A 56,131-nucleotide genomic window follows, 5' to 3' on the forward strand; every position below is an offset into this window, starting at 1 on the left:
CACTACGCAGCACAGTGGCCAAAGTAATATGTTTGACGGCATAAGTTTAACCGAACATCAGCGTCAACAGATGCGAGATCTGATGCACAGGGCACGACACGATCGGCTCCCTGTTAATGTTAGCGAAATGGAGACAATGCATCGCCTTGTCACCGCAGAAAATTTTGACGAAAGCGCTGTACGCGCTCAGGCAGAAAAGATGGCGCAGGAGCAAGTTGCCCGCCAGGTCGAAATGGCCAGGGTCCGCAACCAAATGTTCCACCTGTTATCGCCCGAGCAGCAAGCGGTTTTGAACGACAAACATCAGCAACGGATGGACCAGTTGCGTGAGGTTGCCCGGATGCAACAAAGCTCTGAGACAAAGTTTTTCAGTAGCAATACCCGTAGTAACCAGTAGACCCTGTTTTCCTTGCCATAGACACCATCCCTGTCTTCCCCCACATGATGTGGGGGTTTTTTTTGCCCTTCATTCAAGTTTGTTAACCGTTTATTCATCCTTTGACTCCTTTTCCATCCGTTATACTAGCGGCATGGCATGACAGGAGTGTTTATGAATCAATCCTATGGCCGGCTGGTGAGCCGTGCCGCAATCGCCGCGACGGTTATGGCGTCGTGTTTGCTGCTAATCAAAATTTTTGCGTGGTGGTATACCGGCTCGGTCAGTATTCTGGCAGCGCTGGTGGACTCGCTGGTGGATATTGCCGCATCCCTCACCAACCTGCTGGTGGTGCGCTATTCGCTGCAACCGGCGGATGAAGAACACACGTTCGGCCACGGCAAAGCGGAATCGCTGGCGGCGCTGGCGCAAAGTATGTTTATTTCCGGTTCGGCGCTGTTCCTGTTTTTGACCGGCATTCAGCATCTGGCGTCACCGACACCGATGAAAGATCCCGGCGTTGGCGTGGTGGTCACCGTTATCGCACTTATTAGCACAATTGTTCTTGTAACGTTCCAGCGCTGGGTGGTTCGCAAAACGCAAAGTCAGGCAGTACGGGCGGATATGCTTCATTATCAGTCTGATGTTATGATGAATGGCGCGATTCTTATTGCGCTCGGACTGGCGTGGTACGGATGGCATCGTGCCGACGCGTTGTTCGCGTTAGGGATTGGGGTTTATATTTTATACAGCGCCTTACGCATGGCGTATGAAGCGGTGCAATCACTTCTGGACCGCGCGCTTCCCGATGCTGAACGAGAAGAAATCTTTGAAATCGTGACCTCCTGGCCCGGCGTCAGCGGTGCTCACGATCTTCGTACGCGGCAGTCAGGGCCGACCCGCTTTATTCAGATTCATTTAGAAATGGAAGACAACTTACCGCTGGTTCAGGCGCATTTAGTGGCTGAACAGGTAGAGCAGGCGATTTTGCGACGTTTCCCTGGTTCAGACGTGATTATTCACCAGGACCCCTGCTCAGTCGTACCCAAGGAAGGCAAAGGACATTTTGAGCTTTCGTAATTCGTTGTAAAAAAGTGAGCCAGGCCAGCATTTTGTGGATAAATTACCGCCATTGGGTCTGACCTGAATCAATTCAGCTGGAAGTGATTGATATACTATTTGGAGTATTGGTCGAATAGATGTCTTCCGGCAACAGATTTCATTTTTGCATTCCTAAGTTCAGAGGTAGTCATGATTAAGAAAATCGGTGTGTTAACAAGCGGCGGTGATGCGCCAGGCATGAACGCCGCCATTCGTGGAGTGGTTCGTGCAGCGTTGACCGAAGGTCTGGAAATTTTTGGCGTGTATGACGGTTACCTGGGTCTGTACGAAGACCGCATGGTTCAACTGGATCGCTACAGCGTATCTGACATGATCAACCGTGGCGGTACCTTCCTCGGTTCCGCACGCTTCCCGGAATTCCGCGAAGAGCACATCCGTCAGGTGGCTATCGAAAACATGAAAAAACGCGGCCTGGACGCGCTGGTGGTTATCGGCGGTGACGGTTCGTATATGGGTGCAAAACGTCTGACTGAAATGGGCTTCCCGTGCATCGGTCTGCCGGGCACCATCGACAACGATATCAAAGGCACCGACTACACCATCGGCTTCTTCACCGCGCTGGGTACCGTTGTTGAAGCGATTGACCGTCTGCGTGACACCTCTTCTTCTCACCAGCGTATCTCCATCGTTGAAGTGATGGGCCGCTACTGTGGTGACCTGACCCTGGCGGCTGCGATTGCGGGCGGCTGCGAGTTCATCGTGGTGCCAGAAGTTGAATTTAGCCGTGAAGATCTGGTTAACGAAATCAAAGCCGGTATCGCGAAAGGCAAGAAACACGCTATCGTCGCTATCACTGAGCACATCTGCGACGTTGACGAACTGGCGAAATACATCGAGACCGAAACCAAACGCGAAACCCGCGCCACGGTTCTGGGCCACATTCAGCGTGGCGGCTCTCCGGGTCCTTACGACCGCATTCTGGCTTCCCGTATGGGCGCTTACGCGATCGATCTGCTGCTGCAAGGCCACGGCGGTCGTTGCGTGGGTATTCAGAACGAGAAACTGGTTCACCATGACATCATCGACGCGATTGAAAGCATGAAGCGTCCGTTCAAAGGTGACTGGCTGGACTGCGCGAAAAAGCTGTACTAATTAGCTCTCGCGAACATCGTAGGCCCGGTAAGCGTCAGCGCCACCGGGCAAAAAAGGCGGATGGCGCTGCGCTTATCCGCCCTACGAAACACCGGGGTTCAATGCGGCCTGATGCCCTCACCCCAACCCTCTCCCACGGGGAGAGGGAGCCAACACTAAAAACGGTAACCTTTGGGTTACCGTTTTGCTTTTACCTCCGCTGAACATTTTTTATTCCACTCCGTTATAGCCAATCTTTTTTTATTCTTTAATCATTGGTTCGCTTTCTGGCACGCTGCATTCATCAAACACAACATAATGAGAGTTGGAAGATGAATAAATGGGGCGTGGGGTTAACGTTATTGCTGGCATCAAGCAGCGTTCTGGCGAAGGATATCCAGCTACTGAACGTGTCGTACGATCCGACGCGTGAGCTTTACGATCAATACAACAAAGCCTTTGCGGCCCACTACAAACAAGAAACCGGCGATAACGTGGTGATTCGCCAGTCGCACGGTGGCTCGGGCAAACAAGCGACGTCTGTCATCAACGGCATCGAAGCCGACGTGGTCACGCTGGCGCTGGCCTATGACGTGGACGCCATTGCGGAACGTGGTCGTATTGATAAGAACTGGATTAAACGCCTGCCGGACAACTCTGCGCCGTACACCTCGACTATCGTCTTCCTGGTGCGTAAAGGCAACCCGAAACAGATTCATGACTGGAACGACCTGATTAAACCGGGCGTGTCGGTCATCACCCCGAACCCGAAAAGCTCCGGCGGCGCACGCTGGAACTACCTGGCGGCGTGGGGCTACGCCCTGCATCACAACAACGGCGACCAGGCCAAAGCGCAGGAGTTCGTCAAATCCCTGTTTAAAAACGTTGAAGTGCTGGACTCCGGCGCACGTGGCGCAACCAATACCTTCGTCGAACGCGGTATCGGTGATGTGCTGATTGCATGGGAAAACGAAGCGCTGCTGGCGACCAACGAACTGGGCAAAGACAAGTTTGAAATCGTGACGCCAAGCGAATCGATTCTGGCGGAACCGACCGTTTCCATCGTCGACAAAGTGGTCGAGAAGAAAGACACCAAAGCGGTGGCAGAAGCCTACCTGAAATATCTCTACTCGCCGGAAGGCCAGGAGATCGCCGCGAAGAACTTCTACCGTCCGCGTGATGCGGCTGTGGCGAAAAAATACGACGGCGAGTTCCCGAAACTGAAGCTGTTTACCATCGACGAGGAGTTTGGCGGCTGGGCGAAAGCGCAGAAAGAGCACTTCTCTAACGGCGGTACCTTCGACCAGATCAGCAAACGCTAATCAACGCATGACACGGTGGCCCGGCGCGAGAAATCCGCCGGGCTTTTTTATTTGTCATGATTTTGCGTTACTCTTTCGCCTCTTACGAAAACAGGGAACGCGTTATGAAGAAGATCATTGCCCTCATTGCGGCTGTCGTTGTCCTCGCCGCTGGCGGCTGGCTGTGGATGAAGACCGGCAATCCGGACGCGTTGCGCCATATCGTTCTCGACCAGTGTCTGCCGAATCAGCTGAACAACCGCCAGCCCGCGCCGTGCGCGCAGGTCAAACCGGATGCCGGGTATGTGGTGTTTAAAGACCGCAATGGCCCGCTGCAGTATCTCCTGATGCCTACGTACCGCATCAACGGCACCGAAAGCCCGTTGCTCACTGAACCGCAAACACCTAACTTTTTCTGGCTGGCGTGGCAGTCGCGCAATTTTATGAGCATGAAGCGCGGCGCGGATGTGCCTGACAGCGCGGTCTCCTTGACCATCAACTCCCCGACCGGGCGCACGCAAAATCACTTCCATATCCACATCTCCTGCCTGCGCGCCGACGTGCGGGAAAAGCTGGATGCGAATCAGGGGCAGATCAGCACCCAGTGGCTGCCGTTCCCCGGCGGGCTGGAAGGGCATGAATATCTGGCGCGACGAGTGACGGAAAACGAGCTGGTGCAGCGCAGTCCGTTTATGATGCTGGCGGATGAACTGCCGGAAGCGCGCGAGCACATGGGCCGCTTTGCGCTGGCGATGGCCCAGCAGTCCGACGGTTCTTTTGTGCTGCTGGCGACGGAGCGCAATCTGCTGCTGCTTAACCGCGCCTCCGCTGAGGAATTGCAGGATCATCAATGCCGTATCCTCCAGTAACCCCACTATAAATCGCGTTTACTCGCGCTGCCTGTCGCCGTAGACTTGCTGAAAAAATCTACAGGAGACAGGTATGTCGCTCTGGTTTACCCACCCTCTGTTCCTGCCCTCGGTTATCGTTGGCGTCACCATCGTGCTGTGGGCGACCTCGCTCCTGCCGGAATTTATCACCGCGCTGCTGTTCTTCACGGCGGCGATGACCGCCAAAATCGCGCCGCCAGATGTGATTTTTGGCGGCTTTGCTTCCTCGGCGTTTTGGCTGGTGTTCAGCGGATTCGTGCTCGGCGTGGCGATCCGCAAAACGGGTCTGGCGGACAGGGCCGCGCGGGCACTCTCAGCGAAGCTTACCGATTCTTGGCCGCTGATGGTGGCAAGCGTGGTACTGCTGAGTTATGCCCTGGCGTTTGTGATGCCGTCGAACATGGGACGCATCGCGCTACTGATGCCAATTGTGGCGGCGATGGCGAAACGGGCCAACATCGCGGACGGCTCGCGGGCGTGGTATGGCCTGGCGCTGGCCGTTGGGTTCGGCACTTTCCAGCTCTCTGCGACCATCCTGCCCGCTAACGTCCCGAACCTGGTGATGAGCGGCGCGGCGGAAGGCTCTTACGGCATCCACCTGAATTACGTGCCGTATCTGCTGCTGCACACGCCGGTGCTCGGCATTCTCAAAGGCCTGATTCTGATTGGTCTGATCTGCTGGCTGTTTCCGGGGGCGCCGAAACCCGCGCGAGATCTCGCTCCCGCAGAGCCGATGGGGCGCGACGAAAAGCGTCTGGCATGGCTGCTGGCGGTGGTGCTGGTGATGTGGGTGACGGAGAGCTGGCACGGCGTTGGTCCGGCCTGGACGGGGCTGGCGGCGTCGGTGATCGTGATGCTGCCGCGCATTGGCTTTATCACCGGCGAGGAGTTTTCGGCGGGGGTGAATATGCGCACCTGTATCTACGTAGCGGGGATTTTGGGGCTGGCGATCACGGTGACGCAAACGGGTATCGGCAGTGCCGTCGGTGAAGCGCTATTGCGCCTGATGCCGCTTGATGCGGATAAACCGTTCACCAGTTTCCTCGCCCTGACCGGCATCACCACGGCGCTCAATTTTATTATGACCGCCAACGGCGTACCCGCGCTGTACACCACCCTTGCGCAAAGTTTCTCGGATGCAACCGGTTTTCCGCTGCTGTCGGTGATTATGATTCAGGTGCTGGGATATTCCACGCCGCTGCTGCCGTATCAGGCGTCGCCGATTGTGGTGGCGATGGGGCTCGGTAAAGTGCCTGCGAGAGCGGGAATGCTGCTGTGTCTGGCGCTGGCGGTGGCGACGTATGTGGTGCTGTTGCCGCTGGATTATCTGTGGTTTAGCGTGTTGGGACGGCTGTAAAAAAAGCCCGGTGGCGGTTTCGCCTTACCGGGCCTACGATTCAGTGCGGTCTGATGCCCTCACCCTAACCCCCTCCCTGTGGGAGAGGGAATTCAATCACCCTCTCCTTGTGGGAGAGGGCCGGGGTGAGGGGAAACCAATTACGCCTGTTTAGCTGCTTCTGCTGCTTTAACGATTACCGCGAAAGCGTCTGCTTTCAGGGATGCGCCGCCAACCAGCGCGCCGTCGATGTCCGGCTGGGTGAACAGCTCAGCTGCGTTCGCTGCGTTAACGGAACCGCCGTACTGGATGATCACTTGCTCAGCCACTTTCGCGTCGGCTTTAGCAATGTGGTCACGGATAAATTTGTGAACAGCCTGTGCCTGCGCTGGAGTCGCAGATTTGCCGGTACCGATCGCCCAAACTGGCTCATAAGCGATAACCACGCCTTCGAACGCCGCTGCGCCCTGAGTTTTCAGCACAGCGTCGATCTGACGTGCACACACTTCTTCGGTTTTGCCTGCTTCGTTTTCTGCTTCGGTTTCACCGATGCACAGAACTGGAGTCAGACCCTGCTCTTTCAGCACAGCGAATTTCTTGGCGATGAATTCGTCGGATTCTTTGTGGTAAGTACGACGCTCAGAGTGACCGATGATGATGTACTGTGCGCCGATGTCTTTCAGCATTTCTGCTGAGGTTTCACCGGTGAATGCGCCAGACAGGTTAACGTCAACGTTCTGCGCGCCCAGCACGATGTGGCTGCCGTCAGCGGCGTGTTTAGCCAGATCCAGATAGATGTCTGGTGGAGCGATCGCTACCGCACAGCCGGTCACGCCAGCCAGCTCTGTACGCAGGTTGGCAATCAGCTCGTTTACCATGTGGCGGCTGCCGTTCAGTTTCCAGTTACCCATCACTAAAGGATGTCGCATTTCAATTCTCCACGCTCAATAAGCGAATTAAGGATTATGGCCGCCCGTGAGAGCAGCATGGTCTGTGAATCAGTATAGAGATTTTCCCTCGAAAGGCTTTGCTTTTTGTCATTAATTCGCCCCTCCGAGTGCGTCAGATAGTGCCAGCTTAATCGGTTCAACAGCGAAGGTCAGTCCCTTTTCGCCGTTATCTGCGACAACATAGCGAATCGCGCCTTCCGTTTCGGCGTAGTAACGCTTGTTTTTGCCGCTGGTCAGCAATTTTTGCAGCTTTTGCTGGCTCTGGGCTTTGGTCAGAACCGGGGTGAACGCACGCAGAATGGCGCTCATGTACTCCAGCGCTTTGGCTTTCGCGGCTTTTTGCTCCGGGCCTTGGATCGGCAGCCAGGTGATTTGCATGCTTTTGATTTTCAGCGTGCCGCGCTCCAGCGCCGTGGAGGCGTAGAGATTTTCGTTAATTTTGCTGGCGGCACGCGTCAGCGTTGGCGTATCGCGCGCACTGTCGATAGCACGAAATTCACCGAGAGGGAGCTTCGGATTGTCGTGGTTAAACGTTTCGCGAAACTGGCTGATCGACTGATCAAAAGATGGCGCACCCTGTAAAAGATAGGGCGCGGTCGCGGGCGCGTCGACGGCGAACAGGGAAAAGCTGGCGCTCAGCAAAGTAAAACAGAGCAAAAAAGGGTGAGCCCAACGTTTCATGAAAATTGTCCCTGTAGGTAACTGTTCATGATTAAAACGATATCCGGTCTGCTTGTCAAAAGGTCACAACTCCAGGGTAAACTACGCGGCATACAATAAAAAGGAACCTTACATGACCATACAGCAGTGGTTGTTTTCATTCAAAGGGCGTATTGGACGCCGTGATTTTTGGATTTGGATTGGCACGTGGATTGTCGCGATGCTGGTGCTTTTCGGTCTGGCCTACAGCAACTGGCTAGGCACCCAAACGGCGGCGTTTGCGCTGGTGTGTCTACTCTGGCCAACGGCGTCAGTGATGGTTAAACGTCTGCACGATCGCGGACGCTCAGGCCTGTGGGCGCTGCTGATCATTCTGGCGTGGATGCTGGTTGCAGGAAACTGGTCAATGTTGCCGTCAATACTGCCGTGGGTGGTGGGTAAACTGATCCCGACGGTGATTTTTGTGATGACCGTTATCGACCTGGGCGCATTTGTCGGCACCCAGGGCGAGAATAAATACGGGAAAGACACGCTGGACGTGAAGTATCTCTGATCACCAGTAGTGTTCAGCGGTCATATGGCCCGGTCGGCGGCGCAAGTGTTTGGTCATCTGCCGGGAGTCTTTCAGCAACTGCTGGGTATCGCGCACCATCTGCGGGTTACCGCACAGCATCACATGACTGTTTTCGGTGGTCATGGTTAGCCCAACGGCTGCTTCAAGTTCTCCGCTCTCAATCAGCGCCGGTACTCGCCCGGTCAGCGAACCCTCCGCCGTTTCACGACTCACCACAGTCTGGATTTTCAGCTTCCCTTCGTAACGCTTTTCCAGTTCCTGCATCAGCGGGAGATAGCTCAGGTCGGCGGCATAACGCGCGGCGTGAACCAGTACGATATTTTTGAAACGCTCCAGATCCTTCCCGTACTGCAAAATCGACAGATAAGGGCCGATGGCGGTACCGGTGGCTAACATCCAAAGAGTGTCGCAATCAGGAATTTCCTCCAGTACGAAGAAACCCGCCGCTTCGCTAACAATTTGAATATCATCGCCCGGTTTCAGCGCTGCCAGACGCGGGCTTAATTTACCGTCAGGAACGGTGACCAGATAAAACTCCAGATCCGGATTATCGGGCGCATTGACGTAGGAATAGGCGCGCTGCACGCGTTCACCGTCAATTTCCAGCCCCAGCTTGGCGAATTGCCCGGCGGTAAAAGGGTGAATGGGGGCATGCACGGTGAGGCTAAATAGTGCATCGGTCCAGAACTCTACCTTTGTGACTTTTCCTGTTACCCACTCCGCCATAACCTTCTCCTGAGCTGTTTTCTTACGCTATATTCCATTCTTGCGAGGGAGATTTCCAGCCTGTTGCGGCTGGAAAGCTCATTCGAACAAATTGCCTTACAGAATGTGCGTCTGTACGTTCGGGTCTTTGCGATCGAGATAGTGAATCGACTGAATGCGGCGGATGGTGCGGGACTTGCCGCGGATCAGCAGCGTTTCGGTGGTCGCCATGTTGCCCTTGCGGGTAATGCCGTCCAGCAGATCGCCTTTGGTGATGCCAGTGGCCGAGAAGATGACGTTATCGCTGCGTGCCATTTCATCGAGACGCAGCACTTTGTTGGCCTCAATGCCCATCGCTTTGCAGCGGGCCAGCTCATCTTCACCGATACGACGGTTCTCTTCGTTGTCGCCTTTAACGTCATGACGCGCCAGCAGGCGGCCCTGCATATCGCCATCCAGCGCGCGAATGACCGCGGCGGACACCACGCCTTCCGGTGCGCCGCCGATGCCGTACAGCACGTCGACTTCGCTATCGGGCATACAGGTCAAAATAGACGCGGCTACGTCGCCATCGGGAATCGCAAACACGCGCACGCCCAGTTGCTGCATCTGCGCAATGGTCGCGTCGTGGCGCGGTTTCGCCAGAATCGTTACGGTGAGTTCGCTCAGCGGTTTACCCAGCGCGGCGGCAACATTGCGCAGGTTCTCTTCCAGCGGAAGATTGAGATCGATAGACCCTTTCGCGCCCGGACCGACAATCAGCTTTTCCATGTACATGTCTGGAGCATTGAGGAAGCAGCCTTTATCGCCGACCGCCAGCACCGCCAGTGCGTTAGCCTGGCCCATCGCGGTCATGCGGGTACCTTCGATCGGGTCGACGGCGATATCTACCGCGTCGCCGTTGCCGGTACCGACTTTTTCGCCAATGAAGAGCATCGGCGCTTCGTCGATCTCGCCTTCGCCGATGACGATGGTGCCGTCAATGTTGACCTGGTTGAGCATAATGCGCATCGCGTGGACGGCAGCACCGTCAGCGATATTTTTATCGCCGCGGCCTAACCACTTATAGCCTGCCAGTGCGGCGGCTTCGGTTACGCGGGAAAATTCGATAGCAAGTTCACGTCTCATCAGATACTCGTGCAGTCAAAAGGAATTGCACGAAGTTTATCACAGAGTGGGGAGGGGTGCGGTTTGATGCCCTCACCCCGGCCCTCTCCCACGGGAGAGGGAGAAAACCGGCGAGTTCCCTCTCCCTTTGGGAGAGGGTTAGGGTGAGGGGAATGGTCGAATTACTCGTCGTGATCTTCCCACGCCAGCGCGCGTTTCACCGCTTTTTTCCAGCCGCTGTAGCGAACGTTACGCTCGGTAGTTTCGATGCCTGGGCGGAATTCACGTTCGATGACCGCTTTCTCCTGCAGCTCGTCCAGGTTCTGCCAGAAGCCCACCGCCAGACCGGCCAGGTACGCTGCGCCGAGCGCCGTCACTTCACGCACTTCAGGGCGCTCCACGCGGGTGCCCAGAATGTCGGACTGGAACTGCATCAGGAAGTTATTCGCCACCGCGCCGCCATCCACGCGCAGAGCGTGCAGGCGAATGCCGGAGTCAGCCTGCATCGCTTCCAGCACGTCGCGCGTCTGGTAGGCGATGGATTCGAGTGTGGCACGGATGATGTGGTTTGAGTTCACACCGCGCGTCAGGCCGAAGATCGCGCCACGGGCATACGGGTCCCAGTATGGCGCGCCCAGACCGGTGAATGCAGGCACCACGTACACGCCGTTGGTGTCTTTCACTTTGGTCGCGAAATACTCGGAATCGAACGCGTCGCTGATCAACTTCATTTCGTCGCGCAGCCACTGAATAGACGCACCCGCCATGAATACCGCGCCTTCCAGGGCATAGTTCACTTCACCCTTCGGACCGCAGGCGATGGTGGTCAGCAGGCCGTTTTCTGATTTCACCGCTTTCTCGCCGGTGTTCATCAGCATAAAGCAGCCGGTACCGTAGGTATTTTTCGCCATCCCTTCTTTCACGCACAGCTGGCCAAACAGCGCCGCCTGCTGGTCACCGGCGATGCCGGAGATCGGAATACGCGTGCCGCCTTTACCACCAATGTTGGTCTGACCGTAGACTTCGGAAGACTTGCGCACTTCCGGCAGCATGGCGCGCGGAATATCCAGCGCGTCCAGCATCTTGTCATCCCATTCGAGGGTGTTGATGTTGAACATCATGGTACGCGAGGCGTTGGTGTAGTCGGTGACGTGAACGCGTCCCTGTGTCATCTTCCAGATAAGCCAGGTGTCCACAGTACCGAACAGCAGTTCGCCGCGTTTTGCACGCTCACGTGAGCCTTCCACGTGGTCCAGAATCCACTTCACTTTGGTGCCGGAGAAGTACGGGTCAACCACCAGGCCGGTGGCGCTGCGAATGTACTCTTCCATGCCGTCGCGCTTGAGCTTTTCGCAGATGTCCGCGGTACGGCGACACTGCCAGACGATGGCGTTATAAATCGGTTTGCCGGTTTCGCGTTCCCAGACAATCGCCGTTTCACGCTGGTTGGTGATACCAATTGCGGCAATTTCGTCGGAGCTGATGTCGGCTTTCGCCAGCACTTCGACCAGCGTGGAGCTCTGGGTCGCCCAGATCTCCATCGGGTCGTGCTCTACCCAGCCTGGCTTAGGATAAATTTGTTCGAATTCGCGCTGTGACACGCTGACGATATTCGCGTCATGATCCATTACGACAGCGCGGGAGCTGGTAGTGCCTTGGTCGAGCGCAACGATATATTTTTTGTCGGTCATAGTAAGTGTCCCGTAGTCAGATTACAGCGAAGCATTTTGTTGTGCGGTAGAGGTCGTTTCCTTCTCTTCTTCCACACAGGTGTCGCACGGTAAGTGGCGACCAATTAATTTACGATAGCCGAATGCACCCAGCGCAGCCCCTACAATCGGGCCGAACAGCGGCACCAGGAAGTAAGGAATATCTTTCGCGCCGGTGAAGGCCACGTCGCCCCAGCCTGCGAAGAAGGCGAAGGTTTTCGGTCCAAGGTCACGCGCCGGGTTCATCGCAAAGCCAGTCAGCGGCCCCATCGATGCGCCGATGACCGCAATCAGCAAGCCGATCAGCAGCGGTGCCAGCGGGCCACGTGGGATGCCGTTGCCATCATCGCCCAGCGCCATGATGACGCCCATCAGAATAGCGGTAATCACCATTTCAACCGCGAACGCCTGCACAAAATTGATATGTGGGTTCGGATAAGTGGAGAAGATACCCGCCAGATCAAGACTTTCGATACTGCCGCGCACCATATGATGCGTCTGTTCGAAGTCGATGAAAAGATTGTAATAAAGCCCGTAAACTAATGCCGCTGCGCAAAAGGCGCCGGCAAATTGTGAAATGATGTAAGGTACGACTTTGCGTTTATCGAAGCACGCGAACAGCCACAATGCGATGGTCACCGCCGGGTTAAGATGTGCGCCGGAAACCCCTGCGGTCAGGTAGATGGCCATCGCCACGCCCAGACCCCAGATGATGCTGATTTCCCACTGACCGAACGTAGCACCCGCCACTTTCAGTGCAGCAACACAGCCTACCCCGAAGAAAATCAACAACCCGGTACCAAGGAACTCGGCGATGCACTGGCCTTTTAAGGTTGATGTCTGACTCATAATCGGAATCCTGAAGAAAGATGAATGTTATTGTTAGCGCAGCGACAACGGACAGCCGCGATGTCCTGTAGACATGGTGTTAATTTATCGTTAACGAGCAAAAACGAGAAATATCGAAATCAAAATGTGTGGTCTGCGTCAATAAAATGAGCGTTATCGCGCCATAAAGCGCGTTTTTGCATCATCCTTAAAATGAGAGCTGAATCATTTCATTAACTAAAGTATTAACAATTTAGGGGTATATGCAGCGAACGCACCAGGACCAGGATGAAAAGTGTTGCAAACCGCAATCTGCGCGGCGTGCCGCTGGACAGGGACGACGGCGCTCCATACAATCGACAACTATATGTTGTGCGCGTTTTCGTTAAAGCGTCGCCTTGCAATTCAGGAGAGGTATGACCATGTCATTAGAAGTGTTTGAGAAACTGGAATCGAAAGTACAGCAGGCGATTGACACCATCACGCTGCTGCAGATGGAAATCGAAGAGCTGAAAGAAAAGAATAATTCGCTGTCGCAGGAAGTGCAGTCTGCTCAACACGGCCGCGAAGAGCTTGAGCGTGAAAACAGCCAGCTGCGTGAGCAGCAGAGCGGCTGGCAGGATCGTCTGCAGGCACTCTTAGGGCGTATGGAAGAAGTCTAATTCCCTGACATCTTTCGCGCCGTAGCGGCGTTGGCTGCGCACATTCACCCCAGTCACATAGGTTTCTATGTTCCTGGGGATTCATTCGCTTGCCGCCATGCTACAACGCGAAACCTTTAGGGGAATGAAGAGTCGTGACGCAGAAAAGTAGGCCGGGTAAGCGCTAGCGCCACCCGGCTTTTTATTACTCGATATCCAGCGGATCTTCGGAAAGGATGATGCCGGTATTGTCGGCGTAAAGATGGTCACCGGAGAAGAACGTCACGCCGCCGAAGTTGACGCGCACATCGCTTTCGCCGATGCCGTCACCCGCCGCGCCGACCGGAATCGCCGCGATGGCCTGGATGCCAATATCCAGCTCTTCCAGATCGTCCACCTGGCGCACAGAACCGTACACCACCAGGCCTTCCCACTCGTTCTGCACGGCAAGACGGGCAAGATCGGCGTCGATTAACGCGCGGCGCATAGAACCGCCACCGTCGACCAACAGAATGCGACCCCGGCCGTTCTGTTCGAGAAGTTCATACAGCAACCCGTTATCCTCGAAACATTTTACCGTGATGATCTGTCCGCCAAACGAAGACCGTCCACCAAAGTTGGAGAACAGCGGTTCCACGACGTTGACATCTTCCTGATAGATGTCACAAAGCTCGGAAGTATCGTATTTCATAGGTTTACTGTCTGGTTGCTGCGAATGTGTTCAGTATATCGCGCGAATCGCATTGTTTGCAAAATCATCAATTGTTAATTGATATTTGTCAGTTAACCCAGCGTCTGGCTCATCACAATCCCAATGACGAACAACAGGTTAGTCAATAACGCGCCTTTTACCGTGCGTTCGAGCATCGGGGGCATCGCGGCAGGGCTTTTCTCGCGCATCACGAAACGGGCCTGTTTGATCAGTAGCGGTGCGGCCAGGACAAACAGCCAGCCCCAGATGCTGTGCAGAGAAATCAGGTTAAACAGCGCCAGGCATACCAGCGCACCCATCAGCAGGCCGGTGTGATAGCGACGCGCATTCACCGGGCCTAAGCGTACCGCCAGGGTATTTTTGCCGTTCAGACGATCGCTGTCGATATCGCGTAGGTTATTGATGTTCAACACCGCCGCTGCGAGCAAACCGCAGGCGGTCGCCGGGAGGAACAGCGCGGGAATCAGCGTATGAGCCTGCAGATACCAGCTGCCCATCACGCTCAGCCAACCGAAGAAGACCAGCACGGAGATATCACCCAGACCGATGTAACCGTAAGGACGTGTACCGACGGTATAGGTGATTGCCGCCACAATGGCTAACAGGCCTAACACCATAAAGCCGATGAAATCAGCGGTCGTTTTACAGGCCACGGAGACCAGCGCCAGGCCCGAAAGGCAAATCAGCGCGACAGTGATAATCAGCGCACGCTTCATTTGCGCCTGGGTAATCACCCCTTTTTGCATCCCGCGCAATGGCCCGATACGGTCGGGTTTGTCGCTGCCTTTCACCGCATCGCCATAGTCGTTAGCAAGGTTAGAGAGGATTTGCAGCAAACCGGCGGTGATCAGCGCAAGGCCAGCGACCAATGGATCGAAATGCCCCTGCCACCAGGCCAGGGCAGAACCCACAACAATCGCGGCAAATGCCAGAGGTAAAGTCTTAGGACGCAGGCTTTCGAGCCACGCCTGAGTACGGCTGATTTCAGTCATAGTATTTAGCCAATAAAAATGGGGGCAGTAGCCCCCATCAATGATGATGAAATTACATTAAGCGCGATTATAGGATAAAACGGCTCAGATCTTCATCTGCCACTAACGCATCCAGATGTTTACTCACATAATCTGCATCAATGGTAATACTCTGACCGTTCAGATCGCTGGCTTCATACGAGATATCTTCCACCAGGCGTTCAAGCACGGTATGCAGACGACGCGCACCGATGTTCTCGGTGGTTTCGTTCACCTGCCACGCGGCCTGGGCGATACGTTTGATGCCGTCTGCGGTGAACTCGATGTTCACACCTTCGGTCGCCATCAGCGCTTTGTACTGCACGGTGATGGAGGCATTTGGCTCGGTCAGGATACGTTCGAAATCTTCGGTGGTCAGCGCCTGGAGTTCAACACGAATCGGCAGACGACCCTGCAGTTCCGGGATTAAATCGGACGGTTTAGCCACCTGGAATGCGCCGGAAGCGATAAACAGGATGTGGTCAGTTTTGACCATGCCGTGTTTGGTCGATACGGTGCAGCCTTCAACCAGAGGCAGCAGGTCGCGCTGAACGCCTTCACGAGATACGTCCGGGCCGTTGGATTCGCCGCGCTTACAGATCTTGTCGATTTCGTCGATAAACACGATGCCGTGCTGCTCAACGGCGTCGATCGCGTCTTGTTTCAGCTCTTCCGGGTTCACCAGTTTCGCCGCTTCTTCTTCAATCAACAGCTTCATCGCATCTTTGATTTTCAGCTTACGCGGTTTTTGCTTCTGGCCGCCCAGGTTCTGGAACATGGACTGCAGCTGGCTGGTCATCTCTTCCATGCCCGGAGGGGACATGATTTCGACGCCCATTGGCGCTGCGGCCAGATCGATCTCAATCTCTTTGTCGTCCAGTTGGCCTTCACGCAGTTTTTTGCGGAATGCCTGGCGCGCGGCGGATGGCTCCTGCGGCTGCTCTGACTGGCCCCAGTTGTTTTTAGCCGGTGGGATCAGCGCGTCGAGAATGCGCTCTTCAGCCATCTCTTCGGCACGGTAGCGGTTTTTCTCGATTGACTGAATGCGCACCATTTTAATTGCGGAGTCGGTCAGATCGCGGATGATGGAATCCACTTCTTTACCGACATAGCCCACTTCGGTGAATTTAGTCGCTTCGACTTTGATGAACGGTGCGTTGGCGAGTTTTGCCAGACGACGGGCGATTTCGGTTTTACCGACACCGGTCGGGCCGATCATCAGAATGTTTTTCGGAGTCACTTCATGGCGCAGCTCTTCGTCGAGCTGCATGCGGCGCCAGCGGTTACGCAAGGCAATGGCAACGGAGCGTTTGGCGTTATCCTGGCCAATGATGTGTTTGTTCAGCTCGCTGACAATTTCGCGTGGGGTCATTTCAGACATGGGAGATCCTTACGCTTTAGAGGTCAATTCTTCGATGGTATGGAAGTGGTTGGTGTAGATGCAGATATCACCTGCAATACCCAACGCCTTCTCGGCAATTTCGCGAGCGCTCAAATCAGTATTTTCAAGCAGAGCGCGCGCTGCGGCCTGGGCGTAAGGACCGCCGGAGCCGATAGCAATCAGATCATTTTCTGGCTGAACGACGTCGCCATTACCGGTGATGATCAGAGAGGCGTTTTCATCGGCAACGGCCAGCAGCGCTTCAAGTTTGCGCAGCATACGGTCGGTACGCCAGTCTTTCGCCAGCTCAACGGCGGCTTTGACCAGATGGCCCTGATGCATTTCCAGTTTGCGTTCAAACAGTTCAAACAGCGTGAACGCGTCAGCGGTGCCGCCAGCGAAACCGGCAATCACTTTGTCGTTATACAGACGGCGGACTTTTTTCACGTTGCCTTTCATGACGGTATTACCCAGCGTGGCCTGGCCGTCACCGGCGATTACCACATGGCCGTTACGGCGTACACTTACAATTGTTGTCACGAGCAGACCCCCTGGTTACAAATTGGGAACAGATACCCCGAGCCTGTGCTCGGGGCTGAATAGAATGATAGATGGGGGAGATTTTGGGGGTTTCAACCCCCGGAGGCGAGTCGAATGCAGTTTGTGTGACCAGCGACTTTAAGACGGCTGATCGTGCCATCAGCATTATCTTTGCCTTTAACTGGCCCAATGACCACGCGATTCCAGCCGTTGTTGGTGGTAATGCGTGAGTCAAATCCTTCGAACGCGAGCTGTGCACGCACGGTCTCTGCCTGGTCAGCACCTTTAAACGAACCGCACTGTACCATCCAGCGACGCTCGTCTTTTTTCTCTGCCGTTGGTTTCGGTGCTTCGGTGGCTTGCGCTACCGGTGCGCTCTGCTGTGGCTGCGCTTTAGGCTGCTGCGCGGCAGTATGAGCAGGCGTTTGCAGCAGATCCTGATACGGCTGGGTCGAGGTTGCAGGCTTTTGCGGCTGTTGCTGTACTGGCTGTGTCTGCACCGTGCGCGTTGGCTGCTGTGGCTGCTGATAAGGCTGTTCCGTTACACGCGGCTGGGTGCGAGGCTGCTGCACCGGCTGGGTTTGAGCCCACTGCTGTTGTTGCTGCTGCTGCACTTGCTGCTGAACCTGACGCTGACGTTGCAGGGTTTGCTGACGCTGCTGTGGTGTCTGTTCGTTCCACGGCACTTCGTTTAGCTGCGTCGGCTGCTGGCGCATATCGGCCTGCATCTGGGCCAGCAACTGGCGTTGTTCGTTGGTTAACTGATCGGCGTTTTTCACCTCACCACCGGCAGAAGGCTCGGTGGGCGCACGCACGCCAGGCTGGCGGCTTTCCAGCTCTTTAATATAGCGCCAGCGCTCTTCCGGTTTTGGCGGCAAACCATTTCCGGCCACCTTATTGCCCTGAAGGGCTTCAGCATCTTCTTTCTTGTGGTGAGTAATAAAGTACAGACCACCGATGAAGGCCACCAGAACGGCGGCAGCAATCGCGACCATTGCTGGCGAGACAGAAGGCAGGCTACGCTGCTTGCTCCGTGAGGTGCTCTTTTTGCGTCGCGAAGGTGCCGGCTGGCCGCGACGTACATAATCTCGTTGTGCCACTATCGTTTCGCTGTATTTATTCGTTCGTCAGCCCGCCATGTTACTTAAGCGGCGGGCCTTTGACCAGATAAGGGAGTCTGAAAGGCATTTACTTTAAGTAAGCGCCTGTGTGGAACCTCGAACGATCAGTTCGCAATCAAGTAAACGCGAGCCGCTGCTGACCACCTGACCGTGCAGTTGATCGAGAAGCAACAGCATCGCTTCACGGCCAATTTCGTAGCGCGGCTGTGACACTGTTGAAAGTGGCGGATCGCAAAACTCAGAGAGCGAAATGTTATCGAAGCCTATGATCGACAAGTCTTTTGGCACCTGCAAACCGCGACGTTTGGCGTAGGACAACGCGCCCAGCGCCATTACATCGCTATGGCAGAATACGGCGGTGGGTGGCTCTGGCTGCGCGAGTAATTTTTCCAGCGCGAGACCACCGGCTTCGAGGGTGAAATCGCCCCGAGCAATATAGTGAGGATCGACCGTCACGCCCGCACGACGCAATGCCTGAACGTAGCCTTGCAGACGATAATGACATAGCGGCATCTCTTCCGGCCCGGCGATACAGCCAATGCGCTTATGCCCCAGTTCCTGAAGATAGTTCACGGCGTTAAAGGCGGCGGTCAGGTTATCGATGTGAACAGTTGGCAGCTCAAGTTCTGGCGCGAACTCATTCGCCATCACCATCGGTGGCAGATTGCGCTGTTCTTCAATGCTGGCATCAAACGGCAGGCGCGACCCGAGCAGTAACATTCCGTCAATCTGCTTGGTGATAATCAGGTCAATAAAGGTTTTTTCTTGCTGGTTTTGGTGGGCGCAATCGCCGATCAGCACCAGATAGCCTTGTTCGGCAGCGGTCACTTCAATCCCGCGAATAATCTCGCTGAAGAACGGATCGCAAATATCCGGCACGATAACCAGAATCGTGCGCGATTCGTTGCGCTTTGCATTACGTCCCAAGGCTTGCGGTAAATAACCGACTTCCAGTGCCGCCTGCTCTACCCGATTGCGCGTCGCCTGAGAGACTTTATCCGGGTTCATTAATGCGCGGGACACCGTTGCCGTGGAAACTTTCGCTTTCTGGGCAACGTCTTTCATGGTCGCCGAAGCAACCTCTTTCCTGGACTTCAACGTCTTCTCCTCGCAGGACCACCGAACTTCTGACTGAATTCATTTTTACAGATAGTGTGTGGAAGCGGTTACAGAATTTTCATAAAAAGTGTGAGGTGCGTTAAATTTTTCGATCACTCTCGCACCTTTCTCTAACCCTCAATCGGATCGATGTCGAGAACCCACTTCACCTTACGTGCTTCTGGCAAGGTATTAATGAGTACCAGCGCGCCGCTGATCACGTGTTGCAGACGCACACGCGACGGGTGCTGGAGCAAAATCTGCCAGCGATAGCGGCCACCGCGCTTAGGCGCCAGCGCTGGAACAGGGCCTAAAATCCACAGCTGATTGTCCACCAGTGGGCTGGCCTGCAGCAAATTGCGTAGCTGCTGCAAGAAAAGCGGAGCCTGCTGATTATTATGATCTTCTGCACGAATAATCACGTGGCTGGTCCACGGCGGTAATTGCAGCGTCTGACGCTCGGCGAGCGCCTGCTCGGCAAAGGCGTCATAGCCTTTATGCAGCAAGGTTTGCAGCAGTGGATGCTCAGGGTGATGGGTTTGCAGCACCACTTCGCCCTGTTTCCCTGCGCGTCCGGCGCGACCCGCGACCTGGGTATAAAGCTGGGCAAAGCGCTCGGCGGAGCGGAAATCAGCGGAAAACAGCGCGCCGTCGACATCCAGCAGAGCGACCAGCGTGACGTCGGGGAAGTGGTGACCTTTCGCCAGCATCTGCGTGCCAATGAGAATGCGCGCGCCGCCACGATGAACTTCTGCCAGTTGCTCCTCAAGCGCCCCTTTACGGCTGGTCGTGTCGCGATCGATGCGCGACAGCGGCACGCCGGGGAAAAACGGCGCAAGCGCCTGCTCAAGCTGCTCGGTGCCCAGCCCGACCGGCACCATATGTGTGGAGCCACACGACGGGCACTGGCGCGGCACAGGGCGGTGGCTGTCGCAGTGGTGACAGCGCAGATGATGCTGCGCCTGATGCAGGGTGTAATAGTGATCGCAGCGCGGGCACTCGGCAATCCAGCCGCAGTCATGGCACAGCAAGGTTGGCGCGAATCCGCGGCGGTTGAGGAAGAGAATCACCTGATTATCGGCCTGCAAATGCTGGCGCATACGGCCAATTAAGGCCGGAGCTAATCCCGCCTGCACTGGCTGACCTTTCAGATCCAGCACGTGCTGCGTGGCCGGGCGCGCATTCCCCGCGCGGCGCGTCAGGCGCAGCATGTGATATTTCCGCTGCCGCACATTGTGCAGCGTTTCCAGCGCGGGCGTTGCCGAGCCAAGAATGATCGGTATCTGTTCGCTATGGGCGCGATACACCGCCAGGTCACGGGCGTGATAGCGCCAGCCTTCCTGCTGTTTATAGGAACTGTCGTGCTCTTCGTCGATAACGATGACGCCGAGATTTTTAAACGGCGTAAAGAGTGACGAGCGAGTGCCAATCACAATCGCCGCCTCGCCGTTTTTGGCTTTCAGCCAGGCGCTCAGGCGTTCCGTGTCGTTTAGACCGGAGTGCAGCACTTCAACCGGGGCGTTAAAACGCTCACGGAAACGGGCGATGGTTTGTGGCGTCAGCCCGATTTCCGGGACCATCACCAGCGCCTGTTTGCCCTGGGCGAGCACGTTTTCAAGAACGCTCAGATAGACTTCGGTCTTACCGGAGCCGGTAACGCCCGCGAGTAGCCACGCGGAAAAATGGTCAGACGCGCTATGAATTGCGCCGACGGCGGTCGCCTGTTCGGTATTGAGACGCAGCCTGTCGCCCGCCACGGAAAATCCGTCGCGCCAGTCCACCAGGGCGGGGGCTTCGCTGGCGAGCTCGCACAGACCTTTCTTACGTAAACTCTGTAACGCGGCGTCGTTAAAATCTAGCTCTGTCACCTGATGACGCCAGATCCGACCCTGACGCAGCGCGGCCAGCGCCTGCTGCTGTTTGGGGGAGCGCTTCAGGCTGTTGATATCCACGGCCTGGCCCTGCTCAGTGGCAAACCAGTACCACGTCGGTGCGTGGCTGGCGCTTTTTCCCTGGCGCAGCAAAATCGGCAGAGCGTGGAACAGCACGTCGCCAATCGGATGATGATAGTAATCGGCGGCCCACAGCAGCAGACGCCAGACGCTGGCGGAGTAGACCGGTTCGTCGTCCAACACTTCAACGACGGCTTTCAGTTCGTTGAGGGGCAGCTCACTTTTATCGCTCACCGACACCACGATCCCAATGCGCTGCTGTTTGCCAAACGGCACGCTGACGCGACAGCCCGCTTTGGCGCTCATGCTGTCGGGCAGCAGGTAGTCAAAGGTGCGGGGAAGCGGAACGGGCAGGGCAACGTGAGCGACGGGCATCGAATCTTCCTGACTTGAAAAGTGGCGCGTTAGTATACACATTAGATGCTGTAGGTGTGCGGATCAGTTTGCAACCGCTGGCTGGATTCTGTATGATTCGCCGCCTTTGGTGCATTTTGCTTCAAAGAACATACATTCAACATCGCGTGGTGTCTGGCGTTAGGGCTGGAAGAGCGACGCGGCCTTAACTGAGGTTCTCCCCATGAAAAAAGATATTCACCCGAAATACGATTTTATTACTGCAAACTGCTCTTGCGGTAACGCGATCAAAATCCGCTCTACAGTGGGTCACGATCTGAACCTGGACGTATGTGGTCAGTGCCACCCGTTCTACACTGGCAAGCAGCGTGACGTTGCTACCGGTGGCCGTGTTGACCGCTTCAACAAGCGTTTCAGCATCCCGGGCGCTAAATAAGCTACCCGAAAAAAAAGCGCCGAAAGGCGCTTTTTTTGTATCTGCAATTCAGTATTCCCACGTATCCGGGTCGATACCCAGTTCACGCATGATCACTTTCGCCGCTTCCGGGATTTCATCGCTACGCTCTTTGCGTAGGTCTTCATCGTTCGGCAACGGTTGACCAGTAAACGCATGCAAAAATGCTTCGCACAGCAGTTCGCTGTTGGTCGCGTGACGCAGGTTGTTCACCTGACGACGCGTGCGTTCATCGGTGAGGATCTTTAACACTTTCAGAGGAATGGAAACCGTAATTTTCTTTACTTGCTCACTCTTCTTACCGTGCTCAGCGTATGGGCTGATATATTCGCCGCTCCATTCAGCCATGAGACCTTTAATCCTCTTATTCATTAATAAAGGTTAAAACCCTATTCTTGATAAGGCTTTCAACCGTAATCTGGCGTAGTTTACCGTAGAGACGATACCGTGACACGGATATTGCGACTGCGGCGTGCACTAAAGCATGTAATTTTAACGGCTATTCTCGCATTGCTCAATCTATACGCAAAGAAGTTTAGATGTCCAGATGTATTGACGTCTATAGTTTCAGTGTTTACTCTGGTGCCTGACTTTTCACCTCATTAGCCAGGAAGCCTTCACCATGACGCGTAAACAGGCCACTATCGCAGTGCGTAGCGGATTGAATGATGACGAGCAGTACGGCTGCGTTGTCCCGCCGATTCATCTTTCCAGTACTTACAATTTCACCGGATTTAATGAACCCCGTGCGCATGACTACTCGCGTCGTGGCAACCCTACGCGTGACGTGACCCAACGCGCACTGGCGGAGCTTGAAGGCGGAGCAGGTGCAGTATTGACCAATACCGGCATGTCGGCCATTCACCTGGTGACGACGGTGTTCCTGAAACCTGGCGATCTGCTGGTGGCCCCGCACGACTGTTACGGCGGCAGCTACCGTCTGTTCGACAGTCTGGAAAAACGCGGCTGTTACCGCGTTTTATTTGTCGATCAGAACGACGAACAGGCGCTTAAACAAGCGCTTGCAGAGAAGCCAAAGCTGGTTCTGGTGGAAAGTCCAAGCAATCCATTGTTGCGCGTCGTCGATATTGCGAAAATTTGTCAGCTCGCAAGGGATGCGGGAGCGATAAGTGTAGTGGATAATACGTTTCTCAGTCCGGCGCTGCAGAACCCACTTTCCCTGGGTGCGGATCTGGTATTGCATTCATGCACCAAATATCTGAACGGCCACTCTGACGTGGTCGCCGGGGTGGTGATTGCTAAAGATCCTGATGTTGTCACCGAACTGGCATGGTGGGCCAATAACATTGGCGTCACCGGCAGCGCGTTCGACAGCTATTTGCTGCTGCGCGGTCTGCGTACGTTATCGCCGCGTATGGAAGTGGCGCAGCGTAACGCCCAGGCGATTGTCGAGTTCCTGAAAAACCAGCCGCTGGTGAAAAAGCTGTATCACCCATCGCTGCCGGAAAATCAGGGCCATGAGATTGCCGCGCGCCAGCAGAAAGGTTTTGGCGCGATGTTAAGTTTTGAACTGGATGGCGATGAGCAAACGCTGCGTCGCTTCCTGAGCGGGTTGTCACTGTTTACGCTGGCGGAATCCTTAGGGGGAGTCGAGAGCTTGATCTCCCACGCCGCGACCATGACGCACGCAGGCATGGCGCCAGAGGCGCGTGCCGCCGCCGGAATTTCTGAGACGCTGTTACGCATCTCAACCGGTATTGAAGACTGTGAAGATTTAATTGCCGATCTGGAAAATGCCTTCCGGGTCGCAGCCAAGGGGTAATCATGAGTGTGATAGCGCAGGCAGGGGCGAAGGGTCGCCAGCTGCACAAGTTTGGTGGTAGTAGTCTTGCTGATGTGAAATGTTACCTGCGTGTCGCGGGGATCATGGCGGAGTATTCGATGCCGGGCGACATGATGGTTGTCTCGGCGGCAGGCAGCACTACCAACCAGTTGATTAGCTGGCTGAAATTAAGCCAGACCGATCGCCTTTCTGCGCATCAGGTTCAACAAACATTACGCCGTTATCAGAGCGATTTGATATCTGGCCTGCTTCCTGCGGAAGCGGCAGACACGCTTATCAGCGCTTTTGTGCACGATCTGGAGCGTCTGGCCGGACTGCTGGACAGCGGCATTACCGATGCGGTTTACGCTGAAGTGGTCGGCCACGGTGAAGTCTGGTCTGCACGTCTGATGGCCGCGGTCCTCGAACAGCAAGGGCTTGAGGCCGCATGGCTCGACGCGCGTGATTTCCTGCGTGCTGAACGTGCGGCACAGCCCCAGGTCGACGAAGGCCTCTCGTATCCGCTTCTGCAACAATTGCTGGTCCAGCATCCGGGCAAACGCATCGTCGTGACGGGCTTTATCAGCCGCAGTAATGCAGGCGAAACCGTGCTGCTGGGCCGCAACGGTTCGGACTACTCGGCAACGCAAATTGGTGCGCTGGCGGGTGCGTCACGCGTCACCATCTGGAGCGACGTGGCCGGGGTTTACAGCGCCGACCCGCGCAAAGTGAAAGATGCCTGTTTGCTGCCGCTGCTGCGTCTCGACGAAGCCAGCGAACTGGCGCGACTGGCGGCACCAGTCCTGCACGCCCGTACCTTACAGCCGGTTTCGGGCAGCGATATCGACCTGCAACTGCGCTGTAGCTATACGCCAGATAAAGGCTCAACCCGCATCGAACGCGTGTTGGCTTCAGGCACAGGCGCGCGTATTGTCACCAGCCACGATGATATTTGCCTGATCGAATTCCAGGTGCCTGCCGGACAAGATTTCAAACTGGCGCACAAAGATATCGATCTGATCCTCAAGCGCGCCCAGGTGCGTCCGCTGGCCGTTGGCGTACACAATGACCGCCAGCTGCTGCAGTTCTGCTACACCGCTGAAGTGGCCGACAGTGCGCTGAAAATTCTTGATGAAGCGGGTCTGCCGGGCGAACTTCGCCTGCGTCAGGGGCTGGCGCTGGTGGCGATGGTCGGGGCGGGCGTCACCCGTAATCCGCTGCACTGCCACCGTTTCTGGCAACAGCTGAAAGGCCAGCCGGTGGAGTTCACCTGGCAGTCGGAAGAGGGCATTAGCCTGGTCGCCGTGCTGCGCAAAGGCCCAACCGAGAGCCTGATTCAGGGGCTGCACACCACCCTGTTCCGCGCCGAAAAACGCATCGGTCTGGTGCTGTTCGGGAAGGGCAACATTGGTTCCCGCTGGCTGGAGCTGTTTGCCCGTGAGCAAACTACGCTCTCTGCGCGCACCGGTTTTGAATTTGTGCTAGCGGGGGTGGTGGATAGCCGCCGCAGCCTGCTGAATTACGACGGTCTCGACGCCAGCCGTGCGCTGGCCTTCTTCAACGATGAAGCTATTGAACAGGACGAAGAGTCCCTGTTCCTGTGGATGCGTGCGCACCCGTACGACGATCTGGTGGTGCTGGATGTGACCGCCAGTGAACAGCTGGCCGATCAGTATCTCGATTTTGCCAGCCACGGTTTCCACGTCATCAGCGCCAACAAACTGGCGGGTGCGAGCAGCACCGATAAATACCGCCAGATCCACGACGCGTTTGAAAAAACCGGTCGTCACTGGCTGTATAACGCCACCGTGGGTGCCGGTTTGCCGGTCAACCACACCGTGCGCGACCTGATCGACAGCGGCGACAGCATTCTGGCGATCAGCGGAATTTTCTCCGGCACGCTCTCCTGGCTGTTCCTGCAGTTCGACGGCACGGTTCCGTTTACGGACTTGGTGGATCAGGCGTGGCAGCAGGGGCTGACCGAGCCTGACCCGCGCGTGGATCTTGCCGGGAAAGACGTCATGCGCAAGCTGGTGATTCTGGCGCGTGAGGCGGGTTACGACATCGAGCCGGGCCAGGTACGCGTGGAATCGCTGGTACCGTCGGGCTGCGAAGAGGGATCTGTCGATCACTTCTTCGAGAACGGCGACGAGCTGAACGAACAGATGGTGTCACGCCTGGAAGCCGCGCGTGAAATGGGGCTGGTCTTGCGTTACGTGGCCCGTTTTGACGCCAACGGCAAAGCCCGTGTTGGTGTTGAAGCGGTTCGCCCTGAGCATCCGCTGGCGGCGCTGCTGCCGTGCGATAACGTCTTCGCCATCGAAAGCCGCTGGTATCGCGATAATCCGCTGGTGATTCGTGGTCCAGGCGCGGGACGCGACGTCACTGCCGGGGCGATCCAGTCGGATATTAATCGTCTGGCGCAACTGCTGTAGGTTTTGTCTGTGCCCGGTGGCGCTTCGCTTACCGGGCCTACAAGATCAACGCCGGTTTTCTCCCTCTCCCTTTGGGGTGAGGGCCTCAGACCGCGCTCACCCACCCCACCATCATGAACCTTCTTCATCTTCCCTGAACATTCCTCACCGTATTTGCCGATGATTTCTGTTGACGGCATCCCGCTTTTCCGTCATTTTTACATCTAGACGTCTAAACGTATAGCAGTTCACAACACAACAACAATGACACGCGATTGATGAGGTAAGGTATGAGCTTTTTTCACGCCAACCAGCGGGAAGCCCTAAATCAGAGCCTGGCTGAAGTGCAGGGCCAGATTAACGTCTCTTTTGAATTCTTTCCGCCGCGCACCAGTGAAATGGAGCAAACCCTGTGGAGCTCTATCGATCGCCTGAGCAGCCTGAAGCCGAAGTTTGTCTCAGTGACCTACGGCGCGAACTCCGGTGAGCGCGACCGGACGCACAGCATTATTAAAGGCATCAAGGATCGCACGGGTCTGGAAGCGGCACCGCATCTGACCTGTATCGACGCGACCCGCGACGAACTGCGCACTATCGCTCAGGATTACTGGAACAACGGCATTCGTCATATCGTGGCTCTGCGCGGCGACCTGCCACCGGGCAGCGGCAAACCGGACATGTACGCGACCGATTTGGTGGCACTGCTGAAAGAAGTCGGTGATTTTGACATCTCCGTGGCGGCGTATCCGGAAGTACACCCGGAAGCGAAAAGCGCGCAGGCGGATCTGCTCAACCTGAAACGCAAAGTCGATGCCGGAGCAAACCGCGCGATTACGCAGTTTTTCTTCGATGTCGAAAGCTATCTGCGATTCCGCGATCGCTGCGTCACTGCGGGCATCGATGTTGAAATTATTCCAGGCATCCTGCCGGTTTCCAACTTCAAGCAGGCGAAAAAATTTGCCGACATGACCAACGTGCGTATTCCGCTGTGGATGTCGAAAATGTACGAAGGGCTGGACGATGATGCCGAAACCCGCAAGCTGGTCGGTGCCAATATCGCGATGGACATGGTGAAAATTTTGAGTCGCGAAGGGGTGAAAGACTTCCACTTCTACACCCTGAACCGCGCCGAAATGAGTTACGCCATCTGTCACACCCTCGGCGTTCGCCCTGGCCTGTAATACAAAAGCCCTCTTCGGAGGGTTTTTTGTTTTAGGCCATCTCCACTTTCCCTGCCATATCAACGCTCCCGCCCTCGCCAAATAATGAGCTTATAATTTCAGTGGTTAATTAAACGGAAATAACTATCGAATCCGTGCGTTATCTCAACTATACCTTCTAAGCATACGTGTATATCTTTAAGGTAAATACAGTAGAGGGAGCAAAGAAATATGAGCACAGACGATACCCATAACACGTTATCAACCGGACAGTGCCCTTTTCATCAAAGCGGGCCTGACCAAAGCGCCGGAGCGGGTACCAACACTCGCGACTGGTGGCCAAAACAACTTCGCGTTGATCTTTTAAACCAACATTCCAACCGTTCGAACCCGCTGGGTGAAGACTTCGACTACCGCAAAGAATTCAGCAAACTTGATTACTCCGCCTTAAAAGGCGATCTCAAAGCCCTTCTGACCGATTCCCAACCGTGGTGGCCTGCCGACTGGGGCAGCTACGCGGGCCTGTTTATTCGTATGGCATGGCATGGTGCAGGTACCTACCGCTCAGTTGACGGACGCGGCGGTGCAGGACGCGGTCAACAGCGTTTTGCTCCTCTGAACTCCTGGCCTGACAACGTCAGCCTTGATAAGGCGCGTCGTCTGTTATGGCCAATTAAACAAAAATACGGCCAGAAAATTTCCTGGGCTGACCTGTTTATCCTGGCGGGTAACGTGGCGCTGGAAAACTCCGGTTTCCGTACCTTTGGTTTTGGTGCCGGGCGTGAAGATGTCTGGGAACCGGATCTGGATGTCAACTGGGGTGACGAAAAAGCCTGGCTGGCCCATCGCGATCCTGAAGCGCTGGCAAAACGTCCATTAGCGGCCACCGAAATGGGGCTGATTTACGTCAACCCGGAAGGGCCAAACGCCAGCGGTGAACCGCTGTCAGCGGCGGCGGCTATCCGTGCTACCTTTGGCAACATGGGTATGAATGACGAAGAAACCGTGGCACTGATTGCCGGTGGTCATACGTTGGGTAAAACGCACGGCGCGGCATCAGCCTCGCATGTGGGCGTCGACCCTGAAGCGGCGCCAATTGAAGCGCAAGGCTTAGGCTGGAGCAGCACCCACGGCAGCGGTGTCGGCGCAGATGCCATCACCTCTGGTCTGGAAGTGGTCTGGACGCAAACGCCAACCCAGTGGAGCAACTACTTCTTCGAGAACCTGTTCAAATTCGAATGGGTACAGACTCGCAGCCCGGCAGGGGCAATTCAGTTTGAAGCCGTTGACGCGCCAGAGATGATTCCTGACCCGTTCGATCCGTCGAAAAAACGCAAGCCAACCATGCTGGTCACCGACCTGACGCTGCGCATGGACCCGGAATTCGAGAAAATTTCTCGTCGCTTCCTCAACGATCCGCAGGCATTTAACGAAGCCTTTGCCCGCGCATGGTTCAAACTGACGCATCGGGATATGGGGCCGAAAGCACGGTATATCGGTCCAGAAGTGCCGAAAGAAGATCTGATCTGGCAAGACCCGCTGCCGTATCCGTTCTTCCAGCCAACGGCTGAAGACATTGAAAGCCTGAAAGCAGATATTGCGGCTTCCGGGTTGACGGTCAGTGAGCTGGTGTCTGTTGCCTGGGCTTCAGCGTCTACCTTCCGTGGCGGTGATAAGCGTGGCGGTGCTAACGGAGCACGGCTGGCGCTGGCTCCGCAGCGCGACTGGGATGTGAACGCGACGGCGGCCAGGGTTCTTCCGGTACTTGAAGGTATCTACAAAGCTGCCCATAAAGCCTCGCTTGCGGACATCATTGTACTGGCCGGTGTAGTGGGTGTTGAACAAGCCGCGAAAGCCGCTGGCGCGTACATCACCGTGCCGTTTACACCGGGTCGCGTAGATGCGCGTCAGGATCAGACCGATATTGAAATGTTTGATCTGCTCAAGCCGGTTGCCGATGGTTTCCGTAACTATCGCGCCCATCAGGATGCAGCGACAACGGAATCTCTGCTGATCGATAAAGCGCAACAGCTGACGCTGACCGCACCAGAACTGACTGCGTTGGTAGGCGGTATGCGTGTGCTAGGTACCAACTTTGACGGCAGCCAGAATGGCGTCTTCACCGATCGCGTGGGCGTGCTCAGCAACGATTTCTTCGTCAATCTGCTGGATATGAATACCCAATGGAAAGCCACCGACGCCTCAAACGAACTGTTTGCAGGCAGCGATCGTCAAAGCGGAGAGGTGAAATACACCGCAACGCGTGCCGATCTGGTGTTTGGTTCTAACGCGGTACTGCGTGCGCTGGCGGAAGTTTATGCCAGTCAGGATGCCAATGAGAAGTTCGTGAAGGACTTTGTTGCGGCCTGGGTGAAAGTGATGAACCTGGATCGTTTCGACGTTCAGTAATCTTGTGCTCATAAAAATCCCCGCATTGGCGGGGATTTTTTTTGCCCGGCGGCGCTACGCTTGCACGGACCTACGATTTTTGTAGGCCGTGCCACCCGGTACTTTCAGCTATTCCCACTCATGCAAAAAACGCTGCCCATATTGGTCGGCAACTAACAATGCTGCGTACACCTGATCCGGTATCACACCGCCCGGCATGTTGTGAATCGTCTCGCCTTCCGCACAGGACGCCTCTGCCACCAGACGCATTTTCCCCGGAATATCCTCTTTAATATCCAGCTGCGCCAGGGTAATTGGCAAGCCCACACTGTGACACAGCGCGGCAACCGTTTCGATCTCGTCAAGCGGGGCGTTTTCCAGCACCAGTTGAGTGAGCGTGCCAAATGCGACTTTTTCACCGTGATAATAGTGGTGGGCATCCGGGATGGCGGTCAGGCCGTTGTGAATCGCATGGGCCGCGGCTAATCCGCCGCTTTCAAAGCCCACACCGCTCAGGTAGGTATTGGCTTCAATTACGCGTTCGAGGGCGGGCGTCACCACATGCTGCTCGGCCGCCAGCATTGCTTTTTCACCCTCTTCGAGAAGTGTGTTGTAGCACAGTTCGGCCAGCGCCAGTGCGGCTTGGGTGCATTTTCCCCCCGCCATAGTCGTCGCCCCGCTGCGGGAACATGCGCGGGCTTCAAACCAGGTTGCCAGCGCATCGCCAATCCCCGCCGCCAGTAAACGTGCAGGCGCACCGGCCACCACTTTGGTGTCGACGATAACCATGTTTGGGTTATGCGGCAGCATCAGATAACGGTCGAACTCACCGCTGTCGGTATAGATAACTGAAAGGGCACTGCACGGCGCATCCGTGGAGGCAATAGTTGGCGCGATGGCGACCGGCACATCCATAAAGTGGGCCAGTGCTTTGGCGGTATCCAGCGTTTTACCACCGCCGATACCCAACACCGCCTGGCAATCGGCACCTTTCGCCAGCTTGCGCAGGCGGTCGATTTCATTCTGGGAGCATTCGCCGCCAAAGGGTGCAATTTCGACATGCAGTTCAGCATCTTTGAAGCTTTTACGCAGAGTCTCTTCAGCAAAACCGAGAACGAATTTATCGCCGACGACGAGCCAACGTGCGGCCAGGGGCTTTAAGTAGTCGCCGAGGCGAGTGAGAACATCCGCGCCCTGTATGTATTTACCAGGGGATTGAATGATACGGTCCATAACGTTTCTCCTTTAGAGATTGAGGTTACCAAACGCGTTTTTCCAGTCGTGCTCGAACTTCTCTATGGCTGACTCTACCGCGGGTGTACCGAGCATTTGTTGCGCTACATCTAAAGGAAGGGTTATTGCCTCACATCCGGCAAGCAGACAGTCGAGTGCCTGGCGTGGGGTTTTGAAACTGGCGGCCAGCACTTTGCTCTCTGGCGCGTGAAGTTCCAGCAGGGATTGCAGTTCCTGAACCATGCGAATGCCGTCTCCTCCTTGCGCGTCAATGCGATTCACGTAAGGCGCAACGTATTTCGCGCCAGCAACCGCCGCCAGTAAACCCTGCGCTGCGCTATAAACGGCGGTGCCGAGTGTCGTAATACCCTCTTTTTTCAGGATCTTGATTGCCGCCAGACCCTCTGCGGTTACCGGGATTTTCACCACGATACCCGCCAACTCATTGTTCAGGCGTTTAGCTTCGGCCACCATACCGTCTGCGTCGCGAGCTAAGGTCTGCGCAAACAGAATGCCCTCCGGACCGATGGCTTGTTGCAGGCGTGGCAGCACATCCCAGAGGGGTTCGCGGCTCGCAGCGACTATGCTCGGGTTGGTGGTGACGCCAGCAATCGGAAAAATACGGGCCAGACGTTCAACTTCCGCCACGTTGGCGGTATCCAGATACAGTTCCATGACTCTTCCTCTGTTTACAGTTCTAATTCACGTTGCAGCAGGGCCGCGATGGCCTCTTCGGAGCTGGCGTTCACCAGCGCGTTGCGGAAATCTGCGTGCATGATGCGCCGCGCCAGACGCGAGAAAATACGCATGTGCTGATCGCCCGCCGCGTGTTTATTGAGGGTCAGCATGATGATGAATTGTGCCTCTTCATCGCCCCACTGCACGGGGGCTTTAAGGCGCGCGACGCTGATGGTGGATTGTTCAATGTGTTCGGATTTGCTGTGTGGAATGGCAAAACTGAAACCCAGACCGGTCGAGAACACGGCTTCACGCGCCCACAAATCGGCTTCCAGTTTGCGTGGATAACGGCAGCGTCCGGCGAGCAGCAGCTTATCGGTCATGCCTTTCATGACCTCTTCCTTGCTGGCCCAGTCGTTATCCAGAGAAATGCAGTGCGGCGTCACCAGCGGCGTATCCTGATGATTCATGCGGAACTGGGCGAGCAGATGCTCCACTTCCAGCGAGGTGCGACACACCATTGCCTGATTGAGCAACTGGCGGCACGCGCGGCTGTCCAGCTGTGCCAGGCGCGCTTTGGTCGCGGGAATCGACGGTGATCCCATGCTGAGTTCATCCAGCCCCAGCCCGACCAGCAGCGGCAGCACCGACCCTTTTGCCCCCAGCTCACCGCAAAGACCAATCCATTTTCCCTGGCGATGCACGGCCTGCACGGCGAAATCGAGCGCCCGCAGGAACGCCGGATTCAGGCTGTTGTAATGACGCGTCACTTTGGCGTTATCCCGATCGACCGCCAGCAGATATTGCGTCAGGTCATTACTGCCGATGCTAAAGAAATCAATCTCTTCACAACACTGGTCGATGATGAACATCACCGACGGCACTTCGAGCATGATGCCGAGCGGGATCTTCTCTTCGAACGGAATATGCTCGGCACGCAGTTGTTGTTTGGCTTCGGCGAGTTTTTCTTTCACCCATAGGATCTCTTCCATCGAGGAGATCATCGGGATCATGATCTTGAGACTGCCGTGGGCAGAGGCGCGGAGGATCGCCCTGAGCTGAGTGGTGAACAGCGCGGCGTACTCTTCGTAAATTCGCACCGCGCGATAGCCGAGGAACGGGTTGTTCTCTGCCGGAATGTTGAGGTATTCAACAGGTTTGTCACCGCCAATATCCATAGTGCGCACGATGATGCTGCGCCCGTTCGCACTCTCCAGGGCCTGACAAAAAATGTTGTACAGTTCGTTTTCACAGGGGGCGCTGGCGCGGTCCATGTACAGCATTTCGGTGCGGAACAGGCCAACCCCCTCGGCCCCGTTGCCAAATGCGGCCTGCGCTTCAGCTGAATGGGCAATGTTGGCTGCAATTTCAATGCGTAGACCGTCTGCGGTTCTCGCTTCGCGATTGAGCCAGACGCTCTGCTGTTCGCGCAGCATCTGCTGTACGTCGCGTTCCTGCTGGTAATAACGCTCAACGGCGATGCTGGCATTCACCACCACCACACCGGCGTTCCCGTCTATAAATACCGGCTGGTCGCGCCACGAAAGCAGGCTGTCGCTGTCGACGCCGACCAGCGTTGGGATGTTAAAGGAACGCGCCAGAATCACAGTGTGTGAAGTGGTTCCGCCGCTTTTCAGCAGCAGACCTTTCAACAGCGTTTTATCCAGCTCAAGGAACTGGCCTGGCGTGAGGTCGTCGGCAAGACAAACGGACGGCTGCGTGAGTTGGCCCGGAGCCGGAAAGCGCTCCTCGCTGTAGATTTGCTGTAACAGCTGATAGCAAACATCGCGCACGTCGAGCACACGCTCCTGTAAATAGCTGCTGCTGGAGCGCGAAAACTCGGCGCAGAAATGATTTGCCGTGGCGATGACCGCTTGCGCGCAACTCAATCCCTGGTTGACGCCCGCCAGCAGATGTTGGCGCAGAGAGGTGTCTGTCGCCAGCGAGCGGTGGGCTTCCAGAATCGCATTCGCGGTGCTGTCGCTATCCAGCGCGCGCAGCCCAATGTTTTTTACCAGCAGCGTCAGGCCCTGATCCAGCGCAGACTGTTCCTCTTCTCTGCACCGGACATCAGGAAGAGAGGTGAGCGCGTTGAGATCGAGTGAAGTGAGTAACGTCAGTACGCCGCGATCGCTCCCGCTGCACACGGGCAAAGCGCGAAACAGTGTTGGATTCAGGCGAGTCAGGGATTCCGGCAGTGGGTCGAGATCGGTGCTGATGGCAGCGGCCAGCGGCGCATCACAGTGGGGGAATTCCACTTTTAGCCACTGTGCCAGACGTTCAAAGGCGCTTTGCTCATCTTCGCCCGTGATAATCAACCGGCAGGAGTCACCTGTTAGCGTATCGGTACCAATCAGGGCCAGCGCACTTTTAGCATCACCTGTGCGGTCAGTGCGCAGGTTATGCCACTCAATTTTCGATGAAAATGTATTGCACAGCGTTTCAACGCAACTTGCCGGGCGGGCATGTACGCCATTAGGTAACTCACAGATAAATTCCACTACCAGAGACATACGCTCACTCCTGAAATCCAAAACCATCATTAGTGGAAAGCATACGAGCGTGACGGTGAAGCGCGCCATGTGACAAAACTGCCAAAAGCTGGACAAATGTAATGTCTGGTGAAAAGTGAGATTTAACTCACAGGTTGTCTGTTTTTGCTCATTGCTAAGCGGGGCGTAAATTTCGAGGCGGATCGCATTTTTCTTTCTACATTACAAAAATCCAGCAAATGGCCTTTTTGTCCACTGTCAGGCCGCTTCCCGATTGCCTATTGTTTGCCACAACATCTCTATGGATAAGGGCGAGCATAAGCTCAGGAGCGACACATGAAAGAGTTGGTGCATATTCTCAAGAACACGCGGCAGCATCTGATGACGGGGGTGTCGCACATGATCCCCTTCGTCGTCGCAGGCGGTATTTTGCTGGCTATTTCGGTCATGCTCTACGGCAAAGGGGCTGTCCCGGACGCTGCCACCGATCCTAATCTGAAAAAATTGTTCGATCTCGGCGTGGCAGGTTTAACGCTGATGGTGCCTTTTCTGGCGGCCTATATCGGTTACTCCATTGCTGAACGTGCGGCGCTTGCGCCCTGCGCTATCGCGGCCTGGGTCGGTAACAGCTTCGGCGCAGGCTTCTTCGGCGCGATCATCGCCGGGATACTCGGCGGTATTGTTGTCTTCTATCTGAAAAAACTGCCGGTGCCGAAAGTGCTGCGCTCGGTGATGCCAATTTTCATTATTCCTATCATCGGCACCTTAATCACTGCAGGCATCATGATGTGGGGACTCGGCGAACCGGTCGGCGCGCTCACCAGCGGTTTAACACACTGGCTGCAGGGCATGCAGCAGGGAAGCATCGTGGTCCTCGCCGTGATCATGGGGCTGATGCTGGCCTTCGACATGGGCGGCCCTATCAACAAAGTGGCCTACGCCTTTATGCTGATTTGCGTGGCGCAGGGGGTTTATACGGTGGTCGCCATCGCGGCGGTCGGAATCTGTGTTCCACCGTTAGGTCTCGGGCTGGCGACGCTGATAAACCGCAAGAATTTCAATGCCGAAGAGCGTGAAGCGGGTAAAGCGGCGCTGGTGATGGGCTGCGTTGGCGTGACGGAAGGGGCGATTCCCTTTGCCGCCGCCGATCCGCTGCGCGTGATTCCCTCCATCATGCTTGGCTCCGCCTGTGGCGCAGTCACCGCCGCCGTGTTTGGCGCGCAGTGCTATGCAGGATGGGGCGGCCTGATTGTTTTGCCGGTAGTGGAAGGCAAACTCGGGTATATCGCCGCCGTCGCCGTGGGTGCGGTAGTCACTGCGGTCAGCGTCAACGTGCTCAAAAGTATGGCGCGTAAGAACACGAAGCAGGTCGAGGAAAAAGAAGACGACCTGGATCTGGATTTTGAAATTAACTGAGTGAGGAAGAAAACATGGCCCGAATTATTGCTGTCACCGCCTGTCCGTCTGGTGTTGCCCACACCTACATGGCCGCCGAAGCGCTGGAAAGTGCCGCCAAAGCCAAAGGTTGGGAAGTCAAAGTTGAAACTCAGGGCTCTATCGGCCTGGAAAACGAACTGACCGCCGAAGACGTTGCGGCAGCGGATATGGTCATCCTGACCAAAGACATCGGCATTAAGTTTGAAGAGCGTTTCGCCGGGAAAACCATCGTGCGCGTCAACATCAGCGATGCGGTGAAACGCGCAGACGCCATCATGAACAAAATTGATGCCCACCTGGCGCAAACCGCCTGACATCCTCCCACCCTTCGGGGTGGGCTTGTTTTCAGCTACAGGAGTTCCCTCATGACGAATCGTATTCAGCGCCTGAAAGACGCCTTGTTCGCCAGCCCACGTGAAATATCTCTTGAACGTGCGCTGCTCTATACCGAATGCCATCAGCAGACGGAAGGCGAACCGGTCATTTTGCGCCGGGCGAAAGCGACGGCGTATATTCTCGACCACGTCGAGATAGCGATTCGTGATGACGAACTGATTGCCGGTAACCGTACGGTGAAGCCGCGTGCCGGGATTATGTCGCCTGAAATGGACCCGTACTGGCTGCTGAAAGAGCTGGAGCAGTTCGCCACCCGACCGCAGGATCGCTTTAATATCAGTGAAGAGGACAAACGCCTCTACCGCGATGTGCTTTATCCGTACTGGGAAAAACGGTCGATGAAGGACTTCATCAACAGCCAGATGACGGGTGAAGTGAAAGCGGCGGTGAGCACGCAGATTTTCAGCGTTAACCAGACGGACAAAGGCCAGGGACACATCATCATTGATTACCCGCGCCTGCTCAATAACGGGCTGGGGGCGCTGGTGGCAGAAATGGACGAACACTGTCAGCGCGAGCCGCAGAATCATTTCTATCAGGCCGCGCTGCTCCTGCTTGAAGCCTCTCAGCGCCATATTCTGCGCTACGCAGCGCTGGCGGAGGCGATAGCGGAACGCAGTGACGAACCGCGTCGCCAGGAATTGCTGACCATCGCCGCAAATTCGCGCCACAACGCGCGGTATAAGCCGCAAACTTTCTGGCAGGCCTGTCAGCTGTTCTGGTACATGAACGTCATTTTGCAGTATGAATCCAACGCCAGCTCGCTCTCTATTGGGCGCTTCGACCAGTATATGCTGCCGTTTTATCAGGCCTCTCTGACTCAGGGCGAAGACCCTGCGTTCCTCAAAGAACTATTAGAATCCCTGTGGGTAAAATGCAACGATATCGTGCTGCTGCGCTCGACCAGCAGCGCCCGCTATTTTGCTGGTTTCCCGACCGGTTACACCGCGCTGTTAGGTGGCCTGACGGAGAATGGTCGCAGCGCGGTTAACGTGCTCTCATTTCTGTGTCTCGATGCGTATCAGAGCATCCAGCTTCCCCAGCCGAACCTCGGCGTGCGGGTGAATGAGTTTATCGACAGACCCTTCCTGCTCAAGACGGCAGAAACCATCCGTCTGGGCACCGGTATTCCGCAGATTTTCAATGACGAAGTGGTGGTGCCTACGTTCCTGAACCGCGGCGTGTCGCTGGAAGACGCGCGCGATTACGCGGTGGTCGGCTGCGTGGAACTCTCCATTCCGGGCAAAACCTACGGACTGCACGATATCGCCATGTTTAACCTGCTGAAAGTGATGGAAATCGCTATGCAGGAGAACGAAGGCAATGCTGATCTCAGTTATGACGGGCTGCTCGAACATATCCGCCATAAAATTAACCACTACATTGCGTTGATGGTGGAGGGCAGCAATATCTGCGACATCGGCCATCGCGACTGGGCGCCGGTTCCGCTGCTCTCTTCGTTTATCAGCGATTGTCTCGTTAATGGCAAAGACATCACGGAGGGCGGAGCGCGGTATAACTTCTCCGGCGTTCAGGGCATTGGTATCGCCAATCTGAGTGACTCACTTCATGCGCTGAAAGGGTTGGTGTTTGAACAGCAGCGCTTAAGTTTTGATGAACTGCTGACGGTACTAAAGGCAAACTTCGCTACGCCGGAGGGCGAAAAGATTCGTGCAAGGCTGATCAATCGCTTTGAAAAGTATGGCAATGATATCGATGAAGTCGACAATATCAGCGCTGAACTCCTGCGTCATTACTGCAAAGAGGTCGAGAAATATCGAAACCCGCGCGGGGGGCAATTCACGCCGGGGTCGTATACCGTCTCAGCGCACGTGCCGCTTGGCGCGGTCGTTGGAGCCACGCCAGATGGACGCTTTGCCGGTGAACAGCTGGCCGACGGTGGGCTATCGCCGATGCTCGGTCAGGACATGCAGGGCCCGACGGCAGTGCTGAAATCTGTGAGTAAGCTGGATAACTATCTGCTCTCGAATGGCACCTTGCTGAACGTGAAATTCACACCGGCGACGCTAGAAGGGGATGCAGGATTACAAAAACTGGCCGATTTCCTGCGCGCTTTTACTCAGCTCAAGCTCCAGCATGTGCAGTTCAACGTGGTGAATGCGGATACGCTTCGCGAAGCGCAGCAGCGCCCGCAAGATTTCGCCGGGCTGGTGGTCCGCGTCGCCGGGTACAGCGCCTTCTTTGTCGAGCTGTCGAAGGAGATTCAAGATGACATTATCCGCCGCACCGCGCATCAGCTGTGAAGTGATCGAAACCCGCGCCGATGTGGCGCGGATTTTCAACATCCAGCGTTACTCCCTGAACGATGGGCGGGGCATACGTACTGTCGTGTTTTTCAAAGGCTGCCCCCACTCCTGCCCGTGGTGTGCGAACCCGGAATCCATCTCGCCAAAGATTGAAACCGTGCGCAGAGAGAGTAAATGCCTGCACTGTGCGCCCTGTCTGCGGGATGTCGGGGAGTGTCCTTCCGGTGCGTTTGAGCACATTGGGCGTGATGTGACGTTGGATGAACTCGAACGCGAGGTGATGAAAGACGAGGTCTTCTTTCGCTCATCCGGCGGGGGTGTGACGCTCTCCGGTGGTGAAGTTCTTATGCAGGCCCCGTTTGCCACTGCGCTTTTGCAGCGACTGCGTCGATGGGGGATTCACACCGCCATTGAAACTGCAGGCGATGCGCCGATTTCCCGCCTGTTACCCCTCGCAAAGCAGTGCGATGAAGTGCTGTTCGATCTAAAAATCATGGATGCAGACCAGGCGAAAACGGTGGTGAAGATGAATTTACCACGGGCGCTGGATAACCTGCTGCGTCTGGCGGAAGAGGGTATCAGCGTGATCCCACGCGTGCCGCTCATCCCCGGTTTTACGCTGAGCGAAGCGAATATGAATCGCGTGCTGGCATTTCTGATACCCTCAGGAATACGGCAGTTGCATTTGCTGCCCTTTCATCAGTACGGGGAACCGAAATACCGGCTGCTCGGACACGAATGGACGATGAGTCAGGTGGCTGTACCCACGGAAGAGGAGATCGCCACAATGCAACAGATGGCCGAACGGGCAGGATTTTTGGTTACCCTTGGAGGTTAACATGACAGCGAACGCAGGGCACCGTATCGCCGCCGTCACCGCCTGTGTCAGCGGTGTCGCTCATACCTACATGGCTGCCGAACGGCTGGAAAAGCTCTGTTCACAGGAAAAATGGAGCGTTCGGATTGAAACTCAGGGCGCTCTGGGCATTGAGTGCGAACTGACTGACGAAGACATTCGTCAAGCGGAGGTCGTTCTGCTGATTACCGATATAGAGCTGTCTGGAATGGAACGCTTCGAACAGTGTCGCTATGTGAAGTGCGGTATCAACGCGTTCCTGCGCGATCCGCAAAAAGTGATGAGCGCAGCGCGTAAAATGCTTTCAGCTCCACAGCATACCCATCTTATTCTGGATTAACTGTCTTGCCGGTGAGCTGGCTGTGATACTGGCGGCGATACTCCGACGGCGAACGCTCTGTATTCTTGCGAAACAGTCGGCAAAAATAGTTACTGTCTACAAACCCGCAGCTGTGCGCGATCTCTTTGACCTTCAGATCATAGCCTTTCAGTAACTGGCGCGCGTGCTCCAGCCGGGTTTGCGTCAGATACTCGTTAAACCCTACCGCGCCGGTCTTCTGGAAAAGATGCGACAGATAGTTGGGTGAGATGTAGAACGCTTTAGCGACGGATTCACGCGTGAGCGGTGAGGCGTAGTGCTCATCAATATAGTCGCGCACGGCGCCGAATAAGGCTTCGCTGCGTGATGCGGTCTGAATCTGGCTGCCGAGCAGGTCGGTACAATGGCTGAGCAGGCTTAACGTTATCAGGCGCGCGGTGTGTTGTTCCTGCGGTTGCATCTGCATTTCATGCAGCGTTTGTAACAGGAAAGAGCCAATGCGCGGGCCACGGCGTGCAACGTGCTGCTTGGCCAGATTGTGAAGGACGACGCCGTCCCATTGCACCAGGCTAAATCCAAGCTGCTGCTTGCCGAACAGAATGCTCAGGGCGGTTGCAGGCTGCTGCCATTGTGGAAAGTTCCAGCCACCCGCCGGGACGTACAGAACATCATTCGGGTGCAAAACTCCCGTTGATGTATCCTGCACTGAGCCTTCCAGCACGATCTCCAGACGCGGAAAATCGACCTGCAGTGCCAGCTCGGGTGCGAGAGAGGTGGGGTTAGCGAAATGCACCTGCCGCAGTGATGTCGGGCCATTAATCAATCCGGCCAGGATCTGACTGATATCTTGCTGCATGGTGTTTCCTTCTACGTTGACCAAAGAGAAAACCTTACCTGCAGGCATAAAAAAAGGCCACATAGGGTGTGGCCTGATGGGTATAAAACAGATATTAGCCCGTATTACGCATCCCAGCGGCGACGCCAGCGATGGTGACCATCAGCGCTTGTTCCACGCGTGGGTCCGGCTCTTTACCTGCCTCTTCCGCCTGACGGGAGCGGTGTAAAAGCTCTGCCTGCAGTACGTTCAGCGGGTCGGTGTAGATATTACGCAGCTGAATGGACTCGGCAATCCACGGCAAATCTTCCATCAGATGTGAATCGTTAGCGATGGCCAGTACGACTTTGATGTCGCCTTCCAGCAGCTCGCGCAACTCTTTGCCCAGACCCCAGAGTTCCTGTTTAACCAGGCGCTGGTCGTAGTATTCCGCCAGCCACAGGTCGGCTTTCGAGAACACCATCTCCAGCATTCCCAGACGGGTAGAGAAGAACGGCCAGTCGCGGCACATGGTTTCCAGCTCGCTTTGCTTACCGTCTTCGACCACTTTTTGCAGCGCGGCACCGGCACCCAGCCAGGCGGGCAGCATCAGGCGGTTTTGCGTCCAGGCGAAGATCCACGGAATGGCGCGCAGGGACTCGACACCGCCGGTAGGACGACGTTTCGCCGGACGTGAACCGAGCGGCAGTTTGCCCAGCTCCTGCTCAGGCGTTGCCGAGCGGAAGTACGGCACGAAGTCTTTATTTTCACGCACGTAGCCACGGTACAGGTCACAAGAGATGTCTGACAGCTCGTCCATGATATGACGCCACGCGTCTTTCGGCTCCGGTGGCGGCAGTAAGTTAGCTTCCAGAATCGCGCTGGTATAGAGCGACAGACTGCTAATGGTCACTTCCGGCAGACCGTATTTAAAGCGAATCATTTCGCCCTGCTCGGTCACGCGCAGGCCGCCTTTCAGGCTACCCGGCGGTTGGGAGAGCAGTGCCGCATGAGCCGGTGCACCGCCGCGGCCAATAGAGCCGCCGCGACCGTGGAACAGGGTCAGTTCGATACCTGCTTTTTCGCAGGTTTTGATCAGTGCATCCTGCGCCTGATACTGCGCCCAGGAGGCCGCCATCACGCCCGCGTCTTTTGCGGAATCGGAATAGCCAATCATCACCATCTGTTTGCCCTGAATAAAGCCGCGATACCAGTCGATATTCAGCAGCTGGGTCATCACGTCGTTAGCGTTATTCAGGTCGTCGAGGGTTTCAAACAGTGGGGCAACCGGCAGCGCAAAGCTGATACCCGCCTCTTTCAACAACAGATGTACGGCCAGCACGTCGGATGGGGTTTTGGCCATTGAGATCACATAGGCCGCCACCGATCCTTTCGGCGCATCAACGATCGCTTTGCAGGTGTTGAGCACTTCGCTGGTCTCTTCGCTCGGCTCCCAGCTGCGTGGCAGGAGCGGGCGCTTGGAGTTCAGCTCGCGGATCAGGAAGGCCTGTTTGTCGGCTTCTGACCAGCTTTCATAGTCGCCGATGCCGAGGTAGCGGGTCAATTCACCCAGCGCTTCGGTGTGACGGGTACTTTCCTGGCGCACATCGATACGCACCAGCGGCACGCCGAAACACTTCACGCGGCGCAGCGTGTCGAGCAGCTCGCCGTTGGCGATGATGCCCATACCGCAGGCCTGCAATGACTTATAGCAAGCGTAGAGCGGGTCCCACAGCTGTTCGTTCTGGCTCAACAGCCCCGCCGGTTTTGGCAGGCGCTGGCCTTTCAGGCGCGCTTCCAGCCAGGCTTGTGTCGCCAGCAGCTGACTGCGCAGATTTTTCATCAGATAGCGGTACGGCTCGCTGGCACCCTCTTCGCCGACCAGTTCCAGCAGTTCTGGCGTAGCATCGACCATCGACAGTTCAGAAATCAGGATCTGAATATCTTTCAGGAACAGGTCGGTGGCTTTCCAGCGGCTCAGGAGCAGGACGTGGCGGGTGATTTCAGCGGTGACGTTCGGGTTACCGTCGCGGTCGCCGCCCATCCAGGAGGTGAAACGGACCGGGACAAAATCTACTGGCAGGCGATAACCCAGGTTCTCTTCGAGCTGTTCATTTAGCTCGCGCAGGTAGTTCGGCACGCCTTCCCACAGGCTGTTTTCCACGACTGCAAAGCCCCATTTGGCTTCATCAACCGGGCTTGGGCGATATTTACGGATTTCATCCGTGTGCCAGGACTGTGCAATCAACTGGCGGAGACGACGCATCAGCTGATTACGCTCGTAATCCGCGATGTCTTTGTTGTCCAGTTGTTTCAGGCAGTTGTTCACTTCCACCATTTTGTGGATCAACGTGCGGCGGGTGATCTCGGTCGGGTGCGCAGTCAGCACCAGTTCCAGCGAGAGGGATTCCACCGCTTTTTTGATGGTGTCTTCATTGAGATCGGGCTGGTCTTTGAGTTTTCTGAGCGTGCGGGCAATCACTTCCGGGTTGCTGGCAGCTTCGCCGTTTGGCGAAATGCTGTGATATTGCTCAGCGGTGTTAGCCAGGTTCAGGAACTGGCTAAACGCGCGTGCGACGGGCAGCAGCTCGTCGTTGGACAGGTTCTGCAAAGTGGTGAGCAGCTCCTGGCGGTTCGCTTCATTTCCTGCACGGGAGGATTTGGACAGCTTACGGATAGTTTCAACGCGGTCGAGGATGTTCTCTCCCAGCGCGTCCTTGATGGTATCTCCCAGCACTTTGCCGAGCATACTGACATTACTACGCAACGCGGAATATTGTTCGTTCATATAAACCCAGACACCCCATCATTTTCGTTTATGCCCATTCAGAAATCTTTTGGACATTTATTTGTCATCTCCCTTTATAAAGCCACGTAAAACCCCTGTCGTCAATTGCTGCGAAAACGGTTCAGCAAACGAATAAATGTGGGTAATTTACGAAATTTAATTCGCTTCGCGTCAGATAAGCGATGCTTATGAGAATGTGATGGGGATCATGCGTTTTGGTGCCCTCACGCTAACCCTCTCCCACGGGGAGAGGGAATAAAAGCGGGGGGAGTTAATGCCAGCAGAAATGGTGCACAACCTGGGTAATTAACTCGCGCGTCGGCTTAATAAAGCGGGTTTCCAGATATTCATCCGGCTGGTGCGCCTGATTGATCGAGCCAGGGCCGAGTACCAGCGTTGGACACAGGGTCTGAATAAACGGTGCTTCGGTGCAGTAGTTCACCACGTCGGTTTGCGCACCGAGCAGTTTTTCCACCACCTGCACCAGCTGGTGATCCGGCGGGCATTCGTAGCCTGGAATCGGTGGATGCAGCTCGGACACGGTCAAACGGCCAGGCCAGCGCTCGCTGACGGGGGCCAGCGCTTCTGTCAGCAGACCGTCCAGATCGCTCAGGGTCATTCCCGGCAGGGGGCGGATATCCATATGCAGTTCGCAGCAGGCACAGATGCGGTTGGAGGCATCACCGCCGTGCAGGCTGCCGAGGTTCAGCGTCGGATAAGGCACGGTAAACGAATCGTGGTGATAACGCTCTTTCAGCGAATCGCGCAACAGCATGATGCGGCCAATCGCATCGTGCATCAGTTCGATGGCGTTCACGCCACGGGCCGGATCGCTGGAGTGACCGGACTGACCCATCACGCGCACCGCCGTTGAGATGTGACCTTTATGCGCGCGAATCGGTTGCAGAGACGTTGGCTCACCGATAATGGCGCAATCCGGGCGCAGGGCGGTGTTTTCAGAAAAATAGCGCGCCCCCGCCATGCTGGTCTCTTCATCGGCGGTCGCCAGAATATAGAGCGGCTTTTTCAGGGTTTTCACGTCCACGTCACGTAGCGCATCCAGAATAAAGGCGAAGAAGCCTTTCATGTCCGCCGTGCCCAGACCGTAGAGCTTGTTGTCGTGCTCGGTCAGGGTGAAAGGATCGCGCGTCCAGCGGCCATCATCAAAGGGAACGGTATCCGTGTGCCCGGCAAGCAGCAGGCCGCCTGCACCTTCTCCGGTACTGGCCAGCAGGTTGTATTTATTGCGAGTGCCTGGAACGGGTTGAACTTCCACCTTAAACCCGAGTTCACTAAACCAGCCAGCCAGTAAATTGATTAAAGACTCATTGCTCTGGTCGAGCGATTCTTCGGTCGCACTGATGGATGGCGTGGCAATCAGGGCGCGGTAAATCTCGATAAAGGGTGGTAAATTCATTTTCATTGTTGACATACCTTAGGTCGTGATAGTATCAATATTCATGCACTAAATGTGAATAAAAATACACTAACGTTGATCGTAAAGGAACCCGATGTTGAATACGCTGATTGTGGGCGCTAGCGGTTATGCGGGCGCAGAGCTTGTAAGCTACGTGAATCGCCATCCTCATATGACCATAACCGCTTTGACCGTATCAGCGCAAAGCAATGATGCGGGAAAATTAATTTCCGATTTGCATCCGCAGCTTAAGGGAATCGTCGATCTCCCGTTGCAGCCGATGTCCGATATCAGCGAGTTTACTGAAGGCGTGGACGTGGTGTTTTTGGCCACGGCACACGAAGTCAGTCATGACCTCGCGCCGCAGTTCCTTGCAGCCGGTTGCGTGGTATTTGACCTCTCCGGCGCGTTCCGCGTCAACGACAGTGCTTTTTATGAAAAATATTACGGCTTCACTCACCAGCACCCGGATCTGCTTAAAAAAGCGGTTTATGGCCTGGCGGAGTGGAGTGCGGATAGGCTGAAAGAAGCGAATTTGATTGCCGTGCCAGGGTGCTACCCGACGGCGGCGCAGCTTTCTCTTAAGCCGCTGATCGACGCGGGCCTGCTGGATCTCAATCAGTGGCCGGTGATCAACGCCACCAGTGGCGTCAGCGGTGCCGGACGTAAAGCCGCGATTTCCAATAGTTTCTGCGAAGTGAGCTTGCAGCCGTATGGCGTGTTCAACCACCGTCATCACCCAGAAATCACCACCCATCTGGGCGCGGAGGTGATTTTCACCCCGCATCTGGGCAACTTCCCACGCGGGATTCTGGAAACTATTACCTGCCGCCTGAAACCGGGTGTGAGCAAAGAACAGGTGCATGACGTCTTTACTCAGGCGTACGCCGACAAACCGCTGGTGCGTCTTTATGACAAAGGCGTTCCGGCGTTGAAAAACGTCGTCGGTCTGCCGTTCTGCGATATCGGCTTTGCCGTTCAGGGCGAGCACCTGATCGTGGTTGCTGCGGAAGATAATCTTCTTAAAGGCGCAGCCGCTCAGGCGGTGCAGTGCGCCAATATTCGTTTTGGCTTCGCTGAAACGCAGTCTCTTATTTAAGGTGTGATGATGAATCCATTAATTATCAAACTCGGTGGTGTTCTGCTGGACAGCGAAGAAGCGCTGGAGCGTCTGTTTACTGCCCTGGTGAACTATCGTGAATCACACCAACGTCCGCTGGTGATTGTGCATGGCGGCGGCTGCGTGGTGGATGAGCTGATGAAAGGCCTGAATCTGCCGGTGAAGAAGAAAAATGGCCTGCGTGTGACGCCTGCCGATCAGATTGACATCATTACCGGTGCGCTGGCGGGAACGGCGAACAAAACGCTGCTGGCGTGGGCGAAGAAACATCACATCGCATCTGTGGGCCTGTATCTGGGTGACGGTGACAGCGTAAATGTGACTCAGCTCGACGAAGAACTGGGCCACGTTGGACTGGCGCAACCGGGTTCACCTAAGCTGATTAACACCCTGCTGGAAGGTGGTTTCCTGCCGGTTGTCAGCTCTATCGGGGTGACCGAAGAGGGACAGCTGATGAACGTGAACGCCGACCAGGCGGCCACGGCACTGGCGGCGACGCTGGGCGCGGATCTGATTCTGCTCTCTGATGTGAGTGGGATTCTGGATGGAAAAGGCCAGCGCATTGCCGAGATGACGGCGGCGAAAGCCGAGCAGCTGATCGATCAGGGCATTATTACCGACGGCATGATTGTGAAAGTGAACGCTGCGCTGGATGCCGCGCGCACGCTGGGCCGTCCGGTGGATATCGCCTCGTGGCGTCACGCAGAGCAACTCCCGGCGCTGTTTAACGGCACGCCGATTGGCACGCGTATTCTGGCTTAATATTCAGTGCCGGATGGCGTTTCGCTTATCCGGGCTACCTGAGTTTGTAGGCCCGGTAAGCGAAGCGCCACCGGGCAAAAATTACATTATCAAGGAAAATTGTTATGGCACTTTGGGGTGGGCGTTTTACACAGGCAGCGGATCAGCGGTTCAAACAGTTCAACGACTCTTTGCGCTTCGACTACCGCCTGGCCGAACAGGATATCGTCGGCTCTGTGGCCTGGTCTAAAGCGCTGGTCACCGTTGGCGTACTGACGGCGGACGAACAATTGCAGCTTGAAGAGGCGCTGAATAATCTGCTGGAAGAGGTTCGTCTGAACCCGCAGCAGATCCTCGAAAGCGATGCCGAAGATATTCACAGCTGGGTGGAAGGCAAACTGATCGACAAAGTTGGCCAGTTGGGCAAAAAGCTGCATACCGGGCGTAGCCGTAATGACCAGGTCGCAACGGATCTGAAGCTGTGGTGTAAAGACACCGTCGTTGAATTGCTGTCGGCCAATCGCCAGTTGCAGAGTGCGCTGGTGGAAACCGCGCACAGTAATCAGGACGCCGTGATGCCGGGTTACACCCACCTGCAGCGCGCGCAACCGGTAACTTTTGCGCACTGGTGTCTGGCGTATGTTGAGATGCTGGCGCGTGATGAAAGCCGTTTGCAGGATACCCTGAAGCGTCTGGACGTGAGTCCGCTCGGCAGCGGTGCGCTGGCCGGAACCGCCTATGAAATCGACCGTGAACAGCTGGCCGGCTGGCTGGGCTTTGCTTCTGCCACCCGTAACAGCCTGGACAGCGTTTCCGATCGTGATCACGTGCTGGAGCTGCTGTCGAACGCCTCTATTGGCATGGTGCACCTCTCGCGCTTTGCCGAAGATCTGATTTTCTTCAACTCCGGTGAAGCCGGGTTTGTTGAGCTGTCCGACCGTGTAACATCCGGTTCTTCCCTGATGCCACAGAAGAAAAACCCGGATGCGCTGGAGCTGATTCGCGGTAAATGTGGTCGCGTGCAGGGCGCGCTGACCGGCATGATGATGACTCTGAAAGGCCTGCCTTTGGCTTACAACAAAGACATGCAGGAAGATAAAGAAGGGCTGTTCGACGCCCTCGATACCTGGCTTGACTGCCTGCACATGGGCGCGCTGGTGCTGGACGGCATTCAGGTGAAACGTCCGCGTTGCCAGGAAGCGGCGCAGCAGGGATATGCCAACTCCACCGAGTTAGCGGATTATCTGGTTGCCAAAGGTGTGCCGTTCCGTGAAGCGCACCATATCGTGGGCGAAGCGGTGGTGGAGGCGATTCGTCAGGGCAAACCGCTGGAAGACCTTACGCTGGCTGACTTGCAGAAATTCAGCGCGGTGATTGGCGACGATGTGTATCCGATTTTGTCGCTGCAATCTTGTCTGGATAAGCGTGCGGCGAAAGGTGGCGTGTCGCCTAAGCAGGTAGCGCAGGCGATTGCGGATGCGAAAGATCGGTTGATTTAATGACGTGCGGGCTGATGCCCTCACCCCGACCCTCTCCCACCGGAGAGGGACAAAAACCAGGCTCGGCTTTTGCCGGGCTTTTTTTACGCAAAAAAAATGCGGACACGGGGTCCGCAAAAGTTCACGTTGGCTTTAGTTGTTCGAGTTTTGAGAGAAACTCGTATGACGCTGCGGCGCTTCAAGGGTCAAACAGTCACCGCCTCGTCTATGTGGTGTATTATTCAACAGAATGCTTGATAGGGATAATCGTTCGTTGCTATGCTATCTATCGCCATGAACTATCGTGGCGACGGAGGATGAATAATGAATATTCGTGATCTTGAATACCTGGTAGCGTTAGCTGAGCATCGTCATTTTCGCCGCGCGGCAGATTCCTGCCACGTCAGCCAGCCCACGCTGAGCGGTCAAATCCGCAAGCTTGAGGATGAGCTGGGCGTGATGCTGTTGGAGCGCACCAGTCGTAAAGTGCTGTTCACCCAGGCCGGTTTGCTGCTGGTGGATCAGGCGCGCACCGTGCTGCGCGAGGTCAAAGTGCTCAAGGAAATGGCAAGCCAGCAGGGGGAAGCCATGTCCGGCCCGCTGCATATTGGCCTGATCCCAACCGTTGGCCCGTACCTGCTGCCGCAAATTATTCCGATGTTGCACCAGACCTTCCCGAAACTCGAAATGTATCTGCACGAAGCCCAGACCCATCAACTGCTGGCGCAGCTGGATAGCGGTAAGCTCGACTGTGCCATTCTGGCGCTGGTCAAAGAAAGCGAAGCCTTTATCGAAGTGCCGCTGTTTGATGAGCCGATGATGCTGGCGATCTATGAGGATCACCCGTGGGCGAATCGCGATCGTGTGCCGATGTCCGATCTGGCGGGCGAAAAGCTGTTGATGCTGGAAGACGGCCACTGCCTGCGCGATCAGGCGATGGGCTTCTGCTTTGAAGCGGGTGCGGATGAAGATACCCATTTCCGCGCAACCAGCCTGGAAACGCTGCGCAATATGGTCGCGGCGGGAAGTGGTATTACGCTGCTGCCTGCGCTGGCCGTACCGCGCGAGCGTAAACGTGATGGTGTGGTCTATCTGCCGTGCATCAAGCCTGAACCGCGTCGTACCATAGGTCTGGTTTATCGTCCAGGATCACCGCTGCGCAGCCGCTATGAGCAGCTGGCAGAGGCCATCCGTAGTTCGATGGATGGCCACTTTGATGGTGCGTTAAAACAAGCGGTTTAAGCCGTTCAGCGCCGCTACCCGATAGGCTTCAGCCATCGTCGGGTAGTTGAAGGTGGTGTTAACGAAGTACTCGATCGTGTTACCGCCACCTTTTTGCTCCATGATTGCCTGACCGATATGAATGATTTCCGCCGCGCGTTCACCGAAACAGTGAATACCGAGGATCTCTTTGGTCTCGCGATGGAACAAAATCTTCAGCGTTCCCACGCTCATTCCCACGATTTGCGCCCGCGCCAGATGCTTAAACTGCGCACGACCCACCTCGTAAGGCACCTTCATTGACGTCAACTGCTGTTCGGTTTTGCCGACCGAGCTGATCTCCGGAATGGTGTAAATCCCGGTCGGAATATCTTCGATCAGATGGGCGGTGGCTTCGCCTTTGACCAGTGCCTGTGCGGCAATGCGGCCCTGATCGTAAGCGGCAGATGCCAGGCTCGGATAACCAATCACGTCACCCACAGCATAGATATGCGGCAGGGCGGTCTGGTACATGCTGTTGACCTTCAACTGACCACGGCTGTCGGTCGCCAGACCGATATTTTCCAGCGCCAGCGAATCGGTGTTACCCGTACGGCCATTGGCATACAGCAGGCAGTCGGCTTTGAGTTTTTTGCCGGATTTCAGGTGCATGATCACGCCGTCATCGCAGCCTTCGATTTTCTCGTACTCTTCGTTGTGGCGAATGACCACGCCGCTGTTCCAGAAGTGGTAGGAGAGCGAGTCAGACATCTCTTGATCGAGAAACGCCAGCAGACGGTCGCGGGTGTTGATCAGATCCACTTTCACGTCCATTCCACGGAAGATGGACGCATATTCGCAGCCAATCACCCCTGCACCGTAGATCAGCACGTGGCGCGGTTCGTGGTGCAGGCTCAGGATCGAGTCGCTGTCGTACACGCGCGGATGGGAAAAATCGACGTCGGTCGGATGGTACGGACGTGAGCCACAGGCGATGACAAATTTCTCGGCGGTGATCGTTTCGACGGAACCGTCCTGGCATTTAAGTGCCAGCGTATGTTCGTCAACAAAGTGCGCGTCACCTTGCAATATTTCGCAGTGGTTGCGTTCGTAGAACCCCTGGCGCATCCGCGTTTGCTGATTAATGACGTTATCAGCATGGTTAAGGATGTCGGCAAAGGAAGAACGAAGAAGTCGGGAATGGTCGCTGTAAAGAGGGTTCTGGTTAAATTCAATAATGCGGCTAACGGCGTGGCGGAGGGCTTTGGACGGGATGGTACCCCAGTGGGTGCAACCGCCGCCAACATTATGGTAGCGCTCAATGACCGCTACTCTGGCTCCCTGTTTCACCAGCCCCATAGCAGCGCCTTCGCCGCCGGGGCCGGAACCAATAACTATTGCGTCGTAATCGTAGGTGTGTGACATGGCAAGGCTTACCTGTTCTTATACATAAAAGCAACAGAATAGTAACATCATTAGCGGGATAACCCAATTATCGTTGTGCTCTTTTCGGGCTGTGGAGCACAAACCTCGCGTAAACAATCATTCACAAAGCGATGCAAACAGATTAATTTTATTCTCTGGTATAGTGCCTGAAGGCCTTTGGAAGGATTCAACTATTGTGATGGGCGTAAGAGCACAACAAAAAGAGAAAACCCGGCGTTCGCTGGTGGAAGCGGCATTCAGTCAACTGAGTGCTGAGCGAAGTTTTGCCAGTTTGAGCCTGCGCGAAGTTGCGCGAGAGGCCGGAATTGCGCCAACGTCCTTCTATCGTCATTTTCGTGATGTGGATGAACTGGGTCTGACCATGGTGGATGAGAGCGGCCTGATGCTGCGCCAGCTCATGCGCCAGGCGCGTCAGCGTATCGCTAAAGGCGGTAGCGTGATCCGCACGTCCGTATCGACTTTTATGGAATTTATCGGCAACAACCCTAACGCCTTTCGCCTGTTACTGCGCGAACGGTCGGGGACATCGGCCGCGTTTCGTGCCGCCGTGGCGCGCGAAATTCAGCATTTTATTGCGGAACTTGCCGACTATCTCGAAATCGAAAACCATATGCCGCGAGCCTTCACGGAAGCGCAGGCCGAGGCGATGGTGACCATTGTTTTCAGTGCGGGTGCCGAAGCACTGGATGTAGGCGTTGAGCAACGCAAACAACTCGAAGAGCGACTGGTATTGCAGCTGCGGATGATTTCCAAAGGGGCGTATTACTGGTACCGCCGGGAACAAGAAAAGTCGGCGCATCACATCGACGAAGGTGAGTGAGTCATGAAACAGTCAGGGCAGGATAAGGGTACGTTGTTGCTGGCATTGATCGCTGGCTTGTCTATCAACGGAACGTTTGCAGCGGTGTTTAGCTCGATTGTGCCGTTTTCAATCTTTCCGATTATTGCGCTGGTGCTGACGGTTTACTGTCTGCATCAGCGCTATCAGAATCGCACCATGCCGGTCGGTTTACCGGGCCTGGCTGCCGCGTTCTTTATTCTGGGTGTTCTGCTGTATAGCACTGTGGTGCGTGCAGAGTATCCGGATATCGGCTCTAACTTCCTGCCGGCGGTGCTGTCCGTAGCGCTGGTGTTCTGGATTGGCATCAAGATGCGTAACCGTAAGCATCAGATCCAGGAATAACGGGTTTTGTGGTTTTTTGGGTTTTGTAGGGCAGGTAAGCGTAGCGCCACCTGCCAAAAAATGCCGGATGGCGCTTCGCTTATCCGGCCTACGACCCTATGAAAGTTGGTTACTTCGCCGTTAACAGCACGCCGCACTCCATGTGGTGCGTATACGGGAACTGATCGAACAGAGCCAGACGTTCAACGTTGTGTGTCTGGCTTAATGTTTCCAGATTCTTGCACAAGGTTTCCGGATTGCAGGAGATGTACAGAATCCGCGGATACGCCTGCACCATCTTCTCGGTTTCGCTGTCCAGCCCACTGCGCGGCGGATCGACGAAAATCGTCTCACACTGATAGCTCTTCAGATCGATTCCCTGCAACCGGTTGAATTCACGCACGCCGTTCATCGCCTGAGTAAACTCTTCTGCCGCCATACGGATAATCTGCACGTTCTCGATGTGGTTTGCTGCAATGTTGTATTGCGCCGCAGCCACGGACGGTTTCGCGATTTCGGTAGCCAGAACGCGCTCAAAGTTGCGCGCCAGAGCCAGCGAGAAGTTGCCGTTTCCGCAGTACAGTTCGAGCAAATCTCCCGTTGAACCTTCGGTGGCGCTCAGCGCCCACTCCAGCATCTGCACGTTCATCGCCGCGTTCGGCTGGGTGAAGCTGTTCTCGACCTGGCGATAAATCATCTCTTTACCGGCCACCGGCAGACGTTCATCAACATAGTCCTGATCGAGCATGATTTTGGTTTTGGTCGCCCGGCCAATCAGATGCACATTAATGTTCTGCGCCCGCAGCGCGTCGCGTAGTGCCTCCGCTTCCTGGCGCCATTCGTCGTTCAGGGTTTTGTGATACAGCAGGGAGACGATCGCCTGGTTGCTTTGGGTGGTCAGGTAATCAATCTGGAACAGTTTGTGGCGCAAAATCGGGTTTTCACGCACACCGTCGATCATCAGCGTCATCAATTGGTTAATTAATTCACTCGCCGCCGGGAAACTGTTTACGCGGATGCGCGACTTGGTCTGCTGATCAAAAATGATGTGGTACAGGTCGTCGCCATCGTGCCAGATGCGGAATTCGGCACGCATGCGATAGTGGCTGACCGGCGAGCGGAACACCTCGGGAACGGGCGCCGCGAAAGGCGTCATCATACTTTGCAGGCGGACCACTTTCTCTGCCAGCTGCGCGTCGTACTGTTCTGTCGGGAGGTGTTCTGGGGTCATGATGCATCCTGAGTGGTAAACAATTTCGCGGGGATTGTAAGCACTGTACAGGGGATGTCCAGATTTAATCATGCATAGCTGTCTGGACATCCATACGTTTCTAATTGTAGCATTCTGTTTCCGGTCTCCTTTAAGTGAAAAGGGAATCCAGTTTAAATCTGGAGCTGACGCGCAGCGGTAAAGACTGGCGGGATGAATGTTGTAGACACTGCTTTCGAGTGGGAAGTCTTCATCCGCACACGCCACCAAGCCCGAAGACCTGCCGGTATTACGTCGCATTTGGTTTCATCATCGCGTGCTATAGATGACGCCTGCGGCATCCTTCTTATATTGTGGATGCTTTAACAATGATTAAAAAAGTATCGCTGATGACGGCGCTTTCCGTCACGGCATTTTCGGGCTGGGCGCAGGAAAGCGCTGACTCGTTGGTGGTGACAGCAAACCGTTTTGAGCAACCGGCAAATACCGTTCTGGCGCCAACGTCTGTTGTAACGCGTGAAGATATCGAGCGCTGGCAGGCAAAAAGCGTCGTTGAAGTTATGCAGCGTTTACCGGGTGTAGATATCGCCCAAAGCGGTGGCATGGGGGCTAACGCTTCTACTTTTATACGCGGAACGGAATCACGCCACGTTCTGGTGCTGATTGACGGTATCCCGCTGAACAACGCCGGGATCAGTAACGTTGCCGATCTCAGCCAAATCCCGACCTCTCTCATCCAGCGTATTGAATACATTCGTGGCCCTCGTTCGGCGCTGTATGGTTCCGATGCAATTGGCGGCGTGATCAACATTATTACCGGGCGAGATCAGCCTGGCGGTGAGATCACTGCGGGCGTAGGGTCGAAGGGCTACCAGTCCTACGACGGTTCATTCCAGCAGGTATTCGATAAAACCAAAGTCACTCTGGCGGGTAACTATACCTATACCCGTGGTTTTGATATCGATGCGCAAGACGCACCGCGTCAGCCGGATCGCGATGGTTTTATGAGTAAGTCTCTGTACGGCTCCGTGGAGCAGCAGATCACTGACAGCGTGAGCGGTTTCTTCCGTGGCTTTGGCTATGACAACCGTACCGCCTATGACGGCTATGATAGCTATGACGATAACTTCAACATGACCGGTACGCCGGACACCCGTCAGCTGTATAGCCAGAACTGGGACACCGGGCTGCGCTATAACCAGGGCATTTATCAGTCTCAGCTGGTGGCGGGTTATGGTCGCAGCAAAGATCTGAACTACGATCCGAGCAAAGGGCGCTATGCGGCATCCTCCAGCATGGATGATGTGAAACAGTACACCACGCAGTGGATGAATACCTTCACCGTTGGCCACGGCAATATCGGTGCAGGTCTGGACTGGCAGAAACAGAAAACCGAAGCGGGGACGGCTAGCCTGAAAAATGGCTTTGAACAGCGCAACACTGGCGTGTTCCTCTCCGCGATGCAGCAATTTGATAGCGTCACGCTTGAAGCGGCTGCGCGTAACGACGATAACTCTAACTTTGGCAATCACAGCACCTGGCAAACCAGCGCCGCGTGGGAATTTGTCGAAGGCTATCGCATTATCGGATCTTACGGCACTGCGTATAAAGCACCAACCATGAGCCAGATCCATAGTGAGAAGTATGGCAACCCAGACTTGAAGCCTGAAGAGAGCAAGCAGTGGGAAGGCGGCTTTGAAGGTCTGACGGGGCCAGTGAGCTGGCGTGTGAGTGCGTATCGCAACGATGTCGACAATCTGGTGGGCTACGATCCAAACAACCGCCCTTATAACGTCAACAAGGCCCGAATTGAGGGTATTGAAGCGACGGCGCAGTTTGATACTGGTCCTGTCGGCCATCAAATCTCTTACGATTATGTTGATCCGCGCAATGCGAAAACCAACGAAGTGCTGAAGCGCCGCTCCAAACAGCAGGTGAAATACCAGCTGGATACGCAGGTGTGGGATTTCGACTGGAATCTTGCCTATCGTTATCTGGGGACGCGTTACGATGATGACTTCAGCTCTTTCCCGTCTCGTGAAGTGAAAATGGGCGGTGTAAGTTTGTGGGATGTCGCAGTTTCATATCCTGTCACCTCACACCTGACAGTTCGTGGTAAAATAGCCAACCTGTTCGATAAAGATTACGAGACAGTTTATGGCTACCAAACTGCAGGACGGGAATACACCTTGTCTGGCAGCTACACCTTCTGATCCACGTCCCACCGTGCTGGTGTTTGACTCCGGCGTCGGTGGGCTTTCGGTCTATGATGAGATTCGGCATCTTCTGCCGGATCTTCATTACATCTATGCCTTCGATAATGTGGCTTTTCCTTATGGGGAAAAGAGCGAAGACTTTATCGTTGAGCGCGTCGTGGAAATCGTCACCGCCGTACAACAGCGTTACCCTTTAGCGCTGGCCGTGATTGCTTGTAATACCGCAAGCACCGTTTCCCTTCCTGCATTACGCGAAAAATTCCCGTTCCCGGTTGTAGGCGTCGTTCCTGCGATTAAACCAGCGGCCCGTCTGACGGCCAATGGCGTTGTCGGCTTGTTGGCCACGCGCGGAACGGTAAAGCGTCCTTATACGCGTGAGCTAATCGACCGTTTCGCCAATGAATGCCAGATAGCCATGCTCGGCTCTGCTGAACTGGTGCAAATGGCGGAAGCGAAGCTGCACGGTAAGCCGGTGTCGCTGGAAGAGTTACGTCGCATTTTGCGACCGTGGCTGCGAATGGCTGAACCGCCGGATACGGTTGTACTGGGTTGCACGCATTTCCCTCTATTACAGGAAGAGCTGCTTGAGGTATTACCGGAGGGGACACGTCTGGTCGATTCTGGCGCCGCGATTGCCCGACGTACAGCCTGGTTACTTGAGCACGAAGCGCCGGATGCCAAATCCAGCGATGAGAATATTGCTTTTTGCATGGCGCTCACGCCTGAGACTGTGCAACTTTTGCCCGTTTTACGTCGGTATGGCTTTGAAACGCTCGAAAAACTAGCGCTGTAGCACGATTTTGAGCAAAAAAAAGGCGGTTGAAAGTTTTTTTTAAAAGAGGGGTTGTCAACGTCTGAGAACTCCCTATAATGCGCCTCCACTGACACGGAACAACGGCACGCAAGCCGCCGTAGCAGCAGGGGTTCAGCGATGAACGCCGACAGAGAAAAGCGAAATTAAACGCTTGACTCTGAATGAGGAAAACGTATTATACGGGACCTCGCAACGGTGAGCGAAAGCCGCGTTGCACTGCTCTTTAACAATTTATCAGACAATCTGTGTGGGCACTCAAAGTGACATGGATTCTAAACGTCGAAAGACGCTAAATGAATACCAAAGTCTCTGAGTGAACATACGTAATTCATTACGAAGTTTAATTCACGAGCATCAAACTTAAATTGAAGAGTTTGATCATGGCTCAGATTGAACGCTGGCGGCAGGCC

At 55.5% G+C, this 56,131-nt stretch carries 48 protein-coding genes and 1 riboswitch (1 of these 49 running past the window's edge); of the genes, 26 read left to right on the plus strand and 22 right to left on the minus strand.

The annotated features are described in order from the left end of the window. From cpxP to C3708_RS19250, 6 genes are all read left to right on the plus strand, one after another. Positions 1 to 397 carry the 3' portion of a cell-envelope stress modulator CpxP gene (gene cpxP, locus C3708_RS19220; protein WP_095284427.1) on the plus strand. It extends 104 nt beyond the left edge of the window, so the window shows 397 of its 501 coding nt (coding positions 105-501); its start codon lies beyond the left edge, outside the window; it ends in the stop codon at positions 395 to 397. 153 nt (positions 398 to 550) lie between these two features. After that, a complete protein-coding gene (fieF, locus tag C3708_RS19230) occupies positions 551 to 1,456 on the plus strand; it encodes a CDF family cation-efflux transporter FieF (RefSeq protein ID WP_095283982.1) in 906 nt (301 codons plus the stop codon). A gap of 171 nt (positions 1,457 to 1,627) precedes the next feature. Beyond that, positions 1,628 to 2,590 (plus strand): 6-phosphofructokinase, encoded by a 963-nt coding sequence (pfkA, locus tag C3708_RS19235; protein ID WP_095283980.1) that lies wholly within the window; start codon positions 1,628 to 1,630, stop codon positions 2,588 to 2,590. A 311-nt stretch (positions 2,591 to 2,901) separates the two neighbouring features. Continuing rightward, on the plus strand, positions 2,902 to 3,891 hold the full coding sequence (locus tag C3708_RS19240; RefSeq protein ID WP_095283979.1) for a sulfate ABC transporter substrate-binding protein: 990 nt from the start codon (positions 2,902 to 2,904) through the stop codon (positions 3,889 to 3,891). 104 nt (positions 3,892 to 3,995) lie between these two features. After that, on the plus strand, positions 3,996 to 4,739 hold the full coding sequence (locus tag C3708_RS19245; protein WP_103950008.1) for a CDP-diacylglycerol diphosphatase: 744 nt from the start codon (positions 3,996 to 3,998) through the stop codon (positions 4,737 to 4,739). 73 nt (positions 4,740 to 4,812) lie between these two features. After that, positions 4,813 to 6,117 (plus strand): SLC13 family permease, encoded by a 1,305-nt coding sequence (locus C3708_RS19250; protein ID WP_095283976.1) that lies wholly within the window; start codon positions 4,813 to 4,815, stop codon positions 6,115 to 6,117. A 140-nt stretch (positions 6,118 to 6,257) separates the two neighbouring features. Here C3708_RS19250 and tpiA read toward each other — a convergent pair whose 3' ends face one another. Both tpiA and C3708_RS19260 read right to left on the minus strand, forming a co-directional pair. Further along, positions 6,258 to 7,025: a triose-phosphate isomerase gene (gene tpiA / locus C3708_RS19255; RefSeq protein ID WP_095283972.1), complete on the minus strand. Its 768-nt coding sequence runs from the start codon at positions 7,023 to 7,025 to the stop codon at positions 6,258 to 6,260. Positions 7,026 to 7,136: 111 nt separating this feature from the next. Next, complete coding sequence (locus tag C3708_RS19260; RefSeq protein ID WP_103950009.1) at positions 7,137 to 7,727, minus strand: DUF1454 family protein; 591 nt, start codon at positions 7,725 to 7,727, stop codon at positions 7,137 to 7,139. Between the two features lie 112 nt (positions 7,728 to 7,839). Between C3708_RS19260 and C3708_RS19265 the strand changes: the two genes are divergently transcribed. Next, entirely contained in the window at positions 7,840 to 8,259 is a 420-nt protein-coding gene (locus C3708_RS19265; RefSeq protein ID WP_095283969.1) for a DUF805 domain-containing protein, read from the plus strand. Here the strand turns inward: C3708_RS19265 and fpr are convergent, their stop codons facing one another. From fpr to C3708_RS19290, 4 genes are all read right to left on the minus strand, one after another. After that, a complete protein-coding gene (fpr, locus tag C3708_RS19270; protein WP_095283968.1) occupies positions 8,260 to 9,006 on the minus strand; it encodes a ferredoxin--NADP(+) reductase in 747 nt (248 codons plus the stop codon). 96 nt (positions 9,007 to 9,102) lie between these two features. Next, the gene (gene glpX / locus C3708_RS19275) at positions 9,103 to 10,113 is read right to left on the minus strand and encodes a class II fructose-bisphosphatase (protein WP_103950010.1); all 1,011 of its coding nucleotides are present in this window, start codon (positions 10,111 to 10,113) and stop codon (positions 9,103 to 9,105) included. Positions 10,114 to 10,274: 161 nt separating this feature from the next. After that, positions 10,275 to 11,783 (minus strand): glycerol kinase GlpK, encoded by a 1,509-nt coding sequence (gene glpK, locus C3708_RS19285; protein ID WP_095283965.1) that lies wholly within the window; start codon positions 11,781 to 11,783, stop codon positions 10,275 to 10,277. Positions 11,784 to 11,804: 21 nt separating this feature from the next. After that, positions 11,805 to 12,650 carry an MIP/aquaporin family protein gene (locus C3708_RS19290; protein WP_103950011.1) on the minus strand — a complete coding sequence of 282 codons (846 nt, stop codon included), beginning with the start codon at positions 12,648 to 12,650 and terminating at the stop codon, positions 11,805 to 11,807. Between the two features lie 395 nt (positions 12,651 to 13,045). Between C3708_RS19290 and zapB the strand changes: the two genes are divergently transcribed. Further along, positions 13,046 to 13,291, plus strand: coding sequence for a septal ring assembly protein ZapB (gene zapB / locus C3708_RS19295; RefSeq protein ID WP_095283962.1), 246 nt, complete (start codon positions 13,046 to 13,048; stop codon positions 13,289 to 13,291). A gap of 184 nt (positions 13,292 to 13,475) precedes the next feature. On the opposite strand, the gene rraA is transcribed toward zapB, so the two are convergent. The 7 genes from rraA to priA form a co-directional block, all read right to left on the minus strand. Continuing rightward, positions 13,476 to 13,961 (minus strand): ribonuclease E activity regulator RraA, encoded by a 486-nt coding sequence (rraA, locus tag C3708_RS19300; protein WP_095283960.1) that lies wholly within the window; start codon positions 13,959 to 13,961, stop codon positions 13,476 to 13,478. Between the two features lie 92 nt (positions 13,962 to 14,053). Beyond that, positions 14,054 to 14,974: a 1,4-dihydroxy-2-naphthoate polyprenyltransferase gene (gene menA, locus C3708_RS19305; RefSeq protein WP_103947774.1), complete on the minus strand. Its 921-nt coding sequence runs from the start codon at positions 14,972 to 14,974 to the stop codon at positions 14,054 to 14,056. A 67-nt stretch (positions 14,975 to 15,041) separates the two neighbouring features. Further along, positions 15,042 to 16,373: an HslU--HslV peptidase ATPase subunit gene (gene hslU, locus C3708_RS19310; RefSeq protein WP_095283957.1), complete on the minus strand. Its 1,332-nt coding sequence runs from the start codon at positions 16,371 to 16,373 to the stop codon at positions 15,042 to 15,044. Between the two features lie 9 nt (positions 16,374 to 16,382). Continuing rightward, positions 16,383 to 16,913, minus strand: coding sequence for an ATP-dependent protease subunit HslV (gene hslV, locus C3708_RS19315; protein ID WP_095283956.1), 531 nt, complete (start codon positions 16,911 to 16,913; stop codon positions 16,383 to 16,385). Between the two features lie 92 nt (positions 16,914 to 17,005). Then, on the minus strand, positions 17,006 to 18,013 hold the full coding sequence (gene ftsN / locus C3708_RS19320; protein WP_103950012.1) for a cell division protein FtsN: 1,008 nt from the start codon (positions 18,011 to 18,013) through the stop codon (positions 17,006 to 17,008). A 93-nt stretch (positions 18,014 to 18,106) separates the two neighbouring features. After that, a complete protein-coding gene (cytR, locus tag C3708_RS19325) occupies positions 18,107 to 19,132 on the minus strand; it encodes a DNA-binding transcriptional regulator CytR (RefSeq protein ID WP_095283953.1) in 1,026 nt (341 codons plus the stop codon). A 131-nt stretch (positions 19,133 to 19,263) separates the two neighbouring features. Then, positions 19,264 to 21,459 carry a primosomal protein N' gene (priA, locus tag C3708_RS19330; RefSeq protein ID WP_103950013.1) on the minus strand — a complete coding sequence of 732 codons (2,196 nt, stop codon included), beginning with the start codon at positions 21,457 to 21,459 and terminating at the stop codon, positions 19,264 to 19,266. A gap of 202 nt (positions 21,460 to 21,661) precedes the next feature. On the opposite strand from priA, the gene rpmE reads away from it, so the two are divergent. Further along, on the plus strand, positions 21,662 to 21,874 hold the full coding sequence (gene rpmE, locus C3708_RS19335) for a 50S ribosomal protein L31 (RefSeq protein WP_015960996.1): 213 nt from the start codon (positions 21,662 to 21,664) through the stop codon (positions 21,872 to 21,874). Positions 21,875 to 21,922: 48 nt separating this feature from the next. Here rpmE and metJ read toward each other — a convergent pair whose 3' ends face one another. Next, the gene (gene metJ, locus C3708_RS19340) at positions 21,923 to 22,240 is read right to left on the minus strand and encodes a met regulon transcriptional regulator MetJ (protein ID WP_015960995.1); all 318 of its coding nucleotides are present in this window, start codon (positions 22,238 to 22,240) and stop codon (positions 21,923 to 21,925) included. 274 nt (positions 22,241 to 22,514) lie between these two features. On the opposite strand from metJ, the gene metB reads away from it, so the two are divergent. The 4 genes from metB (at position 22,515) to katG (ending at position 29,658) form a co-directional block, all read left to right on the plus strand. Continuing rightward, positions 22,515 to 23,675, plus strand: coding sequence for a cystathionine gamma-synthase (gene metB / locus C3708_RS19345; protein WP_095283949.1), 1,161 nt, complete (start codon positions 22,515 to 22,517; stop codon positions 23,673 to 23,675). A 2-nt stretch (positions 23,676 to 23,677) separates the two neighbouring features. Beyond that, the gene (locus C3708_RS19350) at positions 23,678 to 26,110 is read left to right on the plus strand and encodes a bifunctional aspartate kinase/homoserine dehydrogenase II (protein WP_095283948.1); all 2,433 of its coding nucleotides are present in this window, start codon (positions 23,678 to 23,680) and stop codon (positions 26,108 to 26,110) included. Between the two features lie 269 nt (positions 26,111 to 26,379). Beyond that, positions 26,380 to 27,270 (plus strand): methylenetetrahydrofolate reductase, encoded by an 891-nt coding sequence (metF, locus tag C3708_RS19355; protein ID WP_095283946.1) that lies wholly within the window; start codon positions 26,380 to 26,382, stop codon positions 27,268 to 27,270. Positions 27,271 to 27,480: 210 nt separating this feature from the next. After that, a complete protein-coding gene (gene katG, locus C3708_RS19360) occupies positions 27,481 to 29,658 on the plus strand; it encodes a catalase/peroxidase HPI (RefSeq protein ID WP_095283944.1) in 2,178 nt (725 codons plus the stop codon). A gap of 108 nt (positions 29,659 to 29,766) precedes the next feature. Here the strand turns inward: katG and C3708_RS19365 are convergent, their stop codons facing one another. Genes C3708_RS19365 through ptsP form a run of 3 tightly spaced genes read right to left on the minus strand, consistent with a single transcriptional unit; the run spans position 29,767 to position 34,061 of the window. Beyond that, positions 29,767 to 30,870, minus strand: coding sequence for a glycerol dehydrogenase (locus C3708_RS19365; protein ID WP_095283941.1), 1,104 nt, complete (start codon positions 30,868 to 30,870; stop codon positions 29,767 to 29,769). 12 nt (positions 30,871 to 30,882) lie between these two features. Further along, positions 30,883 to 31,545, minus strand: a complete 663-nt coding sequence (fsa, locus tag C3708_RS19370; RefSeq protein ID WP_103950014.1) for a fructose-6-phosphate aldolase — start codon at positions 31,543 to 31,545, stop codon at positions 30,883 to 30,885. A 14-nt stretch (positions 31,546 to 31,559) separates the two neighbouring features. Next, on the minus strand, positions 31,560 to 34,061 hold the full coding sequence (gene ptsP / locus C3708_RS19375) for a phosphoenolpyruvate--protein phosphotransferase (RefSeq protein WP_103950015.1): 2,502 nt from the start codon (positions 34,059 to 34,061) through the stop codon (positions 31,560 to 31,562). Positions 34,062 to 34,376: 315 nt separating this feature from the next. Here ptsP and C3708_RS19380 point away from each other — a divergent pair, with 315 nt between their 5' ends. The 5 genes from C3708_RS19380 to C3708_RS19400 are packed head-to-tail and all read left to right on the plus strand — an operon-like array spanning position 34,377 to position 39,336. Next, on the plus strand, positions 34,377 to 35,456 hold the full coding sequence (locus C3708_RS19380; RefSeq protein ID WP_103950016.1) for a PTS fructose transporter subunit EIIC: 1,080 nt from the start codon (positions 34,377 to 34,379) through the stop codon (positions 35,454 to 35,456). 14 nt (positions 35,457 to 35,470) lie between these two features. Then, on the plus strand, positions 35,471 to 35,791 hold the full coding sequence (locus C3708_RS19385; RefSeq protein ID WP_023326311.1) for a PTS fructose-like transporter subunit IIB: 321 nt from the start codon (positions 35,471 to 35,473) through the stop codon (positions 35,789 to 35,791). Positions 35,792 to 35,842: 51 nt separating this feature from the next. Next, complete coding sequence (locus tag C3708_RS19390) at positions 35,843 to 38,137, plus strand: formate C-acetyltransferase (RefSeq protein WP_103950017.1); 2,295 nt, start codon at positions 35,843 to 35,845, stop codon at positions 38,135 to 38,137. Further along, positions 38,103 to 38,978, plus strand: coding sequence for a [formate-C-acetyltransferase]-activating enzyme (locus C3708_RS19395; protein ID WP_103950018.1), 876 nt, complete (start codon positions 38,103 to 38,105; stop codon positions 38,976 to 38,978). The genes C3708_RS19390 and C3708_RS19395 overlap by 35 nt, the downstream gene beginning before the upstream one ends. 1 nt (position 38,979) lies before the next feature. Further along, positions 38,980 to 39,336 (plus strand): PTS fructose-like transporter subunit IIB, encoded by a 357-nt coding sequence (locus tag C3708_RS19400; protein WP_103950019.1) that lies wholly within the window; start codon positions 38,980 to 38,982, stop codon positions 39,334 to 39,336. On the opposite strand, the gene C3708_RS19405 is transcribed toward C3708_RS19400, so the two are convergent. The 3 genes from C3708_RS19405 to argE form a co-directional block, all read right to left on the minus strand. After that, entirely contained in the window at positions 39,323 to 40,171 is an 849-nt protein-coding gene (locus tag C3708_RS19405) for an AraC family transcriptional regulator (protein ID WP_103950020.1), read from the minus strand. The two genes, C3708_RS19400 and C3708_RS19405, sit on opposite strands and share 14 nt — an antisense overlap. Positions 40,172 to 40,265: 94 nt before the next feature. Further along, positions 40,266 to 42,917 (minus strand): phosphoenolpyruvate carboxylase, encoded by a 2,652-nt coding sequence (ppc, locus tag C3708_RS19410; RefSeq protein ID WP_095283932.1) that lies wholly within the window; start codon positions 42,915 to 42,917, stop codon positions 40,266 to 40,268. A 271-nt stretch (positions 42,918 to 43,188) separates the two neighbouring features. Then, positions 43,189 to 44,340 carry an acetylornithine deacetylase gene (gene argE / locus C3708_RS19415; RefSeq protein WP_103950021.1) on the minus strand — a complete coding sequence of 384 codons (1,152 nt, stop codon included), beginning with the start codon at positions 44,338 to 44,340 and terminating at the stop codon, positions 43,189 to 43,191. Between the two features lie 88 nt (positions 44,341 to 44,428). Between argE and argC the strand changes: the two genes are divergently transcribed. The 4 genes from argC to oxyR all read left to right on the plus strand — a co-directional run bounded on the left by argC (position 44,429) and on the right by oxyR (position 48,915). Further along, positions 44,429 to 45,433 (plus strand): N-acetyl-gamma-glutamyl-phosphate reductase, encoded by a 1,005-nt coding sequence (gene argC / locus C3708_RS19420; protein WP_103950022.1) that lies wholly within the window; start codon positions 44,429 to 44,431, stop codon positions 45,431 to 45,433. Positions 45,434 to 45,439: 6 nt separating this feature from the next. Further along, positions 45,440 to 46,216, plus strand: coding sequence for an acetylglutamate kinase (gene argB / locus C3708_RS19425; RefSeq protein ID WP_095283929.1), 777 nt, complete (start codon positions 45,440 to 45,442; stop codon positions 46,214 to 46,216). 104 nt (positions 46,217 to 46,320) lie between these two features. Next, positions 46,321 to 47,694 carry an argininosuccinate lyase gene (gene argH, locus C3708_RS19430; protein ID WP_095283928.1) on the plus strand — a complete coding sequence of 458 codons (1,374 nt, stop codon included), beginning with the start codon at positions 46,321 to 46,323 and terminating at the stop codon, positions 47,692 to 47,694. 303 nt (positions 47,695 to 47,997) lie between these two features. After that, positions 47,998 to 48,915, plus strand: a complete 918-nt coding sequence (gene oxyR, locus C3708_RS19435) for a DNA-binding transcriptional regulator OxyR (protein ID WP_095283927.1) — start codon at positions 47,998 to 48,000, stop codon at positions 48,913 to 48,915. Here oxyR and sthA read toward each other — a convergent pair. After that, positions 48,898 to 50,298 carry a Si-specific NAD(P)(+) transhydrogenase gene (sthA, locus tag C3708_RS19440; RefSeq protein WP_095283926.1) on the minus strand — a complete coding sequence of 467 codons (1,401 nt, stop codon included), beginning with the start codon at positions 50,296 to 50,298 and terminating at the stop codon, positions 48,898 to 48,900. The two genes, oxyR and sthA, sit on opposite strands and share 18 nt — an antisense overlap. Before the next feature lie 196 nt (positions 50,299 to 50,494). On the opposite strand from sthA, the gene fabR reads away from it, so the two are divergent. Both fabR and C3708_RS19450 read left to right on the plus strand, forming a co-directional pair. Then, positions 50,495 to 51,139, plus strand: coding sequence for an HTH-type transcriptional repressor FabR (fabR, locus tag C3708_RS19445; protein WP_123429959.1), 645 nt, complete (start codon positions 50,495 to 50,497; stop codon positions 51,137 to 51,139). A gap of 3 nt (positions 51,140 to 51,142) precedes the next feature. Next, positions 51,143 to 51,502 carry a YijD family membrane protein gene (locus tag C3708_RS19450; protein WP_095283924.1) on the plus strand — a complete coding sequence of 120 codons (360 nt, stop codon included), beginning with the start codon at positions 51,143 to 51,145 and terminating at the stop codon, positions 51,500 to 51,502. Positions 51,503 to 51,611: 109 nt separating this feature from the next. Here C3708_RS19450 and trmA read toward each other — a convergent pair whose 3' ends face one another. Then, positions 51,612 to 52,712, minus strand: coding sequence for a tRNA (uridine(54)-C5)-methyltransferase TrmA (gene trmA, locus C3708_RS19455; protein WP_103950023.1), 1,101 nt, complete (start codon positions 52,710 to 52,712; stop codon positions 51,612 to 51,614). A gap of 104 nt (positions 52,713 to 52,816) precedes the next feature. Further along, a riboswitch (cobalamin riboswitch) is annotated at positions 52,817 to 52,994 on the plus strand. 65 nt (positions 52,995 to 53,059) lie between these two features. On the opposite strand from trmA, the gene btuB reads away from it, so the two are divergent. Beyond that, positions 53,060 to 54,904, plus strand: coding sequence for a TonB-dependent vitamin B12 receptor BtuB (btuB, locus tag C3708_RS19460; RefSeq protein WP_095283922.1), 1,845 nt, complete (start codon positions 53,060 to 53,062; stop codon positions 54,902 to 54,904). Then, complete coding sequence (gene murI / locus C3708_RS19465; protein ID WP_095283921.1) at positions 54,849 to 55,700, plus strand: glutamate racemase; 852 nt, start codon at positions 54,849 to 54,851, stop codon at positions 55,698 to 55,700. The genes btuB and murI overlap by 56 nt, the downstream gene beginning before the upstream one ends. Positions 55,701 to 56,131 lie beyond the last annotated feature (431 nt).

This window comes from Lelliottia sp. 7254-16 (assembly GCF_002922995.1).
Classification (GTDB): Bacteria; Pseudomonadota; Gammaproteobacteria; order Enterobacterales; family Enterobacteriaceae; genus Enterobacter; species Enterobacter jeotgali.

Excerpts from the sequence above, each read along its gene's own strand:
- fieF (WP_095283982.1), top strand. The coding sequence starts at position 551 with ATGAATCAATCCTATGGCCGGCTGGTGAGCCGTGCCGCAATCGCCGCG.
- pfkA (WP_095283980.1), top strand. The coding sequence starts at position 1,628 with ATGATTAAGAAAATCGGTGTGTTAACAAGCGGCGGTGATGCGCCAGGC.
- C3708_RS19240 (WP_095283979.1), top strand. The coding sequence starts at position 2,902 with ATGAATAAATGGGGCGTGGGGTTAACGTTATTGCTGGCATCAAGCAGC.
- C3708_RS19245 (WP_103950008.1), top strand. The coding sequence starts at position 3,996 with ATGAAGAAGATCATTGCCCTCATTGCGGCTGTCGTTGTCCTCGCCGCT.
- C3708_RS19250 (WP_095283976.1), top strand. The coding sequence starts at position 4,813 with ATGTCGCTCTGGTTTACCCACCCTCTGTTCCTGCCCTCGGTTATCGTT.
- tpiA (WP_095283972.1), bottom strand. The coding sequence starts at position 7,025 with ATGCGACATCCTTTAGTGATGGGTAACTGGAAACTGAACGGCAGCCGC.
- C3708_RS19260 (WP_103950009.1), bottom strand. The coding sequence starts at position 7,727 with ATGAAACGTTGGGCTCACCCTTTTTTGCTCTGTTTTACTTTGCTGAGC.
- C3708_RS19265 (WP_095283969.1), top strand. The coding sequence starts at position 7,840 with ATGACCATACAGCAGTGGTTGTTTTCATTCAAAGGGCGTATTGGACGC.
- fpr (WP_095283968.1), bottom strand. The coding sequence starts at position 9,006 with ATGGCGGAGTGGGTAACAGGAAAAGTCACAAAGGTAGAGTTCTGGACC.
- glpX (WP_103950010.1), bottom strand. The coding sequence starts at position 10,113 with ATGAGACGTGAACTTGCTATCGAATTTTCCCGCGTAACCGAAGCCGCC.
- glpK (WP_095283965.1), bottom strand. The coding sequence starts at position 11,783 with ATGACCGACAAAAAATATATCGTTGCGCTCGACCAAGGCACTACCAGC.
- C3708_RS19290 (WP_103950011.1), bottom strand. The coding sequence starts at position 12,650 with ATGAGTCAGACATCAACCTTAAAAGGCCAGTGCATCGCCGAGTTCCTT.
- zapB (WP_095283962.1), top strand. The coding sequence starts at position 13,046 with ATGACCATGTCATTAGAAGTGTTTGAGAAACTGGAATCGAAAGTACAG.
- rraA (WP_095283960.1), bottom strand. The coding sequence starts at position 13,961 with ATGAAATACGATACTTCCGAGCTTTGTGACATCTATCAGGAAGATGTC.
- menA (WP_103947774.1), bottom strand. The coding sequence starts at position 14,974 with ATGACTGAAATCAGCCGTACTCAGGCGTGGCTCGAAAGCCTGCGTCCT.
- hslU (WP_095283957.1), bottom strand. The coding sequence starts at position 16,373 with ATGTCTGAAATGACCCCACGCGAAATTGTCAGCGAGCTGAACAAACAC.
- priA (WP_103950013.1), bottom strand. The coding sequence starts at position 21,459 with ATGCCCGTCGCTCACGTTGCCCTGCCCGTTCCGCTTCCCCGCACCTTT.
- rpmE (WP_015960996.1), top strand. The coding sequence starts at position 21,662 with ATGAAAAAAGATATTCACCCGAAATACGATTTTATTACTGCAAACTGC.
- metJ (WP_015960995.1), bottom strand. The coding sequence starts at position 22,240 with ATGGCTGAATGGAGCGGCGAATATATCAGCCCATACGCTGAGCACGGT.
- metB (WP_095283949.1), top strand. The coding sequence starts at position 22,515 with ATGACGCGTAAACAGGCCACTATCGCAGTGCGTAGCGGATTGAATGAT.
- C3708_RS19350 (WP_095283948.1), top strand. The coding sequence starts at position 23,678 with ATGAGTGTGATAGCGCAGGCAGGGGCGAAGGGTCGCCAGCTGCACAAG.
- metF (WP_095283946.1), top strand. The coding sequence starts at position 26,380 with ATGAGCTTTTTTCACGCCAACCAGCGGGAAGCCCTAAATCAGAGCCTG.
- katG (WP_095283944.1), top strand. The coding sequence starts at position 27,481 with ATGAGCACAGACGATACCCATAACACGTTATCAACCGGACAGTGCCCT.
- C3708_RS19365 (WP_095283941.1), bottom strand. The coding sequence starts at position 30,870 with ATGGACCGTATCATTCAATCCCCTGGTAAATACATACAGGGCGCGGAT.
- fsa (WP_103950014.1), bottom strand. The coding sequence starts at position 31,545 with ATGGAACTGTATCTGGATACCGCCAACGTGGCGGAAGTTGAACGTCTG.
- ptsP (WP_103950015.1), bottom strand. The coding sequence starts at position 34,061 with ATGTCTCTGGTAGTGGAATTTATCTGTGAGTTACCTAATGGCGTACAT.
- C3708_RS19380 (WP_103950016.1), top strand. The coding sequence starts at position 34,377 with ATGAAAGAGTTGGTGCATATTCTCAAGAACACGCGGCAGCATCTGATG.
- C3708_RS19385 (WP_023326311.1), top strand. The coding sequence starts at position 35,471 with ATGGCCCGAATTATTGCTGTCACCGCCTGTCCGTCTGGTGTTGCCCAC.
- C3708_RS19390 (WP_103950017.1), top strand. The coding sequence starts at position 35,843 with ATGACGAATCGTATTCAGCGCCTGAAAGACGCCTTGTTCGCCAGCCCA.
- C3708_RS19395 (WP_103950018.1), top strand. The coding sequence starts at position 38,103 with ATGACATTATCCGCCGCACCGCGCATCAGCTGTGAAGTGATCGAAACC.
- C3708_RS19400 (WP_103950019.1), top strand. The coding sequence starts at position 38,980 with ATGACAGCGAACGCAGGGCACCGTATCGCCGCCGTCACCGCCTGTGTC.
- C3708_RS19405 (WP_103950020.1), bottom strand. The coding sequence starts at position 40,171 with ATGCAGCAAGATATCAGTCAGATCCTGGCCGGATTGATTAATGGCCCG.
- ppc (WP_095283932.1), bottom strand. The coding sequence starts at position 42,917 with ATGAACGAACAATATTCCGCGTTGCGTAGTAATGTCAGTATGCTCGGC.
- argE (WP_103950021.1), bottom strand. The coding sequence starts at position 44,340 with ATGAAAATGAATTTACCACCCTTTATCGAGATTTACCGCGCCCTGATT.
- argC (WP_103950022.1), top strand. The coding sequence starts at position 44,429 with ATGTTGAATACGCTGATTGTGGGCGCTAGCGGTTATGCGGGCGCAGAG.
- argB (WP_095283929.1), top strand. The coding sequence starts at position 45,440 with ATGATGAATCCATTAATTATCAAACTCGGTGGTGTTCTGCTGGACAGC.
- argH (WP_095283928.1), top strand. The coding sequence starts at position 46,321 with ATGGCACTTTGGGGTGGGCGTTTTACACAGGCAGCGGATCAGCGGTTC.
- oxyR (WP_095283927.1), top strand. The coding sequence starts at position 47,998 with ATGAATATTCGTGATCTTGAATACCTGGTAGCGTTAGCTGAGCATCGT.
- sthA (WP_095283926.1), bottom strand. The coding sequence starts at position 50,298 with ATGTCACACACCTACGATTACGACGCAATAGTTATTGGTTCCGGCCCC.
- C3708_RS19450 (WP_095283924.1), top strand. The coding sequence starts at position 51,143 with ATGAAACAGTCAGGGCAGGATAAGGGTACGTTGTTGCTGGCATTGATC.
- trmA (WP_103950023.1), bottom strand. The coding sequence starts at position 52,712 with ATGACCCCAGAACACCTCCCGACAGAACAGTACGACGCGCAGCTGGCA.
- btuB (WP_095283922.1), top strand. The coding sequence starts at position 53,060 with ATGATTAAAAAAGTATCGCTGATGACGGCGCTTTCCGTCACGGCATTT.
- murI (WP_095283921.1), top strand. The coding sequence starts at position 54,849 with ATGGCTACCAAACTGCAGGACGGGAATACACCTTGTCTGGCAGCTACA.